The sequence below is a fragment of the Halorubrum sp. FL23 genome (assembly GCF_052439115.2).
Classification (GTDB): Archaea; Halobacteriota; Halobacteria; order Halobacteriales; family Haloferacaceae; genus Halorubrum; species Halorubrum persicum.
The window spans coordinates 57197-112309 of record NZ_JBQVRO020000011.1 but is presented as its reverse complement, the minus strand read 5'-3'; the positions used below and the strand labels follow the sequence as shown (position 1 = coordinate 112309).

Below are 55113 nucleotides of genomic sequence, written 5' to 3'. Positions count from 1 at the left end.
TAACCCATTTTGATCCACAATCGTGACTATTACGTGAATTCGGATGACAACGACGTACACGTCTGTGCTGACTCGCAACGCTTTTTATCGGGGACTGACGACGGTTTATATGGCGACAGACTCCGGCCGATTCTCGGCGAAACTCGACGTCCCGGAAGCGTTGACGTTCGACGACGTACTGTTGAAACCAAAAGAGAGCCGTGTCGAACCCGACGACGCCGACCTCTCGGCGCGCGTCTCGAAGAACGTCGAACTCACCGTCCCGGTCCTCTCGGCGGCGATGGACACCGTCACCGAAAGCGACCTCGCGATCGCGATGGCTCGCGAGGGCGGGCTCGGCGTCCTCCACCGCAACATGACCGTCGAGGAGACGGCCGCTGAGGTCGAGCGCGTCAAGCGCGCGCACGAGCTCGTTATCCGCCGGGAGAACGTCGTCACCGTCTCGCCGGACGACGCGGTCCGCGAGGCCGACGCCGTGATGGAGCAACAGGGGGTCTCCGGCGCCCCGGTCGTCGACGAGGACGACACGGTTCTGGGGATCATCTCGGGCACCGACATCCGACCCTACCTCGAGGTCGGGGAGGACGACGCCGTCCGCGAGGCGATGACGGACGAGGTCATCACGGCACCCGAGGAGGTCGACGCCCGGGAGGCGCTGGAGCTGATGTACGACCACAAGATCGAGCGCGTCCCGATCGTGGACGAGGACGACCGGCTCGTCGGGCTCGTCACGATGCAGGGGATCCTCCAGCGCCGAGAGCACGAGGAGGCCGCTCGCGACGAGGACGGTCGCCTGCTCGCTGGCGTCGCCGTCGGCCCCTTCGAGGAGGAGCGCGCCGTCGCCGCCGACGAGGCCGGCGTCGACGTGATCTTCATCGACTGCGCGCACGCCCACAACCTCAACGTGCTCGACTCGGCGCGGGCGATCAAAGGCACCGTCGACGCCGACGTGGTCGTCGGCAACGTCGGGACGCGCGAGGCCGCCGAGGCCGCCGTCGACTTCGCGGACGGGCTGAAGGTCGGCATCGGTCCGGGCTCGATCTGCACCACCCGCGTGGTGAGCGGCGCGGGGATGCCACAGATGACCGCCGTCTCGCAGGTGGCCGACGTGGCCGCCGAACACGGCGTGCCGGTGATCGCCGACGGCGGGATCCGCTACTCCGGCGACGCCATCAAGGCGCTCGCGGCGGGCGCGAACGCGGTCATGCTCGGCTCGTACTTCGCCGGGACCGACGAGGCGCCGGGGCGCGTCATCACGATGCAGGGGAAGAAGTACAAGCAGTACCGCGGAATGGGGTCGGTCGGGGCGATGAAATCCGGCGGCGGCGACCGCTACCTCAAGGAGGAGGACGAAGACGAGGAGTTCGTCCCGGAGGGCGTCGAGGCCGCGACCCCGTACAAGGGGAGCCTCGCCTCCGAGCTCCACCAGCTCACGGGCGGAATCTGCTCCGGCATGGGGTACGTCGGCGCGGAGACGGTTCCGGAGCTCCACGAGCGCGCCGAATTCATTCGCGTCTCCAGCGCCGGCCAGACGGAAGGCCACCCGCACGACGTGATGATCACGGACGAGGCGCCCAACTACAGCCCGAACGAGTGACGCGGCGGTAACGGCGCTGGGGTCCGGGTCGGTCCCCGATCGCATCTCCGCGCCTCTCGGAACCGGTGAGGCGGACCCGAAGAGGTATTTTAATATAGTCCGCGAAGAGACGAAATGTGTGAGCGAACACGTCGTCGCTCCGGTCATCCATGAGTGAGCAACCGCCGCTGGTCCTCGTGGTGGAGGACGAACCAGATTTGGCCGACCTGTACGCCGCGTGGCTCGGCGACGAGTATCGAGTCCGGACCGCGTACGGCGGTCAGGAGGCGTTAGACGAGATCGACGAGGCGGACGACGAGGTCAACGCGATACTGTTGGACCGGCGGATGCCGGGGCTCTCGGGTGATGAAGTCCTCACTGCGGTCCGCGAGCGCGGCATCGACTGCCGCGTCGCGATGGTGACCGCGGTCGAACCCGACTTCGACATCCTGAACATGGGGTTCGACGACTATCTCGTGAAGCCGGTCACGAGCGACACCCTCCACGAAACGGTCGAGGGGCTGTTGCGCCGCGGAGAGTACGACACCGAGGTGCAGGAGCTGTTCTCGCTGACCTCCAAGAAGGCGATGCTGGAGACGGAAAAGAGCGCCACCGAACTCACGGACAACGAGGAGTACCAGCGGCTCACCGACCGGATCGAGGAGCTCCGGTCGCGGGCCGACGAGTCGCTGGAGGCCGTCACCGAGACCGACGACGACTTCGAGAAGCTGTTTCAGGAGTTCGACACCGACGACGCCGGCGCCGAAGACTGACGCCGCCCCGCGCGACTTTTTAAGTACAGTCCGGGCGAAGCTACTGTCGAATGCGCGTTCGCGATCTCCCGCTCCCGGAGCAGTTCGTCGCCCACTTCGCGGACCGGGGGATCCGGGAGCTGTACCCGCCGCAGGCGGCCGCGGTCGACGCCGGCGTCTGTGCGGGCGAGAACGTGGTCGCCGCGGTGCCGACCGCGTCGGGAAAGACGCTCATCGCCGAGCTGGCGCTGGTGACCGCGGACGGGCCGGGACTGTACGTCTGTCCGCTCCGCGCGCTCGCCCGCGAGAAGTACGAGGCGTTCGCGGCGCTGCCGGGGGTCGACGCGGCGATCGCGACGGGAGACTTCGACGCGACGGGCGAGGCGCTCGCGGGGACCGACGTGGTCGTCGCCACGAGCGAGAAGGTCGACTCCGCGATCCGGAACGGCGCGTCGTGGGTCGACGACCTCGCTTGCGTCGCCGTCGACGAAGTCCACCTCCTCGGGGCGGAGCGCCGCGGCCCGACCCTCGAAGTCACTCTCGCGACCCTTCGTCGGCGGAACCCCGAGCTACAGGTCGTCGCGCTGTCGGCGACCGTCGACAACCCGGAGGCGATCGCGGAGTGGCTGGACGCGGCCCTGGTGGAGTCCGAGTGGCGCCCCGTCGACCTCCGCACCGGCGTCGCGGTCGGCGGGAACGTGACGTTCGACGACGGGACGACGACCGCGATGGCTGTCCCGAACGCCGCCGTCGGCGAAGCGGAGGCCGGAGGCGCTGACGACGGTCCGCCCGGCGACACCGAAGTCACGGCCGCCCTCGTCGCCGACGGCGTCGATCAGGGCGGCCAGTGTCTCGCGTTCGTCCGATCGCGGACCGAGGCGGTCGCGCTGGCCGAGCGGCTCGCGGACGACCGACTTGCCGAGCGGCTGGGAACCGAGTCGGCCGCGACAGCCGCCGCCGACGAGGTCGCGGACGTGGACGGCACCGCGACCGGCCAGCGGCTTGCCGACTGCCTGCGGGCCGGCGTGGCGTTTCACCACGCCGGGCTGCGGGCCGGTCACCGGGCGGTCGTCGAGGAGGCGTTCCGCGCCCGGGAGATCGCCTGCATCTGTGCGACGCCGACGCTGGCCGCCGGCGTCAACGTCCCCGCACGGCGGGTGGTGGTGCGCGACCAGAAGCGGTACGCGGGCTCGGCGATGGAGTGGCTCCCCACGCTCGAGGTGCACCAGATGTGCGGCCGCGCCGGGCGACCGGGGTTAGATCCGTACGGCGAGGCCGTTCTCGTCGGCGACGAGGACACCCGCGCCGAACTCGTCGCGCGGTACGTCGAGGGGGAGCCGGAGGCGGTCGAATCGAAGCTCACCGATCCGGCGTCGCTGCGGACGCACGTCCTCTCGGCGATCGCGACCGGCTTCGCGGAGAGCGAGGCCGAGATCCTCGACGTGTTCGAGGGGACGTTTTACGCCCGGGAGGCGGGCGCCGGCGGACTGGCCGACGCCGTCGCCGTCGCGGTCGACGACCTCGTGGCGGCCGGGCTGGTTCGGCGGGAGACCGGGGGCGTCGAGACGTACCGGCTGGCGGCCACCCCGGTCGGATCGACGGCCTCGAAGCAGTACGTCAGACCGGAGACCGCGGAGCGGATCGTCTCGGGGCTGCGCACCGCGGCGGGGATGCGGAACCCGACGACGCTCACCGTCTTCGAGGTGGTCTGCGACACGCCGGATATGCAGGACACGTACCTCGGCAACGCGGAGCGCGCCGAGATCTACCGGTTCGCGCGGGCGAACGCGGGAGCGCTGACGACGGCGATGGACGAACCGGACGATTTCGAGGAGTGGTTGGAGTCGGTGAAGACGGCGCGGATCCTCGACGAGTGGATCGGCGGGGCGACCGTCGAGGAGCTGGTGGCGTCGTACCGGATCGGGCCGGGCGACCTCGACTCCCGCGTCGAGCGCGCCGAGTGGCTGTTGAGCGCGGCCGAGGCGCTCGCCGAGACGATCAGCGTGCGCGTACCGGCGGTCGCGAGGGCGCGCTCGCGGCTGTGAGCGCGGAGCGGAACGCGGCGGAACGAGAAGCGCGGTCAGTCGGCGGGCTCGACGGCTCGGTGGAAGGGGGTTCGCGCGATCGTCTGCCGGAGGTCCGCGAGGGAGTCACGACCGGCGTCGCCGGCGACGGACATCACCGCGAACACCTCCTGACGGGAGATCTTCACGCCGGTCTCGGTGAGCGCGTCTTCCGGGCGGGAGCTGAGCTCGCGGAGGGTGCCGACCGCGAGCAGATACGGGACGGTCCACGCTTCCATCGTGTTCCCGTTCGAGAGCGGCATCGTCTCCAGGTACGCCTGCGCGTCGTCGAGGAACGAGCGGGCGTACTCGGCGGTCCGGTCGACGACGCGGGCGGACGACTCGCGGTTGTCGGGGTGGACGACGCGCTCTTGGTCGACCCCCTCGTCGGCGAGCCACTCCGCCGGGAGGTAGACGTTGTTCTCTTCGGTGTAGTCGTCGTACACGTCCTTCGAGACGTTCACGAGCTGGAGGAGGAGCCCGAACTCCTCGGCGGTGTCCCGCAGCTGTCGCGCGCGGTCTTCCGTGACGTCGCCGCGGGTGAGCAGGTTCGTGATGAGGTTCCCGACCGTGCCGGCGGCGTAGTAGCAGTACTGTTCCAGCTCGTCGCGGTCGTCGATGCGGAGCCCGCCCTCGGTCGCGTGGCGGTCGACGAACATCGCCATCCCGTCGACCATCTCCAGCACGGGCGGGACGATCGCCTCGCGGGCCTCGGAGTCGAACTCGGCGAACGTCGCCACGATCGTCGGCGCCTCGGCGACGACCTCCCAGTCGTCGTTGCGCTCGGCGGGCGCCGGAAGCCACTCGTCGACCGCCTCGCGGAACGCCGCGATGTCGGTGTCCTCGTCGGGGTCGATCGCTCGTCGGTACGTACGTAGCACGTCGCTCTGGGCTTCCGGCGGGATGTGTCCGGCGTCCTCGACGGTATCGGCGACTCGACAGAGGAGATACCCCACGCAGATGTGCGAGGCCATCGGCTCCTCCAACACGTCGACCGTTAGCGCGAAGGTCCGTGAAACGCCCTGAACCGCCTCGTGGCACCACGGAAGGTCGGGCTCGCCGGGACCGTGTTCTCGTCCGCTCATTCGGTTACGGACACTTACGGCACAACGCATAAAAAGCCTCGTGGAACGTCGGAGACGCTCGGCGAGCCGATCGCGGCTCCGCGGTGCCCGCCTTTCGCCCGCGTCCGCCGCGGTGGCGTCCCGCCCAACACCGGACCCGTGCACAACCGTGTAGAAACCGATAAGTTACCGTGACGACACCCTCGGTCATGGACTTCACGCTCTCCGGAGAGCAGCGTCAGATCCGGGATACGGTCGCGTCGTTCGTCGACGAGGAGGTCGTCCCGCGCGCCGCCGAGATCGACGAGACCGACGAGTTCCCGGCCGACCTGATCGACGAGATGGCCGACCTCGGGCTGATGGGGATGCCGTTCCCGGTCGAGTACGAGGGCGCCGGGCTCGACTACCACAGCTACGCGATCGGGCTCTCGGAGATCGCTCGCGGCTCCGGGGGGCTCGGGACCGTCGTCGCCGCGCACACGTCGCTCGCGGGCAACATGCTGTACGAGTTCGGCGACGAGCGACAGAAGGAGACGTACCTCACCGCGCTCAACACCGGCGAGGACATCGGCGCCTTCGCGCTCTCGGAGGCCGAGGCGGGCTCGGACGTGCCGGCGATGTCGACCACCGCGGAGCGCGAGGCGGGGGACGCCTCGGACCGGAGCGGCGTCGCCGCGGAGCGCGACGGCGACGGCTACCGCGTCAACGGCGGCAAACTGTGGATATCGAACGGCTCGGTCGCCGACACGGTCACGCTGTTCGCGAAGACCGACCCCGATGCGGGGCGGAAAGGCATCTCTTCGTTCGTCGTCCGGCCCGAGGAGGACGACGGGTTCATCGTGGAGGGCACGGAGGACAAGCTCGGCGACAAGGGGTGCCCGACCGCAGAGCTCCGGTTCGACGACATGTGGGTCCCGGCGGAGCGCCGGCTCGGCGAAGAGGGTGACGGGTTCGTCCAGGCGCTGAAAACCCTGAACGGCGGCCGGATCACGATCGCGGCGCGCTCGGTCGGGATCGCGCGCGCCGCGCTCGACGAGGCGGCCGACTACGCGCAGGAGCGCGAGCAGTTCAACGGCCCCATCGCCGACTTCCAGGCGATCCAGCACAAGCTCGCCGACATGGACACGAAGATTCGGGCCGCCGAACTCCTGATGCACGAGGCGGCAGACCTGAAGATGCGGGACGAGGACTACATCAAGGAGGCCGCGCAGGCGAAGCTGTACGCCTCAGAGATTTCTCGCGAGGTCGCCAACGAGGGCATCCAGATCCACGGCGGCTACGGCTACACGAAGGACTTCCCCGCGGAGCGGTTCTACCGGGACGCGAAGCTGAACGAGATCTACGAGGGGACGAGCGAGGTCCTGCGGAACACGATCGCCCAACAGCTGCTCGACGAGTGAGGACCGGTCCCGCCATCCGTGACGCGGCGCGGACGACGTGAGCGGGGCAGGCGGCCCGAGCGGTGCGGACGGCACGAGCGGAAGTGAGACGCGCTACTTCTCGTCGTCGGTCGCACCGTCACCGTCGTCAGCCGCTTGGCCGCCGTCGTCGGTCGTCTCGTTGCCGTCGCCGACCGCGTCTCCGTCGGCGCTGTCTCTTTGTTCCTTCTCGTCGCCGCCGCTCCCCGCCTCCCGGTCCTCGGTCGGTCGGTCGATGTCCGAAGGGTTCCGGTCCACCGCGTACTCGCCGGTGTCGATGCGCTCCGCCGGCCGGGAGTAGTCGCGACCGCTGCCCGAGAAGTCCGGTCGGATCACGCCGTCGTCCGGCACGTCCGATCGGTCCTCGTCGCTCCCCGCGGCGGGAGCGTCGTCGGCGTCCGGAATCGAGGCGTCGGGTGTGGGTGTCGCTCCGTCCGTCTCGGACGCCGTCTCGTGTCCCTCAGGAGTCGCCTCGCCCGAACCTGGCGTCGGATCGCCGGTCTCCCCGTCGGCTTCGTCGGTCTCCCCGTCAACTTCGCCAACGTCCTCCGCGTCGGCGTCGAACCACTCGAACTGGTCACGCCGATCGCGGCGCTCCGCGACGGCGACGCGGAGCCGCTCCCGGAGCGTCTCGCGGAGGTCGACCGCCTCGTCGGTCGCGAAGTCGACGGCCGCGGCGTCGTTGCCGGCGATGGAGCTGCTGCCGGCGGTGTCGGCGACGATCGTCGCCACGTCCCAGCGACGCTGGAAGAGGGTTCGCCTGTCGATGACGTTCTGGATCCGGTAGTACGGTACGACCGTCACCGTGCGGCTCCAGAACCCGTTCCGGGTGAGGAGGTGGTCCTCGCCGAGCCAGTAGCCGCGGTGCTTCCACTTCAGATGCGCGGCGACCGGGGCGGCCAGCAGAAGCGCGGCCGGGGCGTACCACGGGGCGCCGGCGCCGAGGTACCAGTCGACGCCGAACGCGACGGCGACGAGGACGCCGACGCCGATCGCGTACCGGAACGCGTACCGCCACCGGATCCGCTTCGGCGGGCGGCGAAAGCGCGGCTCGCCGAACGACTCCACTTCGCGCGCCAGCCGGTACACCCGGTCGGTCGTCGCGATCGGGACGGCCGCCTGACTCCCCTGATCGCCGCCCTGTCCGGGGGCGTAGCCGGCGGTCTCGATCGAGAGGCTCGCGTAGCCGAGCAGGCGCTTCGCCGGGTTGTCGGCGATCCGAAGCGCCTGCACCTTCTCCGTGGGGATCGACCCGCTGTAGCGGCGGAACAGCCCGCGCTCGTATCGAAGCTCGTCGCCGGCGCGGGAGAGTCGGAACCCGTAGTAGTTCGTGAAGGCGATCCCCGCGCCGAGCACCCACGACACGAGGAACAGCCCGCCGACGCCGACGATCGCGGTCGCGGTGAGCGCGACCGCCGACGCGTCCGGGATGAAGCTGGACAGCACCGGGACCGATCCGGAGCTCAGGAAGGCCAACAGCCCGATGAGCCGCCCGTCGAACGACAGGGCGCCCACCAGGGCGAGCTCGCCCGGCGAGATCGCGAACAGCTCCGCTTCGTCCGGGCCGACAGTGCCCTGAGCGGCGCCCGTCCCGGCTCCGGCCCCCTCCGCTCCGTCGCCCTGGGCCTCCGCGCCGGACCCGGTCGACTTGCGCCGCTGGACCTCGCGCTGGAGCCGGGTCGCCTCGTCGGGGGTGACAAAGCGGATCGAGCCCTCGGTGCTCGACCCTCCCGCGGTCTCCAGATCCACCGCAGCGACGCCGATCGCGCGCTGGATCACGCTCCGACTCACGTCGACGTTCTGGATCCGGCGGTAGGGGATCTCCCGTTCGCGCCGCGAGATCACGCCGGAGGAGATGTCGAGGGTGTCGGCGGTCAGCTCGTAGTCGAACCGCCGGTAGTACGCGACCTCGTACGCGGTCGCCGCGAGGACGACCGCGCCGGCGACGACGGCCGCGGCCGTGAACCCCCAGTCGGGGTTGTTGTTCACGACGAAAAAGAGGACCACGACGATCCCGGACACCTTCTGGAGCGCGCGGTACGGGACCGACTGGGGCGCGAGCTTCACACCGCGTCCTCCCCGTCCGCGCGGATGGCCAGTCGCTTCAGCTCCTCGCGGAGGTCGCTCGCCCCGTCGGGCGTGAGCCCCGGGATCCGAACGTCCGCACCGCGTGAACCGGCCGTGTACACCACACAGGACGCCAGTCCGACGCCGCGCTCGACGGGAGCGCGCCGGGAGTCGACGTGCTGGATCCGGACCAGCGGCACGGTCGTCCGGACCTGCGTGATCACGCCGCGGTCGAGATACAGCGCGTCCTCGCGGATCTCGTAGCTCCAGCGACGGTAGCGGAGGAGGGCGTGCGCCACGCCGAGGACGAGGAAGACCGCGCCGCCGGCGATCGGCACCCACTCGGGGAGCCGGTCGAAGTAGACCGCGCCGGCGAGCGGCGCCGTCAGCACCGCGGCGATGAGGACAGCACGGAGGACCCACACGACCTGAACGCGGGGATGAAGCGTCTGCGTCGTCATCGACGCGCCCCCGGCGTACGTTCGAGTGTCATGGACCGTCGTTGTCGACGCCGACGTATAAGTCCGGGCGAAATCACGGATCCCCCGCTTGGCCGTCTCGTCCGGCAGGCGCCCCCGCCGCCGGTCGCGTCGGCCGGTCCGGTGGCCGGTCCGAGACGCGCGCTCACGCCGAGAGGAGCCGACCGAACAGTAACGGGGAGAGTCGCCGGGAGGAGCGGCGACGACGACACCCGCCCGCCGTCGGGTGGATGGCGGCCATCCCTCTCGTGTTTGTCATTCACATTCGATGGCCATAATTGCCGAAACCGATATGACCCGGGGGCGAGTCGGGCCGACCATGGCGGACGACCCCTTCGAGAACATGCTCGCACAGATGGACCGCGCGGAGGAGTACGCCGACGTGGACCGCGATATCTTCGAGCGGCTCAAACACCCCGAGCGCACGCTGAAGGTCACTCTCCCGGTGGAGCTCGACTCTGGCGAGGTCGAAGTGTTCGAAGGGTACCGCTGTCAGTTCGACAGCGCTCGCGGGCCGTTCAAGGGCGGCGTCCGGTTCCACCCGTCGGTCACGCAGCGCGAGGTCGAGGCGCTCGCGGGGTGGATGTCGTGGAAAACCGCGCTCGTCGACCTCCCGTACGGCGGCGCGAAGGGGGGCGTCATCTGCGAGCCGAAGGACCTCACGCAGAACGACCTGGAGAGCCTCACCCGGCGGTACACCGAGGGGATCCGGCGGATGATCGGGCCGGAGACCGACGTTCCCGCGCCGGACATGAACACCAACCCGCAGACGATGGCGTGGATGATGGACACCTACTCGATGTACGAGGGGCACTCGGTCCCGCAGGTCGTCACCGGGAAACCGCTGGAGATCGGCGGAACGCCGGGGCGGGTCGCCGCGACCGGTCGCGGCGTCTCCATCGTCACCGAGCGGCTCTTCGAGTACCTCGACCGCGACCTCTCGGACGCCTCCGTCGCGATACAGGGCTTCGGTAACGTCGGCTCCCACGCGGCCCGGCTCCTCGACGAGTCCGGTGCGCGGATCGTCGCCACGTCCGACGTGACCGGGGCCGCCTACGACCCCGACGGGCTCGACATGGCGGCGCTCGGCGCCCACGTCGACGCCGGCGGCCTGATCGAGGAGTACGTGTCTGGCGACCCCCGAGCGCTCCCCGAGGACCGGCGCACGAGCGGGGGGAACCAGTGGGACGACCCCAGCCAGATCACGAACGAGGAGCTGTTGGCGCTCGACGTCGACGTGTTGATTCCCGCCGCGGTCGAGGGCGTGATCACCGCGGAGAACGTCGACGACCTGCGAGCGTCGGCGATCGTCGAGGCGGCGAACGGCCCGACGACGGTCGCCGCCGACGAGGTGCTCACGGAGCGTGACATTCAGGTCGTCCCCGACATCCTCGCGAACGCCGGCGGCGTCATCGTCTCGTACCTCGAGTGGGTCCAGAACGCGCAGGAGTTCTCGTGGCCGCTGGAGACGGTCAACGCGGAACTGGAGCGCCGTATCGGCAAGGCGTTCGACCAGACGATCAACCAGTACGACCAGAAGGAGCTGCCCGACCTCCGGACCGCCGCGTACACGCTCGCGCTCGAACGCACCGCCAGCGCCCACAAGTACCGCGGCCTGTTCCCGTAAACCGGGTGGCGGCCCGGTGAGCGGCGAGCCGCCTCAGACGAACCGAATCCGGTCCGCACCCACCGCGATCGGCTCCGCGTAGCGAACGATCGGGTCGCCGTCGGGCCGGTCGAACCCGTTCGCCCGGAAGAGCGTGTTCGCACGGATGTCGGCGGTCGCCGCCCGCAGCGACCACGGCTCGTGGGCGATCGCGCCGCGGTACAGCCGGTTCCCCTCGGCGTAGAACTGGTAGTTCTCGACGAGGAACGCGTCGAGCGACCCCGACTCGGCGGCGAACGGCTCGCCCGTCGGCTCGTAAGTCGCGTCGAATCGCGCGTGCGGGACGCCGGGATGCGTCCGACGGCTGGTGAAGCGGACCGGACCGTCCTCGCCCGCCGCGGGATCGGCGGTCTCGGGTCGCCTCACGTCCATCTCCGCGCGGTAGTACGGGAGCGCGAACAGCCGCCGTGCGAGCGCGACGCCGATCGGATCCTCCGCATCGAGGTTGTAGAAGTACACGCCCCGACCGTCGGGACCCTCGACGTAGGTCCTGAGGTTGAGCTCCGGGAACGAGAGCCCGACGGGCGCCCCGCGCGGGCGGATGTCGTCCATCACGAAGGCGACGACGCTCAGGTACGCGTCGCCCCCGTGAGTGGCGACTGACAGTCGGTCGGGGATCGTCCCGGAGACGACGGCGGGATCGACCGGCCAGTGGCAGAACAGCGCGTCGCGCCACGTCATCTCCAGCCAGCGCCGCGTGAGCATACGAACGGTACGGGCCCCGGCGGGTTAATCTGCACGCCGGGGCGAACCCGCGGGGTCGTCCCCGTCTTCGGATCTCGCGCCGCCCGTGTCCCCGTCTCCCGGTCTCGCGCCGCCGCCCCCGCCTCTGCCGTCGTCGGCTTCCTTCCACTCGCCGACGCCCGATGGGTCGAGGTGGACGTGGACGTCGCCCACGTCATCCAGGTTCCGGAGGCCCGTGACCAGCTCCGTCTCGATGTCGTGGGCCTCTCGGAGCGTCATCTGCCCGTCGACCTCGACGTGGACCTCGACCTCGAGGTCGGTGCCGTCGTAGTACACCGTCAGGTCGTGAACGCCCTCCACCGCGGGGTTCTCGCGGAGCGCGGCGATGACCCGTTCGCGGTCGGCGGCGGGCGGCGCCGCGCCGACGAGGTACGTGACGTTCTCGCGGGCGATCTCGATCCCCTGATACACGACGAGGACGCTGACGAGGGCCCCCGCAACCGGGTCGAGGACGGGGACGCCGGCCAGCACGCCGAAGACGCCGATCAGCGCCGCGACGGTGGTGTAGATGTCGTTGAGACAGTCGGCGGCGAGCGCGGTGAGCGCGGTCGAACCGAGGTCCGCGTTCACGCGCTCCGTATATCGGTAGAGGACGTACATATCGACCAGCGCGAACAGCAGCGCCGCGACGAGGATCGGGTCGGCTTCGACGCCCGGCGATCCGAGGAGTTCGGAGGCGGACTCCTGTAACAGCAGGACGCCGAGCAGGACGATGACCGCGCCGACGAACAGCGCCGTCAACGGCTCGATCCGCTGGTGGCCGTGGGGGTGGGTCTCGTCGGCGGCGTCGTACCGAGAGCCGCCCCAGACGAAGACGACCGCGCTGGCGACGAGGTCCGCGACCGAGTGCGCGGCGTCGGCGAGCAGGGCGACGCTCCCGAAGGCCAACCCGGTGGCCCCCACGACCGCGATCTTCAGCGCGTTGCCGAGGATGTTTACCCCCGCGGCCCGCTGAAACCGCGCCTTCTCGCCGCTTCCCCAGGGGCGCCACATACGTGTCGATGGTCGCCGCCCGCCCTTAAGAACCTCGCCGTCGCGACCGATCTGCGCCGGCGTGCGCCCGCCGATACACCCGTCGTAACGACTAAGAACGAAACGCTCCTCGGTTACGGTAATGAACGACGAGTTTTTCGCCCGAGGTGGTTCCCGTGGGCGTCGAAATTAAGGAAACGGAGGTGAGCGACGAGGACTTCGAGGAGATGAAAGGGTTTGTGAGAGATTACCTCGCAGCCAGCGTCGAGAGCGAGGATGACGGCGGTCGGATGCGCTGGTACCCCTGGCACTCCGCGGACTACCGGTTCAACCACATCCTCAACGTCGTCGACCTCGCGACCGACATCGCCGAGAGCGAGGGCGCCGACGTCGACGTGGTCCGGGTGGCCGCAGTGTTTCACGACGTGGCGAAACTGGAGGCAGAGCAGGACGTTCACGCCGAAGCCGGCGCGCGCGTCGCCCGCGAGTACCTACAGAGCCGCGGCAACTATCCGGAGTCGTTCATCGAGGAGGTGTGCGGCGCGGTCGTCGACCACTCGTACACGGGCGACCTGACGGACGTGCCTCTGGAGAGCCGGTGTCTGATGGAAGCGGACGTGCTCGACAAGGTGGGCGCGAACGGCGCCGTCCTCATGCTGCTTCGGATGGGGTACGAGTCACGGACCCACATGGACTCCGCGAAGATGGTCGATCGGGTGCTTCAGCGCGCCCACGACCACACCGAGCGGGTCGTCTCCGACAGCGCCGAGAGCATCGCCCATCAGCGCATCAAGCGCGTGAAATGGATCCGAGAGTGGCTCGAAGAGGAGGTGTCGCGGATGGACGCCGAGGGCGTCACCGACCGCTGATCCGACTGCGCCGACGCTCCGGGAGTCCACGCGCCCTCGGTCCCAACGCCGATCAGGCGTCGGGATCGACCGCCGGAAGCACCGACTCGAGGTACCGACGGATCCCCCTTCGCGTGTCGTCGGCCCACTCGCGGTCCGTCGTCGTCGCCCAGCGTAGCATGCCGCCGGTCGCGAGCGTCTGGAGCGTCGACGCGACCTCGGCGGGGGAGACGGCGTCGTCCGGCGCGTCGGCCTGCGCGTCGGAGCCTTCCGCGGATGGATCGTCGCCCGCCGCCTCCCGGACCGTTCGCTCGAGGAACGAGCTGAACACCCGGTCGCTCCGGTCGAAGTGGTCGCGGTAGGCGTCGTCGGTGGCGGCCTGCGCGCGGAGCTCGACGATGGCGGTCATGAACTGCCCGTCGGGGCCGTGCCCCTCGGGGATCGATCCGGGGTGCGTCGTCGCCGCGACGTAGGTGTCGAGGCGCTCTCTGGGCGCCAGATCGAACGCGTCCTCTGAGACGGACTCCTCGAAGCCGTCGAGGAGGAAGCCGAGCAGATCGATCAGGAGCTCGTCTTTCCCGTCGTAGTGGTGGTAGACGAGCGACGGGCTCTTGTCGAACTCCTCGCCGATCCGCTTTATCGTCAGGTCGGCGTACCCGTGCTCGCAGAGCGCGCGGAACGCCGCGCCGAGGATGGCCTCTCGGGTGTCGGTCGGCTCCGCGAACGGGCGTTTCATACGCGACGTACCGCGGCCGACTATATATCGCTCTTGATTGAACGTTCATTCAATACGCTTATGTTAATCGCATCCGACACGATCGTATGACTCGATTCGACGCGGTCGGGGGGCGGGCCGCTGGGCGCTGCGGCGTCGACGCCGGCGGAGACGGCGTCCGGAGGCGGCGATGAGCCGGGCCGGAGGGATCGCCGGGGTGGCACTGGCGGTCGCCGCAGTCGGGGCGCTCATCGCCGGCGTGGCGCTCTCCGGGGCCGCCGCGCCCGCGGCCGGCGACACGCTCGACGACGGACGGGCGGCGCTGGTCGGCGGCGACGCGGTCGACGGCGGGGTGGCCGCGCAGACGACCGATCGCCAGATCCGCGGCTCGCCCGTGCTCGACCTGTACCTCTCGCAGGGGACGGTCCCGAGCGGCGCCGAGTCGACGGTGACGGTCGATATCCTCAACACGGGCGAGATGGAGATGGGGAACGACCTCGACCCCCGCGTGACGACCGCCCGCGGACTCACGCTGCAGGTCGACGACGGCGACGTGCCCATCGAGGTCGGCGACGGCACGACGGTGGTCGGCGACGTGCGGACCGACGCGAGCCCCGTCTCCGTCCCCCTCGACGTGACGGTCCCCGACGACGTGCCCGACGGGCGGTACGAGGTGGAGGTGACCGCCCGCTACCGGTACACCTTCGAGGTGGTCCCCCAGTTCAACAACCACAAGGACACCCGCGGGGTCGACGATTTCGACCTGACGGTCGTCGTCGACGACGGCGCGCGGTTCGCGATCCTCGACACGGCGACGGACGCGCAGGTGGGCGGGAGCGGCGACGTGACCGCGACCCTCCGGAACGTCGGCGACGAGGTCGCCCGCGACGCCGTCGTCACCGGGACAACCATCGGGAGCGGCGCCGTGATCGGCGGCGACGGCAGCGGCGAGACGTTCGTCGGCGACTGGGAGCCCGGCGAGAACCGGACCGTGACGTTCGACTCCGCGGTCTCGCCCGACTTCGGCGGGGGGGCGTACGCGTTCGTCTCGACGGTCGACTACCGCGACCGCGACGGGATCGAGGAGCGCGCGCCCTCCTCGCGGGCGGGCGTCGTCCCCGCCCCCGAGCAGTCGTTCTCGGTCGAGAACGTCGAGGGCACCCTCGAAGTGGGCTACTCGGGGACCGTCTCCGGGACCCTCACGAACGAGGGCCCGCTCGACGTCGACGACGCGGTGCTGGTCGCGGACCCGCAGAGTCAGCGCGTGAGCCTCGGCGAGAGCCGCTACGCGCTCCCGGAGATCCCGGCCGGCGAGTCGGTCGAGTTCGCCTTCGACGCGGACGTGAACGGGAACGCCGACCCCGGCCCCCGGCAGTTCCGGTTCACGACCGAGTACGAGAGCGGCGACTCGACGATCGCGGTCGACGAGACCCGGCGGATCGACGTCGCGCCGCGCCAGCCCGAGTTCGCCCTCGCCGCCGACAACACGACCGTGCCGGCGGGCGAGACGCGGCGGATCTCCTTCGAGATCACGAACCAGCGGCCCGAGACGCTCTCGTCGATCAACGCCGGGCTGTACGCCGACAGCCCCCTGTCGGCCCCCAACGACGAGGCGTTCGTCGACGAGCTCGAGCCCGGCGACTCGACGGAGATCTGGTTCGAGGTGTCGGCCGCGCCCGGCGCCAGCGTCGAGACGCACCCGATCGAACTCGACTTCAGGTACGACGACGAGCGCGGCAACGACCGGATCTCGGACGTGACCCAGTACCCGATCGAGGTGACCGAGTCGACCGACGACGGCGGGCTCCCGATCGGCGGCATTGTCGCCGGCCTCCTCCTCGTGGTCGCCGGGGCGGGCACCGCGGTCTGGTACCGGCGGCGGTAAGCGGATGAGGGAGTTCACAGCCGACCGACCGCGCAAGCGGGGCGCTCGGGGGAGCGACGGGCCGCGCCCCCGGCTTCGGAGGCGACCGTGAGCGCCGCTGACCGGCTCGTCGAGCGCGTCGACGAGTTCGTCACCGAGCGTCCCGTCGCGGTGATCGCCGTCTTCCTCCTCGTGAGCCTCGTCGCCGTCGGCGGGATCGGCGGGATCGAGACGAGCGCGGGCGCCGACCAGTTCACGCAGGACATCCCGGCCCAGCGGGCGCTAGACGACATCGACGAGGAGTTCGAGACGTCGATCGGCGGGTCGGCCACGGCCGCGCAGCTGATCGTCACCGACGACAACGTGCTCTCCCGGTCGACGCTGATACGGGTCTTGGAGACCCAGGACCGACTGGAGTCGCGGTCGACGCTCCGGGTGGGGTCGACGTCGAGCCACGCGGACGCGGTCGCCCGCCGGCTCGACCCGACCGCGGGGACCGCCGCCCAACGGCGGGACGCGGTGGCGGACGCGACCCCCCGAGAGCTGCGGGCGGCCATCGCCGACGCCGACGCGGCCGGCGCGGTCGGGGCGCAGGTGTCGGTCGACTACAACCCGACCGCCCAGACCGCCGACGCCGCCATCGTCGGCATCACCTACGACGTGCCCGACGCGGCGACGACCGCCCGAGTGACGGAGCTCCAGACGCGCAGCGTGGAGGTTGTCGACTCCGTGCCGGGCAACGAGGCCGGCGGGAACGCGATCCTCTTCGGCGACGGCGTGCTCCAGTCGGAGATCACCGCGCTGCTCGGCGACACCGCGATCATCGTGTTCCCCGCGGCGCTGCTGCTCATCCTGGGCTTCCTGGTGTTCGCCTACCGCGACCCGATCGACATGGGGATCGGACTCGCGGCGCTGCTGCTGTCGCTCCTGTGGACCTTCGGGTTCATGGGGTACGCGGGGATCCCCTTCTCCGACTCCCTCATCACCGTCTTCCCGCTGCTGCTCGCGGTCGGGATCGACTTCGGGATCCACATCGTCAACCGGTACCGCGAGGAGCGGGGCGAGGGGCTCGGGATCGAGGACGCGATGCGGACGACGACCGACCAGCTGCTCATCGCGTTCCTGCTCGTGACGATCACCACCGTGTTCGGCCTCGTCTCGAACGTGGCCAGCCCCTTCGAGCCCAACCGCGACTTCGGGCTCGTCGCCGCCGCCGGGATCGTGTTCACGCTCGTCATCTTCGGGGGGTTCCTCCCCGCCGCGAAGGTGCTCGCCGACCGCTGGCGCGAGCGGCTCCCGATCCCCACGTTCGGCACGACCGCGCTCGGGGCCGGCGGCTCGCGGCTCGGGCGCGTCCTCCGCGTCGGCGTCGACCTCTCGAAGGTCGCGCCGGTCGCCGTCGTCGCCGTGCTCCTCGTCGGCGGTGCGGTCGGGGGCGCGTACGGCACCGGCGTGAACACGGAGTTCTCCGAGGAGGCGTTCTTCCCGGACGAGGACCGGCTGGAGACGTATTCGGCCCTTCCGGAGCCGTTCGCCCCCACCGACTACACGTTCCTGCGGGTGCTCACGCTGTTCGAGGAGGAGTTCGAACAGGACTTCGTCGGGAGCGTGACGCTGTACGTCGACCAGTCGGTGCGGGACGACGACGCCCTGGAGCTGATCGATCGGACCACGCGCAACCCGCCCGACACCTTCGAGACGACCGACGAGCGCCGGGCGGCCTCGACCAGCGTCGTCACGGTCATCGAGGACCAGGCCGCGCGGGATCCCGCGTTCGCCGCGGTCGTCGACCGCAACGACCGGCTCGGGACGGGCGTCCCCGACCGCAACGTCGACGAGGTGTACGACGCCCTGCTCGACTCCCAAGCCGAGGGGCAGGCCCGCGGCTACCTCGCCGCCGACCGCGGGAGCGCGCGGATCGACTACACGATCCGGCCGGGCGTCGACGACTCCGAGGCGGTCGCGGACGTGCGCGAACTCGCCGAACGCACCCCCTTAGAGGCGGTCCCCACGGGGAGTCTCGTCGTCAACGAGGCCGTGATCGATCGGCTCACCGACTCGGCGATCCGGAGCCTGATCGCCGCGTTCGCGCTCACGGCGATCTTCCTCGCGGTGTCGTACGCCTACCTGGAGGGGAAGGCCGTGTACGGCCTGCTCAACCTCGTGCCCGTGCTCGTCACGGTGGGGCTGCTGGTCGGGTCGATGCGGGTGTTCGGCATCCCGCTGACGCCGATCAACGCCCCGATCCTCTCGGTGTCGATCGGGCTCGGGGTGGATTACACCGTCCACTTCGTCCACCGCTTCGTCGACGAGTACAAGGCGGGCCACGGGATCGACGAGGCGCTGGACATCACCATCGCCGGCACCGGCGGCGCGCTCACCGGGAGCATGCTGACGACCGTCTGCGGGCTCGGCGTCCTGTGGCTCGCGGTGATCCCGCTGATCCAGGACTTCGGCCTGCTGCTCGCGCTCGGCGTGCTGTACGCGTACCTCTGCTCGATCCTCCTGGTCCCGTCGCTGGTCGTCGTCTGGGACCGGTACGGCGACCGGGTGGGGCTCGGGCTCGACGGAGGGCTCCGCGGGTCGACCGACGAGCGGGCCGACTAGCGCTCCGGGGCCGGGGCGGGGTCGTCCCCGCTTCCCCCGGCCCGCCGCGACTGCGCCTTCCCGGCGAGGACCGCCGCGATGTAGACGCCGACGGCGACGAGGACGATGGTGCCGCCGGCGGTCGTGTTGTAGTTGAACGACAGCGTGATGCCCGCGACCACGGCGATCTGCGCGAGCACGACGGAGGCGAGGAGCGCCTCGCGGAAGCCGCGGGCGAGTTGGGCGGCGGCGGCGACGGGGACGACGAGCATCGCCGCGACGAGGATGACGCCCATGATCTGCATGGCTCCGACGACGACGAGGGCGGTCAGCGTCGTCATCAGGCGGTTGTACCACGGGACGTTGACGCCGGCGACCCGGGCCGCGGTCTCGTCGAACGTGACGTACAGCAGCTGTTTGTACGTCACCGTGACGACCAGCGCGACGATCGCGAAGAGGACGACCAAGAGGACGGCGTTCTCGCGCGAGACCGTCGAGAGGTTCCCGAAGAGGTACTGGTTGATCCCGACGGCGAGCCCGCCGGTGTTCAGGCTGATGAGGACCGCGCCGAGCGCGAACCCGGTCGAGAGCACGATCGCCATCGACACGTCGTTGTACGCGTCGGTCGTCTCGGAGATCAGTTCGATCGCGAGCGCGGCGATCACGGCGACGACGATCGCCGTCACGTACGGAGAGATCCCGGTGCCGAGCAGCGAGTTGACGAACAGCCCGACGGCGACGCCCGCGAACGCGGTGTGCGCGAGCGCGTCGCCGATCAGCGCGAGCTGGCGGTGAACGAGGAAGGTGCCGATGAGCGGCGCCATCACCGCGATGAGCGCGCCCACGAGGAGCGCGTGGTGCATGAACACGTAGTCGAGCATCGCGATCCCCAGCCGCTCGCCGACCCAGCCGAGCCCGTCGCTCCACAGTCCGACGAGGCGGGCGAGGAGGTCGTAGGGGGCGGAGAGGGCCGGGACGGCCGCGACCGCCGGAGCGCTCGGCGTCACGTGACGATCCCCCCCTCCTCGCGGCGGATGTTCGTCCCGTACGCGCGGTCGAGCGCGTCGCTCTCGGCGAACGCCGCGGGGTCACCGTCGAAGTACACCTCGCGGTTGAGACAGACCACCCGGGAGGCGTGTTCGATGACGGCGCCGATGTCGTGTTCGACCAGCAGGACGGTCATCCCGTCCGCCACGAGCCCGTCGAGGAGCTCGAAGAACGCCTCGACGGACTCGGCGTCGACCCCGACCGTCGGCTCGTCTAAGACGAGCAGCTCCGCCTCGCCGGCGAGCGCGCGGGCGATGTACGTCCGCTGGCGCTGGCCGCCCGAGAGCGCGGTGATCTTGCGGTCGGCGAGATGCTCGATCCCGACCGTCCGGAGCGCCTCGCGGACGCGCTCGCGGTCTTCGACGGTCACCCGACCGAACCCGGCGTGCGGGAACCGGCCCATCAGGACGACCTCGCTCACCGTGATCGGCATCCGCTTCTCGTCCTCCGTCACGTCCTGGGCGACGTAGCCGACGCGCTCGCGCTCGGCGAACGCCCGGGCGGGGTGGCCGAGCAGCTCCGCGGACCCCGAATCGGGCTCGTGCAGGCCCAAGAGGAGCCGGAGGAGCGTGCTCTTCCCCGAGCCGTTCGGCCCCACGATCCCGACGTACTCGCCGCGGTCGACCCGGAGGGTCACGTCCTCGACGACCGGGACGGCGGCGTATCCGAACGTCAGATCGCGGGCGTCGACGAGGGGGGGTCGGTCGGCGTCGACCGGCGATGGCGCCCCGTTCATGGCTCGAAGTTGCGGCCGTAGTCGGCGAACGTCACGTCGTCTGGGTCGTCGACGCCGAGCAGGATGCGGAACGTCGGGAGGTTCACCTTCCGGGCGATCTCGAAGTACCCCCACCCGCGCTCGACCCACGACTCGGCGGTTCCCGCGTACGGCGTCACGGGGAAGTAGGCCGTCACGTCGGTCTGTTCGAGCAGCTGGCGGGCGGGCCGGATCGGCTCGAAGACGGCGGCGCCGATGTGCTCGATGCCGTGTTCGGCGATCGTGTCCTGCGCCCGCCGCATGTCCGCGGGTCGCACGTCGTCGTTCGCCGCGAGGTTCACCACGAGCGGCTCGATGGTCGCGCCGTACCGCTCCGAAAGGTACGCGAAGGCGTTGTGGGCGGCGAGGAACGCCACGTCGCGCTCGGCTGCGTCGAAGACCGCTTGCCACTCCGCGTCGAGCGCGTCGAGCTCCGCGTCGAGGGCGGTCGCGTTCTCCCGGATCGCCTCCTCGCTGTCCGGGGCCAGTTCGGACAGCCCGTCGGCGAGGTTCGCGACCGCGCGCTTCGCCCGCCGCGGGTCGAGCCAGAAGTGCGGGTCCTTCGCCCCCTCGACCGCCTCCTCTTCGGTCAGCGAGTCGGCGAGGTCGATGAGACCGACGCCCGCCCGGACGTTGATGAGTTTGGTCTCGGTCGACTCGGCCGCGAGCGCGTCGATCGCCCGATCCACCCACGGCTGGAAGTCGGGACCGACGTGAACGAGGGCGTCGGCGTCGGTGATCCGGCGCTGGATCGACGGGTCCGGCTCCCAGCCGTGGCCGTGGAGCCCGGTCGGAACCAGGTTCTCGACCGCGATGTCGGTTCCCTCCGCGAGCGAGTCGGCGAAGTCGTAGAACGTGAAAAACGAGGCGACGACGGTGTAGTCGGCGTCGCCGCCGTCGCCGGCAGCGCTCGCGTCGGTCGCGTTCCCGGTGCACCCGGCGATCCCTCCCGCGAGCGCGCCGGCGCCGATCGAGGCGAACCGGCGGCGAGAGACGCCCGAAGAGCCGTTCGCGTCCGTGTACATACCGAGTATTAGAGAGGACCCACATAATACACTTCTGGTCAAAGAAAAAGATTAGATTAGACTAATTCTAACGACGGCCGCAGTCGTCCCGGTGACTGACCGCACGCCACGATCGCCCGCCGACACGACTTTGTGCCCCGGCGCGGATGGTGTCAGCGATGGCGGACACCTCCACACGCGAGCGGTTCGAGCGGAACGCGAGCGGTATCGCGGCGACGGTCGTGACGGGGACGTGGCTCGCTGCGCTCCTGCTCGATTTCGGCTGGTGGCTCCCGTTCATGCTGTTCGGCTACATCGTGATCGTGCCGGTGGTCTCGATGCTGTTCGACGACGACGACGAGGAACTGGAGTTGTTCGGGGGGAGCGATCCCGTGCCGGCCGGCCAGACCGACGACGCGGAGCGCTCCGAGCACGCCCCGGACGCGCTCGATCGGCTCCGCGCCCGGTACGCCGAGGGGGAGCTCACAGACGAGCAGTTCGAGCGCAAGCTCGACCGGCTGTTGGAGACGGAGACGCCGGAGGACGCGGCCGAGTACGTCGAACGGGGCCGGCCGGGCGGCTCAAACGCGGAGCGTGATTTCGAGCGTGAGGTCGAGCGCGAGCGCTGATCCGGCGGGAGCCCCCGCGAGGGCGACGCGATCCCCCTCGCCGACCGCCAAACCTCAAGTTTCAATGCGCGCGGCCGACTCATCGGTGTATGAGCGACCAACAGCTTCGCAAAGAGGCGCACGACCTCGACGTCACCGTCTGGGTCGGGAAACACGGCATCGACGCGGTCGTCGACGAGCTCGACGACCAGCTCGACGACCGCAAGCTCGTGAAGGTGAAGTTCCTCCGAGCCGCGCGGGGCGGAACCACGACCGACGATCTCGCCGCGGAGCTGGCCGAAGCCGTCGACGCCGACCTGATCGAGACGCGCGGGAACACAGCGGTGCTGCACTGATGGGCGTCCCCGCAGGGGCGCCTGGAACCGTCGCCGTCGCGGGCACGCTGGAGCCGTTCCTCGGCCCGTTGACCGGAATCGTCATCGACGCGGCGATCTTCGTCGCCGTCGTCGCCGCGACGTACGTGCTGTACAAGGCAGCCGTCACCCCGCTCGTCCAGCGCGTGTTCGACAGGCAGGGGCTCGACGAGCACGCGCGGCGGCCGTTACAGAAGATCGTCGCGTTCCTCGTGTTGTTCGCGGGCGTCACGGTCGCGTTCGGCGCGGCGGGGTATCAGGGGTTCCTGCGGTCGCTGGCGACGATCGCCGCCGCGGCGACGCTCGCGGTCGGTTTCGCGCTCCAGGACGTGATCAAGAACTTCGTCGCCGGCGTCTTCATCTACACGGACAAGCCGTTCCGCATCGGCGACTGGATCGAGTGGCAGGGGAACTCGGGGATCGTCGAGGACATCTCCTTCCGGGTCACCCGCGTGCGCACGTTCGATAACGAACTGCTCACGGTGCCGAACCACGCCCTGACAAGCGACGTGGTGAAGAACCCGGTCGCGAAGAAGACGCTGCGCCTGAAGTTCGTCTTCGGGATCGATTACGAGGACGACGTGGAGAAAGCGACCGACATCATCGTCGAAGAGGCCGAGAAGAGCGACGCCATCCTCGACGACCCGGCGCCGTCGGTCCGGCTGACCGAGCTCGCGGACTCGTACGTCGGGCTCCAGTCGCGGATCTGGATCGATGACCCGTCGCGGGCGGACTTCGTGAAGGCCCGCGCCGACTACGTGAAGGCGGTCAAGGCGCGCTTCGACGAGGAGGGGATCTCGATCCCCTTCCCGCAGCGCACCGTCTCGGGGCGAAACGAGTGGACGGACCCCTCGTCGTTCGGCGGCGAGTCGTAGGAGCCGGGCCGCGGCGGCCGAAACCGTCGGTGACCCGTCGGGCGCCGCCGCCGTGCTCCCCGGCTCCCGATAGTAACGAACTTCAGGGTCGGGTCTCTGGTTGCGCCTATGCATGTGGTCGTCATCGGGGCCGGCGAGGTCGGAACGAGCATCGCTGCGAGCCTCGCCTCGGACCACGAAGTCGTCGTCGTCGACGTCGACCCGGACAGAGCGGAGCAGCTCAAATACGAGCTCGACGTGCTCACGATCGCCGGCGACGGCACGACCTCCGAGATACAGACCGCGGCCGAGGTGGGACGGGCTGACATGGTCATCGCGTGTACCGACAACGACCAGACGAACCTCGTCGCCTGCGGCACCGCGAAGACGCTCGGCGGCGGGTTCACCATCGCCCGGGTGAAGAGCACGGAGTTCCTCCGCACGTGGCAGGGCAGCGAGGGCGCGTTCGGCGTCGACTTCATGGTGTGTACCGACCTGCTGACGGCCGAGAACATCGTCCGCGTCATCGGGCTCCCGGCCGCCATCGACGTCGACCCCTTCGCCAGCGGGCTCGTCCAGATGGCCGAGTTCGAGATCGCGGAGGGGAGCCCCGTGGCGGGACAGACCGTCTCGGAGGCCGACCGCTTCGAGTCGCTCACGTTCGTCGGGCTGTTCCGCGACGGCGAGATGACGATCCCGCGCGGCGACACCGGCATCGCGGTCGAAGACCGCGCCGTCGTGATCGGGAGCCCGGAGAGCGTCCAGTCGTTCGCGACCGACGTGGCGCCCGAGACGACCCCCGGAAGTGCCGACGAGATCGTCGTCGTGGGAGGCACCGAGATCGGCTACCAGACCGCCCGGCTGCTTGAGGAGCGCGACTTCAAGCCGCGGCTGATCGAACGCGACGCCGACCGCGCGCGGTGGCTCGCGGAGAACCTCCCGAGCACGGTCGTGATGGAGCACGACCCCACCGACACCGAGTTCCTCTCGCGCGAGCACGTCGACGACGCGGACATCCTCGTCACCGCGCTCGGTTCGGACGAGAAGAACCTGCTCGTCGCCGTGCTCGCCAAGCGGCTGGGCGTCAACCGCGTGATCGCGGTGGTCGACAGCCCCGACTACGTCACCGTCTTCGAGGAGATCGGCATCGACATCGCGATCAACCCCCGCACGGTGACCGCCGAGGAGATCACGCGGTTCACCTACGAGAGCGTCGCCGAGAACATCGCCGTCCTCGAAAACGATCGGGCGGAGGTCCTCGAACTCGAACTCACCGAGGGGTGCGGGCTCACCGGCCGGCCGATCTCCGAAATCGTCGCGGAGAGCGACGCGCGGTTCGTCATCGGCGCGATCACCCGCAACCACGAGCTCGTCACCCCCCGCGGGGACACCGTGCTTCAGGCCGGGGACCACGTGATCCTCCTCGCGGAGTCGGACTCCATCAGCGCGATCACGTCGATGGCCTGAGTCTCCTGTGACGGCCCCGCTCCGGGCCGGCGGGCGAGCGTCGGGCCGGCCGGAGACGTCCTCGCTGCGCTCTCCGTACCGCTCGCGTTCCCGCTGCCGGTCCCTTCTATCACCGCGAGCCGCCGATGCCGTTCCTCGCGGTGGCGATCATCCGGCCTCCCGTCGCCGCGACGACGTTCCTCAACATCGGTCCGGCGTTCGGCCAAGCGGGCCCGTACGGAACGTTCGCGACCTTCCCGATGAGCACCCGAGCCGTCATGATCGTCCTGATGTGGATCGGTCGGATCGAGATCATTCCCGTGCTCGTGCTGTTCACGAAGACGTTTTGGACCTCGTGAATCCGTTTCAGAGTCCCGTCGTCGCCCCTTCGACAGTTTAATACAGCGAACGGGCCACTCCCATATCGATCGAACACACATGGCTTGGGGCGTCAACTGGAAAGCGAGCGTTGGACTTCTCGGGGTCGGGATCAAGTACCTCGCCGTCACGATGCTGGTGCCGCTGGTCGTGGCGCTCGTGTACGGCGAGGACATCTGGGTGTTCCTGGTCTCGATGGCGCTCGTCGCGGCCATCGGATTCGCCGTCGAGCGGGTCGATCCCGACCCCGACCTCGGTCCCCGCGAGGCGCTACTCTTTGTCTCGCTCGCGTGGATCGCGGCGGCGGTGATCGGGACGATCCCGTACCTGCTCGCCGGGTACGGCACGGCGTCGACGGTGGGGCTTCAGACGGGATCGCTCGGCGCCCTCACGGAGTCGATCGTCAACGCCCTGTTCGAGTCGATGAGCGGGTTCACCACCACCGGCGCGACCGTGCTCGGCGAGATCAGCACCGACCGCCACTCCCACGCCGTGATGATGTGGCGCCAGCTCACGCAGTGGCTCGGCGGGATGGGGATAATCGTGCTGATGATCGCCATCCTGCCCGAGGTCGCGGTCAACGGGGCCCAGCTCATGGAGTCGGAGGCCCCCGGGCCGGAGCTCCAGAAGCTCACCCCGAAGATCGCGGAGACGGCGCGCGCGCTCTGGCTGATCTACTTCGCCTTCACCGTGGTGTACATCGTGCTCCTGTACGGGCTCCACCGCGCCGGAATGGCGCCGAACATGGATCTGTTCAACGCGATCGCGCACGGGTTCACCACCCTCCCGACCGGCGGGTTCTCGCCGGAGGCCGACAGCGTCGCGGCGTTCTCCGCCGCCGTGCAGTGGGTCGTCATCCCGTTCATGGCCGTCGCCGGCGTCAACTTCGCGCTGTTCTGGCACGTGTTGCGCGGCGAGGCGGAGGTCATGCTGAAGAACGCGGAGTTCCGCGGATACGCCGGCGCGATCGCGGTCGTGACCGCCGTTCTCGCGGTGATGCTGTTCCGCGGCGCGGCGCCCGCCATCGAACTGGGCGGAATGACGCAGGGCGTGACCGAGAACTCGCTTCGGCAGGCGACGTTCCAGGTCGTGTCGCTGTTGAACTCCACGGGATACGCGACCGCCGATTTCGTGGAGTGGGACACCGACGCGCAGATTCTCCTCATGTTCGCGATGTTCATCGGCGGCTCCGCCGGCTCGACCGGCGGCGGCGTCAAGATCGTTCGATGGCTCATCGTCGGGAAGGCGATCCGTCGCGAGCTGTTCACCTCCGCGCACCCGGACGTCGTCCAGCCGGTCCGCCTCAGCGGGAGCGTCATTGACGAGGACGCGATCCGTGGCATCATGGCGTTCACCATCCTCTACCTCGTGCTGTTCGGCGTCTCGGCAGTGTTGCTGTCTCTCGACACCGCTCGGATCGGGATTCAGCTGACGATGCTGGAGTCGACGAGCGCGTCGCTCGCGACGATCGGGAACATCGGGCCGGGGTTCGGCCGGCTCGGACCGTTCGGGAGCTACCTGTTCTTCCCCGACACGTCGAAGCTGCTGATGGTGTTCCTGATGTGGATCGGTCGGCTGGAGATCGTGCCCGTGCTCGCGGTGTTCATCTCGGCGATCGACACTCGGTGAACCGGAATACAGAGACCGATTTCGCGGTCCGTATTCGCAGTATATCCGGTTTCGGCGGCGCTGATCGCGCGCTTCCGCAGAGCGTATCTTCTTAACTGACGGGCGAGTTAACGATCCGTATGACGAGTACCGACGAGACCGACGGTCAGGATCTGCTCGGCCACGTCCTCCTGCCCGTCGCTCACGAGGAGGACAACGACTGAGATGCCCGACCGGAACGGCGGTCGACTCCCGACCGATCTCGGCGTCATCGCCCGGGACGTTGGCTCGCTCCTCCTGATGGAGGCCGGGCTGATGAGCCTCACGGTGGTCGTCGCCCTCGGATTCGGGGAGTTCCACGCGGCGCTCGGCTTCCTGCTCGCGGGCGGGATGACGGCTCTCGTCGGTGGCGCTGCCAACCGGGCGTTCGCCGACGCTCCGGAGCCGGAGATGAAACACGGGATGGTGATCGCGGCCGGCGGCTGGCTCATGGTCGCGTGCTTCGGTGCCCTACCGCTGTTTCTCACGGCGTGGGCGACGCCGCCGGCCGTGATGGACGCGTTCGTTCCCGCCGCCGCGGACACCGCCTCGTGGGAGCCGATCGAGGTCGGTGGGAGTGTAACCCTCTCCAGTCTCGCGTACTTCCGCGATCCGCTCCACGCCGTCTTCGAAAGCATGAGCGGGTGGACCGGGAGCGGCCTGACGATGGCGGTCCACGAGCCGTCGCTGCCGCGGGCGGTGCAGTGGTGGCGCTCGTTCATCCAGTGGGTCGGCGGCGTCGGCGTCATCGTCCTCACGGTCTCGATCCTCTCACGTCCCGGCAGCGGGAGCTACGCGCTCTACCGGAGCGAGGCGAGAGAACGGAAGATCCATCCGAGCGTCGTCTCGACGGTCCGCACGGTCTGGAAGCTCGTCGTGGCGTACACGCTGTTGGCCTTCGCGATGCTGTTCGCCGCGATCCGGGCGAGCGAGAGCGCGTACGCCGAGTCGCTGTCGGTCGGCGAGACCGCTTGGCAGGCGCTCAATCACGCCATGACGGGACTCACGACGGGTGGGTTCTCGGTGACGGACAACTCGATCGCGACGTACGGCTCCCCGTTGGTCGAGGCCACGCTGCTACCGATCATGGTGCTCGGTGCGATCGCGTTTCCGGTCCACTACGTCGTGCTCAACGATCGGAACGTGCGCGAACTGGTCGCGGATCTTCAGACGAGATGGCTGTTCGTGCTGCTCGGCGCCGGCGTGGTGGTGCTCTCGATACAGAACGTCGCATCCGTCCAGATAACAACGGGCGCGTTCGCGACGGAGTCGTTCGTTCCGCGCTCCGCCCCGCTGCTTGACGGGGCACAGCTCGACGCCGTTCGAGACTCGACGTTCCAGTGGATCAGTGCCCTCACCTGTACCGGCTTCCAATCGGCCCCGATCGGTCGGTGGGTCGCCGGCGCGAAGGTGTTGGTCGTCGGCGCGATGGTCCTCGGCGGCGCGGCGGGCTCCACCGTCGGCGGTATCAAGATCGTCCGCGGGTACACGGTCGCCCGCGGTATCGTCTGGCAGTTCTCTCGCGTGTTCCTCCCGAAGAACGCGGTCGTCACCGCGCGTCTGGGCGACCGGACGTTGGACCGGGAAACGATGGAGCGGGAGTTCGGTGAAGCCGCCATCGTCACGCTGCTGTGGATCGTCGCTCTCGTCGTGGGGAGCCTCGTCCTCGTCAACATCGCCGGCCCCGAGTTTGGCTACGCCGACGCGCTGTTCGAAGTCGCCAGCGCGCAGGGGAACGTCGGGCTCTCCTCGGGGATCACGGGTCCCTCGATGTCGCCCGTGGCCGAGGGGATGTTCGTCCTGAACATGTGGATCGGGAGGCTTGAGATCATTCCGGTGCTGGTGTTCGTTCGGGCCGGGATCTGGGGGCTGAACCCCTGAGATCTACGCGTACTACCGGGCCGCCACCCCGCGTGGTCACTCCTCTTGGGAGTGGACCGTCCCCATGAACGACCAGTGAACCTTGCGGCCCCCGTCCGGATGGGGTTCCTCCGTAACGTGGTAGAGGTAGGGGCCGTGCGGGCAGTCGTCGCAGCCGTCCGCGCAGTAGAACTCTTTGACCACTTCGGTGTACCCCTCGTGTTCGGTGACGCGGAGGATGTCGTCGTTGACTTCCGCACTGACCGGAAGCTCCGCCTCTCCGTGATGGTGGAGCAGCTCCTGTGCGTGGACGATCGCCTTGCGGAGCTCCTCCGGCGTGCATTCGGTCAGTGCCGAAACGACCTTCGGCGGCAGTCCTTCGGGTGGTGTCGGACGCTCAGAGGAGTCGGTCATACCCGACGATTCGATCCGAGCCCACATAATGGATCCGCGGAGACGGGGGGTCGCGGGAGCGTCGCCTGAGATCTCCTTACTGTAATCAATATTTATACAGTATCGACGGGTAGTCGAAGCCATGTACGACGATGAGGAGCTCTCCGAGATCCGCGAGGCCCACGCCGAATGGGCGGCGGAGACGCTCGATCCGGCTCTCGACGGACACGGCGAGCGGAACGACCGGTTCGCCACGGTGTCGAACCACGAGGTCGATCGGGTGTACACCCCCGCCGACGTGGCGGACCTCGACTACGGCGACGACATCGGTTTCCCCGGCGAGGAGCCGTACACCCGCGGCGTCTACCCGACGATGTACCGCGGACGGACGTGGACGATGCGCCAGTTCGCCGGGTTCGGCACCGCCGAGGAGACGAACGAGCGGTTCCACTACCTGATCGACGAGGGCCAGACCGGCCTCTCGACCGCCTTCGACATGCCCTCGCTGATGGGGCTCGACTCCGACGACCCGATGTCGCTCGGCGAGGTCGGCAAGGAGGGCGTCGCCGTCGACACGCTCCGCGATATGGAGGTGCTGTTCGACGGCATCGACGTGGGCGAGGTGTCGACCTCGTTCACGATCAACCCGAGCGCCCCCGTGATCTACGCGATGTACGTCGCCATCGCCGACCAGCAGGGCGTGCCGCGCGAGGAGCTCCGAGGGACCCTCCAGAACGACATGCTCAAGGAGTTCATCGCGCAGAAGGAGTGGGTGATCCCGCCGGAGCCGTCGCTCGATCTCGTGACCGACACGATCGAGTTCGCGGTGGCAGAGACTCCCAACTTCAAGCCGATCTCGGTGTCGGGGTACCACATCCGCGAGGCGGGGTCGACGGCGGTGCAAGAGCTCGCCTTCACCCTCGCCGACGGGTTCGCCTACGTCGAGGACTGCCTCGATCGGGGGCTCGACATCGACGAGTTCGCGCCGCAGCTCTCTTTCTTCTTCAACTCGCACAACTCCATCTTCGAGGAGGTGGCCAAGTTCCGCGCCGCCCGCCGGATATACGCCCGGATCATGGACGAGTGGTACGGCGCCGAGGCCGACGCCTCCAAGCAGCTCAAGTTCCACACGCAGACGGCGGGCCAGTCGCTGACGGCCCAGCAACCCCTCAACAACGTCGTTCGCGTCACCATCCAAGCGCTGGCGGGCGTGCTCGGCGGCACGCAGAGCCTCCACACCAACTCCTTCGACGAGGCGCTCGCGCTCCCCTCCGAGCGCGCCGTCCGGGTGGCGCTCCGCACGCAACAGATCATCGCCGAGGAGTCGGGCGCGGCCGACATCGTCGACCCTCTCGGCGGCTCGTTCGCGGTGGAGGCGCTCACCGACGAGGTCGAGGCGGAGGTGACCGCGTACATCGAAGAGGTCAGGGAGATGGGCGACGGCTCCGTGCGCGACGGCGTGCTCCGGGGGATCGAAGAGGGGTACTTCCACCGCGAGATCCAGGAGGCGTCCTACGAGTACCAGGAGCGCGTCGACAGCGGCGAGGAGACGGTGGTTGGCGTCAACGCCTATCAGGTCGAGGCGGACACCGAGCCCGACCTGCTTCGCGTCGACGAGACGACCCGGGAGCGACAGCTCGACCGACTCGAATCGGTGAAAGCGGAGCGCGACGACGACGCGGTCGAGGCCGCACTCGACGACGTTCGCGCCGCGGTCGACGCCGGCGAGAACGTGCTGCCCGCGATCGTCGCGGCGGTGAAGGAGTACGCGACGATGGGCGAGATCATGGCGGTGTTCGAAGCGGAGTACGGCACCTACCGCGAGCGGATCGGCGTCGCGTGAACGGACCGCGGGGTGCGGGGTCAGACCGGGTCGACCGGACGGGCGGACTCCGCGCACCACGCGTTACCGCGGCGACCCGCGCGTCGGAGGTCCAGCTCGACGACTGACCCGGCCTCGAGCGCGGACAGTTCGTCTTCCACGTCGGGATCGTCGTACTCGACGACGTACAGGGTCCCGTTGCGTGGGTATTCACGGAGGGTCATCGCTCCGTGGTCGTTGCACGATTTCACGACCGTATACTTGCCAGTCCGATTCATCACGCGTGGACCTACGCATTGACGCATGTTAACATTTGTGTGTGTCCGGAGGTCACGACACACAACGGCGAGAACGGGCCATTTTAATCGACGCGCCGCCTCGCTCGGGTATGACGGAGACGGAGATCCCCGAGGATCACCCGCGCTACGCGTCGCTCGTGACGCGCCACCGGATCGAGGCGGGCGTCGAAAAGGGGATCACTTCGAAACAGGGGCTCATCGCACAGGGGCGCGGCGAGGCGTTCGACTACCTCCTCGGCGAACGGACGCTTCCGAGCGCGGACGCCGCCGAGCGCGCGGCCGCCGCCACCCTCCTGTGCGCCGACCACCCGGTGCTCTCGGTGAACGGCAACGTCGCGGCGCTCGCGCCCGCGGAGATCGTCGACCTCGCCGCGGCCGTCGACGCCGACATCGAGGTGAACCTCTTCAACCACACCGACGAGCGCGTTCGCCGGATCGCCGACCACCTCCGCGAGCACGGCGCCGACGAGGTGAAGGGGCTCGCGGGCGACGGCGAGATCCCCGGACTCGATCACGCCCGCGGCACCGTCGACGCAGACGGCATCGAGGCCGCCGACGTCGTCGTCGTCCCGCTGGAAGACGGCGACCGGGCCGAGGCGCTCGACGCCATGGGGAAAACCGAGATCGTGGTCGATCTGAACCCCGGCAGTCGGTCGCCCCGCACCGCCGACATCCCGATCATCGACAACCTGATCCGAGCGGTGCCGAACGTCACGGCTCACGCGCGAGACCTCGCCGATGCCCCCCCTGCGGCGCGTCGCGACGCGATCGACTCGTTCGACGCCGACGAGGCGCTCGCCGAGGCGGAGGCCGCCATCCGCGAGGGGTCCTTCGGGATGCCCGACGATGCGGCCGCTGATGGCGACGCCTCGAACGCCGATATCGCCGATTAAACGTCCGCTAGTTGACGATTTTGCCTTGTCAGCGCCGGAAGTGCAAAGTCCGCTGGCAACGTATAGCACGCATGGAACTCGACGAGACGGACCGCGCGATCCTCCGGATTCTACAGGAGGACGCTCGAACACCCTTCTCGGAGGTCGCACGCCGCATCGACATGTCCAGCGCGACCGTCCACGACCGGGTGAATCGCATGGAGGAGGCGGGCGTCATCGAGGGATACCACGCGTCCATCGATCCGAAGGCGGTCGGCTACGGCGTCAGCGCCTTCGTCGGCCTGCGGGTCGAGCAGGGTCGCGAAGAGGACGCGCTGGAGCGGCTCCGCGAGATCGACGGCGTCGGCGAGATCCACCTGACGACCGGCGAGTGGGACGTGATGCTCAAGGTCGTCGCCGCGGACACGGAGAGTCTCCGCAAACTCATGTTCGATAGCGTCGCGGAGATGGAGGGGTTCTCCCGATCGCAGACGATGATCATTCTCGGCACCGACTACGAGGCGGACGGCCCGCCGGTGTGACCTCCGGCGTCGGCGGGTTTCCGGCGCCGCGGGACCGGAACCCTCAATTCGGGGGCTCCACCAACGGAGAGCATGAGCACACGGGTCGAAGAGCGGTTCGGGCTGTCGCCGGAGCAGGCGTGGGCGGCGGTCGTCGGCGCCATCACGGCGCTTCTCGCGGTCGGGTCCGCCGTCTTCCCGCGGATCGTGTACGATCGGTTCCTCTGGCAGTACTTCTGGGGCCCGGTCGCGGCCGACGGACAGGGCGCGCAGTGTGCCGTCCGCGACGCCGGCGGGACCGAGCTACTCGGGAGCTCGTCCGCGTGTTCGGCGGCCGTCGAGGCGGGCAAGGCGGTCGCGTTCCCCGGGTACACTACGGTCTCGACCGTGAGCTACGTCGTCATCCTGCTGGCGATGCTGATCGGCGTGGTCTTCCTCCTCCGCCGGCTGCAGATCGGCACCGAGCTCCGCTTCTTCTACGCGCTGTTCCCGTTCATGCTGCTCGGCGGCGCCCTCCGCACCGTCGAGGACTCCGGCGTCGCCGCGATGCGGGCCGGCGTGGAGCCGCTGATCCCGTTCCCGGCGAGCGCGCTGCTTATCAGCCCGTTCATCTACTTCACCGTCTTCGGCGTGACGCTCGCGTGCGTCCTCACGGCGTACTCCCTCGACAACCGGGGCGTGGTCGACGACTACGGCCGTCCCCTGTTCGCGATGGGAACCGTCGCGCTCGCGCTCGCCTTCGGTTACCTCTCGTACCTCTCGGTCGCGACCGATTACGTCCAGTTCTACCCGATCATCCTCGTGTTGACGCTGGGGATCGCGACCGCGGCGACCGCGGTCACGTGGAAGCTCGCGACCAGCTACGTGCCCGAAGTTCGGAAGGGAACCGGCGTCGCGGGAATCGTCATCATCTGGGGCCACGCGATCGACGGCGTCGCCAACGTGATCGGGCTCAACTGGATGCCGGCGCTGACGGGGACGGCGAACCTCGTTCCGAAACACGTCGTCAACGCGCTGATCGTCGACTGGACGGCGCGGCTGCTCCCGCAGTCGATCCTCTCGGTCACCGGCGACGCGTGGCCGTTCCTGCTGGTGAAGCTCGCCGCGGCGACGTTCGTCGTCTGGGTGTTCAACGGTGAGATGTTCGACGAGTCGCCGCGCTACACGCTGCTGTTGCTTATTACGGTGCTCGCGGTCGGTCTCGGTCCCGGAAGTCGGGACATGCTGCGCGCGACCTTCGGGATCTGACGGGCGGGGTCACATCCCCATGTCGGCCGCGTCCTCGGGAACCGGGAGGTCGGCGACGGCGACGCCGAGCAGTTCGGCGGCGTGGTCGAGCGCCATGTCGAACCCGTAGTACCGCTCTAACTCGTCGCCGGTCGGCCCCGGTCGGACCTTCAGCATCGCGTAGCCGTCGACGTTCTGGGCGACGGTCGCCTCCCGGCCGCCGGCGGAAAACGTGACGCGTCGCTCACCGTCTGTCTCCGCGTAGCGCGCCGAAATTCCGTCCGCCTCGCCTCCGGTCGTGTCGCTCATGCGCACGCTACGCACCGATCCGTGTCGTATCTGTCGGTCGGACCGCCGTCGGTCGGCGGGCTCCCGGCTCTACCGCGGGTCCCACCCGTGGAACTCCGCCCCCGACTCCAGGTCGAGGTCGAACGCGTCGATGATCCCGCCGAGGGCGTCGTACCCGCTCGCGGCGGCGGCGATCCCGACGATCGCGTCGTCGCCGTAGCGGGCGGCGACCTCGTCGTGGACGACCGCGTCGACCTCGCCGCGGACGACCGCGAGCGCGTACTCGACGACCGCCGTCTCGTCGCCGTCGAGCGGTCCGCGGTCGTCCGCCCCGAGCGCGGCGATGACTTCGTCGTCGATCCCGACCCCCCGCGCGATGTTGACGTGCTGATGCCACTCGTACCGGTTCGTCGTCTCGCGGGCGATCGCGAGGATCACCAGCTCCCGCTCGCGGTCCGAGAGCCCGCTGTCGGTCCACAGCGAGCCGAGGAACGAACGCAATCCGGCGAGCACCTCCGGGTTGTTGCCGATCGACTGGTAGACGTGCAGGGGCTTCCCCTGCAGCGACGACTCCAGTAACTCCTCGTACTCGTTCGGTACGTCAGACGCGTCAACGTAGGGCACGCGGGCCATGGCTACGTCTCATCGCCCGCAGTGATAGGCTTGTGTGCCTCGGTGGCGCTCGCCGCGATCGGGGGCCGACACGGTCGGGCCGGACGCTTCGACCGCGCCGCCCGGACCGCCTCGTTCGTCCCGACCGGCCACCCGCTCGACCGGATGGTAAGGTTAAGGGACGGCACGACCCTACCGGTGACAATGAGTACCGAACTGTCGCGGCGCCGGGCGTGGCTCATCGCCGCGCGGCCGCAGACGCTCCCCGCGGCGGCGGCACCGGTGATCGTCGGCGTCGGGCTCGCGGTCCGAGACGGGGCGTTCGCCCCGCTGCCCGCGCTCGCCGCGCTCGTCGGCGCGGCGCTGATTCAGGTCGGCACCAACTTCGCGAACGACTACTACGACGCGATCCAGGGCGCGGACACCGACGACCGCGAGGGGTTCACCCGCGTCGTCGCCAGCGGCCTCATCAAGCCCGGCGAGGTGAAGCGAGCGATGTGGCTCACCTTCGCCGCCGCGATCCTCGTCGGGACCTACCTCGTATACGTGGGCGGCGTCCCGATCATCGTGATCGGGCTCGCCTCGGTCGCCGCCGGGATCGCGTACACGGGCGGTCCGTATCCGCTCGGCTACCACGGGCTCGGGGACCTGTTCGTCTTCGTCTTCTTCGGCGTGATCGCCGTCACGGGAACCTACTACGTGCAGGCCGCCGCGCTCGTCTCCGGGGCGTTTCCCCTATGGATACCGCCGGAGACCGTCACCCTCGCCGGCGTCGTCGCGAGCCTCCCGATCGCCGCGCTCTCGACGAACATCCTCGTCGTCAACAACGTGCGCGACTTGGAGGAGGACGCGCAGACGGGCAAGCGCACCCTCGCGGTCCGGTTCGGCTACCGGTTCTCGCGGGGGCAGTTCCTCGCGCTCCTCGCGCTGGCGTACCTCACGCCCCTCTGGTTCCTCGCCGAAGGGTACGGGATCGCCGTGCTCCTCCCGCTGGCGACGCTCCCGCTCGCGGCGGGGGTCGCCCGCACCGTGCTGACCGAGACCGCCGGCGACGCGCTCAATCCGGCGCTCGAATCGACCGGGAAGCTCCTCGCGGCGTACGCGGTCGCGTTCGCCGTCGGACTCGCGGTGTGACCCGATGCGGCTCCGCCCCTTCTCGCTCGGACTGACGAGCCCCCTCGAAACGGCGCGCGCCTCGATCGAACAGCGCGAGGGATTCGTCGTCGCCGTCGACCCCGAATCCGACGGCGACTCGGTTTCCGAGGCGGGGGTCGGCGAGGCGACGCCGCTCCCCGGCTGGACCGAGTCGCTCTCGGCCTGCGAAGCGGCGCTCCGCGGGCTCCAAGCTGACCGGGACGACGCGGGACTCGCGGACGCGCTCACCCGGATCGACCCCGGCGAGACGCCGGCCGCGCGCCACGGCCTCGCGCTCGCGCTCGCGGACGCGACCGCCCGAGACGCCGGGCGGTCCCTCGCCGAGCAGCTCGCGAGGGACGAGCGCCTTCCGGCGCCCGCCGACGCGGTCCCGGTCAACGCGACCATCGGAGACGGGGACCCCGAGACGACGGTCGCCGCGGCCGAGACAGCCGTCGCCGAGGGGTTCGGCTGCCTGAAGCTGAAGGTCGGCTCGCGCGCGCTCGACGCCGACGTCGAACGCCTCCGAGCCGTTCGCCGGGCGGTCGGTGACGGTGTCGCGATCCGCGCCGACGCCAACGGCGCGTGGGACCGGGAGACCGCCAGAGAGGCGGTCGAGCGGCTCGCATCGCTCGGTCTCGCGTACCTCGAGCAGCCGCTCCCGGCGGACGACGTTGAGGGAGCCGCCGCCCTCCGAGACCGACGGCAAGGGGGAGAGGTCGGCGCCGACACCGACGCCGATACCGATCCCCCGGTCCCGATCGCCCTCGACGAGTCGGTCGCGAGCCGCGGCGTCGACGCGGTCCTCGACGCCGGCGCCGCCGACGCCGTCGTCCTGAAGCCGATGGCGCTCGGAGGGCCGGACCGCGCGTTGGCGGCGGCGATCCGTGCGCGAGAGGCCGGCGTCGAACCGGTCGTCACCACCACGGTCGACGCGGTGATCGCCCGCACCGCCGCGGTCCACGTCGCCGCCGCGATCCCGGACGTGGCGCCCTGCGGGCTCGCCACCGGGTCGTTGCTCGACGCGGACCTCGCTCCGGATCCCTGTCCGGTCTCGGAGGGCGCGATCGCGGTGCCGAGCGGTTCGGGGCTGGCCGGCGACGCCTTCGACGGTCTCCTGTAGCGCGCCGGAAATCGCCGCGGGAGTCGCAGTGGGGGTGGTCCGCCATCGAGAGCTCACCCGGCGGGAGCGATCACTCCACGACCTCGACGACTCCCGCCATCCCCCGCGTCTGATGCGGCGTGCAGACGTACTCGAAGACGCCCGCTTCCGCGAACGCGTGCTCGAAGGTGTGACCCTGCTCGCTGATGAGCTCGGAGCCGAAGGCACCGTCTCTGTCGACCACGTTGTGCGCGCCGCCCGCGCCGGTCCACTCCCAGACGACCGTCGTACCGGACTCGACGACGACGTGCGCGGGTGCGAAGGCGAACCCGGCGTCGGCGCCGACGGTGACCGTCACTCGGTCCGATCCCGTCCGGTCGACCGGCTCCGGATCGGTCTCCTCCTCGCCGCCGGAGATGACGGCGTCGGCACAGCCCGCGAGCGACGCGGTAGCGACGGCGGTCGCCGCCGCGAGCGCCCCCCGACGCGTTCGGTCGGTCATATCGGATCGAGACGGTGGGCGGTATAAATGCCCTCGTGAACGCCGCCGAGACGGGACCCGACCCGCGACCGCGCGGGCGAGACGGCCGAGGCGGTGCCGAGCGGACCGGCAGACGAGGGAAGGGGCTTTTACCGTCACCGTCGAAGGGAGACCCATGAGCGAATGGACCGACGCGATCGTCGGCGAGCGCATGACCGTCGACAACCAGTTCACCGACCGGGTGTCGGCCTCCCGGTTCTCCAGCCAGGAGTGGGGACTGATCATGACCGCGACCGAGTTCGAGATCGAAGACGCCGGCGACCCGGAGGACGCGCGGATCGTCGCCGACACGTCCAGCCTCCCGGCGATCATGCCGGAGCTGGAGAACGTCCGGTCGCAGGTCGCGGCGATGGGCGGCGCTCCGGGCGGGGGTGACGGCCGGGGGGGCGGCTCCGGCGGGGGGCTCGTCGACTCGATCAAGGGCGCGCTCGGACTCGGTGGCGGCGGGAGCGACGGCCCCTCCGACGAGGAGGTGGACGCGGCCGAGCGGCTCGTCCAAGAGTACGCGGACGAGCTGCAGGCCCACCTCGAAGATGTCGGGAAGTGGGAGCAGGTCCGGGTCGCGTATCAGGAGTAGCGGCACGGACGGGTGGTATCGATTCGAGGGCTCAGTGCCCTCGCCTTATTCGACGTCGCTCCCGCGGAACAGCGTCAGCTCCTCGGCTTCGTAGATGTTGATGAGCTCGGTGACGATCTCGTCGTACTCCTCGTCGTCGAGTCGGAGCGCGTCCAGCCGCTCGATCGTCTCCTCGTCGAGGTGGATCTGAGGCATGTCCGTGAGTTCGTCCGCAAGCGAAGTAAAAACCACCGGCGTCGGCGAAGCGAGACGCGATCGCGATGTCGTCACTCCGAGCAGTGCTCCGACACACCCTCGGCCGGGTCGTTCTCCCGAGAGAGATGCCGGCGGGCCAACCGCTCGATGTCGGCCTCCTCGTCGATGTCGTCCGGTAACAGCAGTCTCCCGTTGAGCCGGAGGACCACGTCGTCTTGGTTGAGAAGCGTCCAAAGTTCCGAGGAATCGACGGTCGGACCGTCGATATTCGTCCGCCCTGTCAGCTCTACCTTGGACTGGAAAAGTTCATTGAGCTGCTGCTCGCCACCGATCTGTCCTGTAAGAGATAAAATAGATCCACGTTCGATGCGGTGGGCCGTGGGTGACTCCGATCGGGCCGAGTTCACCTGAAAGGCCAAAATGTTGTGCGAGGATATCTCGATTCCGGGAGCGCCGACGATCCGCGTTCGAGTTTCGTCTCCGACTCCGGACAGCCCGACGCTCGCGGCAGTCGAGACTCCGAACGACAGCAGCCCGACGAGCGCACGTGCCGATCCGGGGTCCAGCGCGTCCTCGGTGAGGATCGCGGAGAGCCCGCCGTTCTCGATGACCGAAGTTCCCAACGAGGGGTCCGGATCGTTCTCGAATACGACGAGCGCCGGAGCCGCGCCGAGATCATCGAGCGAAACCGTCCCGTCCGCGGCGACGAGCCCGTCCTGTTTAGTGGGTAGGCTACAGTACGCGATGTCGACCGTCGAGTCGGAGAGCGTCGTTCTGACGGTGTCGGAGTTCGGGCGGTCCAGCACCTCCCACGCACCGATCTCGCTCGGCACCGCCGGATCGGAGAGGGTGCGACGGAGCTCCGCCGCGCGCTCCGCTGAGTCGGTCAGGACGACGGCCCGAACCTCGCCGCGCGCTTTCTTCGCTCTAACGAGCCAGTTCTCGTAGCCCTCCGTGGTCAACATCGTCGTTCCCGCTGGGAACGAGGAACCGTCCGGGACTGGAGCCTCGCTGCCGCCGGCGTCACCGTCTCTGTAGTCCGTCCACGGCGGGGCCGCGAGTGCGATCGGCCCGTTCGCCGTCGGGTCAGACGACCCTCGAACGCGGACGGGGGCGAGAACGTGAGCGAGATGTGGAAGGAGTTCGGCACACTCGGGAAGAGGCCGTAGCACCGCCTCTGTCGGCCACTCGGGCGTATAGGGCGCGACCGTCGTCGGGTCGACCTCCAAGTACTCCATCAGCCGTTCGCTCATCGACAGGTCGGCGAGCTTCGGGGGGTAAAACGGAAGCTCCGGCCCCACCAGTTCGTACTCGAACCGGTCCGACTTGATGTACCCCTCCGTCCGCGCGAGCGTGTCGAGGAAGAACCACGTCCGGAGCAGCTCCTCGGCGCGCTCTTCGAGCGCGACACCCTCGGTCGGCAGCGACTCTGCGTAGCCGGTGTCGAGCCGGATCGCCGGCGCGTCGCCGACGACGACGCGAGCGCCGAGGTAGTACGCGAGGGTAGAAAGCCGGTACAGGTCCTCGTACGTCGGTCGCACGACGACCTCGACGCCGGTGTCGGGGGAGACGAGCGGGCTCGGGATGTCGAGCTCGTCGCCGACGCGGATCCGGGGCGGATACCCCCGGAGCGTCGGCCACGATCGCTCCGGGGTGAACTCCTTGATCGATGAGCCGAGAACCGACACCGCCTCGGCGAGCGCCGACGGGTCGTCCGGAACGGTGATCGTCGCCTCCGGCCGCGTGTGGAGCGACCGCGCGCCGACCGTGACGGTGGTCGGGCGGTCGAAGGTCAGTTCCACGGTCTCCGTACCGAGCGTTCCCGCCGCCGAGACTTCCGCGTTTGGGATTCGAATGAGCGCCTTCGTCACGCCGTTGACATCCACGTAGTAAGTCTCTCTGGGGAGATCCGTCCCGTCGCCGAGTTTTTCGACGAACTCCCCGTCGGCGTCGCGAACGACAACCATAGGCTCTCCGAGAATCGACACCGATTCCGCCTCGAAGCTGACGGCTCGATCGACGGGGACGGGAAACAGGTCGGTCAACGCCGGTTGGGGCTGCAGCTCCCGGTCGAAGCGGAGGGAGAGGCTCTCTCCCTCCAACGCGTCGCGGATGCACAGCGTCCGCCCGTCGACCTCGAACCCGATCCGCCCGTCGACTGCGTCGTCGCTCACAGTTTTCTGATAATTCGACGATATGTATGAGGTTGTCGGTTAATCCGCTCTTCTCCCGATATCCCCGCAGTATTACCGTCAGTTTATTTCAAATATTCGAATTAGTGGCAGAATTCTTAATATCAGCCGTGCGTGACTGAAACTCATGGACGAGAGGGTCGCGACCGCGCTCGGGAGGGCGTTCCCGGGGCGGTCCATCGACCGGACGTTCGGGGTCGGTCCGTCGTGGAACGGCGCCAACGAGACGGTGGGCGTCGCCTTCGCCGACGGGGAGCGCGTGTTCTGCAAGGTCGCGGTCGACGACGACGGCACCCGGATCGCCCGCGAGCTGGCCGTGCTCCGGTACCTCGACGCGGAGCGGTCGGTGGCGGGTCCCGCAGTGGTGGCCGGCGACCCGAACGCGTCCGTGCCGTATCTCGTCACGGCGCCGGCGCCGGGCCGCGAGCTGCTCGGGGTCTGGGAGGACGCCGGAGAGGAGCGTCGGGAGGCGCTCCTCCGGCGCGTCGGCGCGACGCTCGCGGCGCTCCACGCAACGCGGTTCGCGGCTCACGGGGAGATCGTCGGAAGCGACGCGGACGGCGGCCTCGATCTCGATCGGGCCCCGTGGCCGGACGTGCTCCGCGCGACGGTCGAGCGCACCCGCGAGATCGGCACCTCGGAGCGGCTGGCGGACCACTACGACGCCGTGTTCGACTGCGTCGAAGCGAACCGGGAGCGACTAGCGGGGGCCCCGGCCGCGCTGCTCCACGGCGACGTGGCGATGCCGAACCTGTTCGCGGTCGACGACGGGGGTTCGGGGACGGACGGCGGCCCGCACGGGATCGTCCCGATCGACTGGGAGCTCGCGCACGTCGGCGACCCGGCTCGCGATTTGGTCCGGGCGGAGGACCAGCTTCTCAACGGGTTCGACAGCAGGGGACCGGAGCGGTACGCGGACGCATTTTACAACGGATACCGCGACCGCGCCGGCGGGCTCCCACCGGGGTTCGCCGAGCGGCGGCCGGTGTACGAGGTCATCAGGATGCTCGGGCGTTCGGGGTTCGTCGACCAGTGGGTCCCGTATCTCGACGAGCCGCTGGAGTCGCTCGTCGAGCGGGCGGACGCCGAACTGCGGGCGCGGCTGGACGCGGTCTGAAAACGAGTTCTACGGGCGCGTCACCGGTTCCACGCCGCGTCGTCGGGGTCGAGCCGGCGCTCGCCGCGCTCCAGTGCGTCGACCGCGTCGAGGGCGGCCTCGGAGATCTCGACGTTGACCGCGCGCAGGTTCTCGGCCACGTGGTCGCCGGTCGCCTTCGGGATCGGAGTCACGTCGCGAGCGAGCGCCCACCCGAGCGCGAGGACCGCCGGCGGGAGGTCGTGGCGCTCGGCGATCTCGACGAACGCGTCGTCGTCGAACAGGTCCCCGCGGGCCAGCGGGGAGTAGCCGACGAGCCGGTGGTCGAACTCGGCCGCGAGCTCGCGGAGCGTCGGCTGCTGGAACCGCGGGTGACACTCCACCTGGTGGGCGGCGATCGGCGCGTCGAGGATCCGATCGGCCTCCCGGAGCAGCGCCGGCGTGAAGTTCGAGACGCCGACGTGATCGGTGACGCCCTCGTCCCTGAGCGCGTCGAACGCCGGCAGCGTCGCGTCCGGGTCGTAGGCCCCGGTGGGCCAGTGGACGTACAGCAGGTCGACGCGGTCGAGCCCCAGTCGGTCGAGGCTCTCGCGGGCGGTCTCGCGGACGGCTTCCGGCGCGAGGTTGTCTGGGTGGACCTTCGTGGCCACGGTCACGTCGTCGCGGTCCACGTCGGCCGCGGCGATCCCCTCGCCGACGGCGACTTCGTTGTCGTACATCTGCGCGGTGTCGACGTGGCGGTACCCCGCTTCGAGCGCGGCGGTGACCGTGTCGCGACACTCCGCGGGGTCGTCGAGCCCGGACGTACCGAGGCCGAGCGGGAGTTCGAGCGGCGGCATGGCCCCCGATTCTATCCGTGACGACAAAAGGGCGCGCCCACCGGAACGGACCGCGGGAGAATCGACCGCAGGCGGCGTCTGCTCCGCAGACACGCGTTTTCATCGGGTTGGAAACCGCTCGGCGTTATATACGGTGTTGCGCCCCAATCTGCAGGTATGACCAACGGGATCCACGTCGAACTCGCCGTATCCGCCTGCGAGGGCTGTCCCGTGGCCGCGCTCTCGTCTGACACGCCGGTCGAATCGTTCCGGGTCGACCCCGACGACGCCCGCGTCGAGTTCGTCGCTCCCGATCCGCCGACGGACCCGCCGAGCGGGCTCGATCTGGTCGAGTTCGGCGGCGAGGCGCACGGGCGCTACCAGATCACCTGTGCGCGCCCCGCGACCGACGGCGGCGTAGCGATCGGCGCGCCGGAGACCGATCCGGGAGCCGACGCCGCCCGTCCGTCGGCGCCCTCGTCCGCATCTCCCCCACCCGGTGACGTCGCCTGCGACGGGTGCTCGTGCGGCGGGCTCCCGTCGGCGTTCGCGAACTTCCCGGTCTCCCCGCGCCGGACCGAGATGGAGGAGGGCGAGCTGCGCCTCTCGTTCGTGCTGACGGGCCACGAGGAGCTCCAGGCCATCGTCGACGAGTGCGAGGACGCCGGGCTCGGCGTCGAACTGCGCCGGCTGTGCGTCGACCGCGGCGATCGGAGCGCGGCGGACGGGGACTGTCGCGACGTCGTCCCGATCGATCTCGCCGGCGTGACGGACCGGCAGGCGGAGATCGCGTCGGTCGCGGCCGAGAAAGGGTACTTCAACGGCGACGGCGCCTCCGCGGAGGAGATCGCGGCGGATCTCGACCTCGCAAAGTCCACGGTCTCGGAACACCTCCGAGCCGTGACGGACACGCTCTTCTCGCAGGCGTTCGGGGACGGCCGTTAACGCCCCGAACAGTTCGCTGCCAGCTATCCGGGGTTCGACCGTCGTGATCAGGAGCGGGGTCGAACCCACCGATTCGGCTCCGCTCGCCAACGGTCCAGTGGGCACGGCCCCGACTGCGGGAGCGCGAGCGAGCGCTCGTCCCGAACAGGGGTGAGCGGGACCGAGGTCGTCGCCGTCGCGATGCGTGCGAAACGGATTTGAAAAGGGGTTAGGCCGAGGGAACCGCGGCTTTCGGTGTTCGGAAGGCCGTCAGCTCAGCGTTCGTCGAGCGTCGGGAAACGAGCCTTCTCGGCCGGGACCGGAGCGTGCATGTCCGGGCCGGAGAGCTGGCTGAGCCCGACGACAAGCGACGCCGTCATGAGCGCCAGCAGCGCCGCCACGGCGAGGAAGAAACTCGCGACCCCGACCGTGACGAGGAGTGACATCCCCAGGAGGTCGCCCCCGAACGCTGCGATGAGGGAGGCAACCGCGATTCCGAGCAGCCGATCCTGCGATTGTGTGGTCATACGAACATCTTGGGGCTCAACGGGGTTAAGCCGCACCCGACACCTGCCGTTACGTCTCACACTGTCACACGGCACGCTCTGACGCCGCGCGTCACTGTCCGCCGCGCGACACACCACCGCCCGCCGCCGAACACCGCTCTCTGAGACTACCGCTCCGACGCGTCCGATGCCTCCGGCGTCTCCGTCGCCGACCCCTCCCCGGCGCGACGGAGCAGCTCCGGGCCGCCGTGCCGGCGCACGGTGTCGGCCATGTTGCCGGCGAACAGCAGCGCGCCGGCGACGATGAGGGCCCCGCCGGCCACGTGAACGGTCCCGCCGACGCCGTCGGCGAGCGGCCAGTCTCCCCCGAACGACGCGACCGCGGGCGAGACCGCGGCGGCGAGCACCAGCACGGCGCCCCCGAGAGTCGCGGCGAGGTCGACCGTCGCGGTCCGGGCGCCGTAGAGGTCGTCGATCGCGGGCACGCGCTCCAGCCCGACCCGGTCGGCGTACCGATCGAGCCAGACGATGAAGGGGACGACGTGGTAGAGGCTCCCGACGACGACGAACCCGACGAGCGCGCCGAGCAGGACGGGGCCGACAGCCGGGTGACCGAACCGGACGCCCGCGCCGAGGGGCGACCGGACCCACGTCGCGGCCGCGGTCGCGCTCCACGCGAGGGACGCGAGGGCCACGACCGCGTACCGCGAGAGCATCGGAGTCGCCGCGCCGGTCGCGTTCCGGATCCGCCGGAGGAGGATCGCGCCCGCGACCGCCACGCCCCCGGCGACGAGCAGTCCGCCGACCGCGGCGACGGCCGCCTGTTCGACCAGCCGTCCCGCCGCGAGCGCGCCGACGCCGACCGGATACGCCGCGGTCTCGACCCGCGCAGCGCGCGTTTCGACCGAGAGCGCGTCCGTCTGCGTGAACATCGGCCCGAGCTGGTACAGCGCCCCGATCACGGTCGTCACCACGGCGCCGAGGACGGCCAGCGTGACGTGCGCGTCGACGACCGCGGGCCGCGAGAGCCCGGTCCCGGCGAGCACCCCCCACCGATAGTCCGCGGCGAGCGTCACGCCGAGGACGGCCGCGAGCGCGAGGAACAAGACCGCGAGCGCGAAGTGCGCCTCGGTGGTGTCGAAGGGGCGCGCGCGCCACAGCGTCCGGGCGACGTTGTACGCGAAGACCGCGATCCCGAGGGCCATGACGCCCGCCATGAGCGCGGCGTCGCCCGGACGACCGAGCCAGAGGCCGGCGGCGAACCCGCCGACGCCGACCGCGACGGCGACCAACTGGAGCGTCGCCAGCCGCTCGGAGTGGATCTCGACGCCCGACCAGACGGGGACGAACTGCGTCATCGCGCCGATGATCGTGAGACACACCCAGCCGACGAGGAGCAGGTGCGCGACCGCGATCCCGCCGAGGCCGGCGCCCGCTCCCGCCAGACCCGCGACGCGGCAGAGCGCGAGCCCGCCGCCGCCGACGAGGAACGCCAACGCGACGAGGAAGTGCCGGAGCGGGATCGTGGTCGGCGGGCGCGTCGAAGTCGTGAGATCGCCGGGAACGCCTCGCATGTGTGCGCGTACGTCCCGACCGGCCCTGTGGGTACGCACGAACGTGTTCGGGGGTAGTGGTGGTCAGAGAGGTCGAGAGGAACGGCGGTCGGCAGCGCCGACCGGTCGGGACAACAACCCCCGAACACGTTCGGAACAAACTACGCGGAAGTGGGGGCCCGACTGTCGCGCATGGAACTGGAGACCACCGCGCTCGAACGGACGGACGCGCCCGCGGAGCGACCCGTCGAGACGCTCGACGTTCGGGCGCTCGGCCCACCGGAACCGCTGCGGCGGACGCTCGAACTCCTCGCCGACCTCCCGAACGAGGCCGTGCTGGTCCAGCGCAACGATCGGGCGCCGCAGTTCCTCTACCCGAAACTCGACGACCGCGGCTACGTCTACGAGACGGTCGAGACCGACGACGCGGTGATCACGGCGATCTGGGCGGGAGAGGGCGGCGAGACGGGAAATGCCGTCGGAAATCCAGCGGAGGGCGACCGATGAGCTTCCTCGGGGGTGCCGAGCCCCAGTTCGATCCGGCCGACGCGTTCGTCCCCGAGCACATCCCGACGCCCGGCGCTTTCCTCGCGGACCACGACGTGCTCGACGGGCGCGAACACGTCGCGCTCCATCGGACGGTCGCGGACGCCTTCGAGGAGTACGGCGTGTACGACGCCACGTTCGGTTACAACCTCGCGCGGCTCAACCGCGACCCGCGACACACCGACGCGGGGTTCCGGTACGCGGCGGAAGCCGACGACCCCGCGACGCTCCGGGCCGAGTTCACCCCGACCACCGCCTTCTGCCCGCAGGCCGAGCCGCTCGCGGTGGGGGCGTTCCGCGCGCTCGACGCGGTCGACACCCACGGCTACGACCTGGTCCGCGTCCGCGTCGACGCCTCGCTCGACGGGAGCGACGCCGTCAACGAGCGGCTCGCGAAGATGGAATCCGGCGAGGGCGAGCCGGAGCCGTCGGAGGGGAGCGGCCTCGCGGGCGCGGGTGGCGCTCCGAGCGATCGCGGCGACTCGCCCGCCGATCCGGGGGCGCCGTTCTGACCGCGCCGGTCTCGGTCGAACATGTTCCCGCAAACGACCATGCAGAGACCGGTCGTACCGGCGGACCGATGACAGAGCACGAATCCGTCCTCGACGTTCGCGACCGAGACGCCCCGCCGTTCCCGGTCATCAGCGACGCGCTCGACGAGCTCGGTCCGGACGACTCGCTGCTCCTGATTAACGGGTTCGAGCCGGAACCCCTCTACGACGTGCTGGCCGACCGCGGGTTCGCCCACGAGACCGAGCGCGTCGACGACGACGAGTGGCGCGTCAGGATCGAACGAGAGTGAGCGCGGCGACCTGCTCGACCGCTCGCGCTCCCTTTTATACTCCCGGCCGAACTGTTCGGTGTGAACCCCTACGCGGCGGGAATTCCCGCCGAAGGTATTCCCCCTACTCCCCTATGTCGTGTTGCATGACCCGACGCACACTCGACCGGCGTACGTTCGTTCAGACGACTGCTGCGGTCGGCGCGACCATCGCACTGGCGGGCTGTGGCGGCAGCAGTGGGAACGAGGGCTCGGACGGTTCCGGCGGGTCGGACGGCTCCGACGGGTCGGATGATTCCGACGGCTCCGACGGCGGCAGCGGCGGCGGAGAGTACCTCTCCGAGGAGCCGAACTACGACGGCTTCTTCGAGGACGTGAGCAACTACGAGGGCACGGTCGACATGCGGGACGCCGACGAGGTAACCGTCGGCGTGGGCGCCAACGACGGGCTCACCTTCGGGCCAGCCGCGGTGGCCGTCTCGTCCGGCACGACCGTCGTCTGGGAGTGGACCGGGCAGGGCGGGAGCCACAACGTCGCCGCCACGGAGGGCGCGTTCGAGAGCGACACCGTCGGCGACGAGGGCCACACCTTCGAGCAGACCTTCGAGGACTCCGGAACGTACACCTACGTCTGCACGCCCCACGAGGCGGTCGGCATGAAGGGCGCAATCTACGTGGAGTAGCGTCCCACGGCAGCGCCGACCGGTTCGGAGCCGTACCGATCGCACACCGATGACCACCCCAGACCCCACCCACTGATCACCCATGCCACAGGCACGCCTCCTAGTCGATTTACCCGACGGACCGTGGATAGCTGACGTGTCGCGCGGCTTCCCGGACGCCGGGTTCCGCGTGCTCACCGCGGTGCCGGACGAGAGCGCCGGCTTCGCGCTCATCAGACTGACCGCCCGCGACGTCGACGCGGTGCTCGCGGAGATGCGCGATCACGCCGCGCTGTCGAAGGTGTCGGTGATGGCGCGGGGCGACGGGGTCGCAACCGTCCGGATCGAGACGAACGCCCCGGTGCTTCTGGTCGCCGCGAAGCGCTCGGGGCTCCCGATCGAGATGCCGCTCGACATCGAGAACGGCGTGGCCGAAGTCGACGTCACCGGCGAACACGCGCGCGTCGCGGCGCTCGGGAAGCGCTTCGACGAGCTCGGGCTGGAGTACGAGGTCGAGCGCGTCCGGCAGCGCGTCGACCCGGTCCGGCTGCTGACCGACCGCCAGCAGGAGCTCCTGCTCGCGGCCGTCGAGCTGGGGTACTACGACGTGCCGCGGCAGTCCACGCTGACCGAGGTGGCCGACCACGTCGGAATCGCGAAGTCGACGTGCAGCGAGACGCTTCAGCGGGTCGAACGGACCGTGGTTCGGGAGTTCGTCGACGACCTCCCGAACCGCCCGCTCGACGACGGGACCAACGAGGGCGACGAGGGCGACACGACCGGCGACGGAGGGAGCGGAGAGGACGCCGGCGGCGACGCGGACGACCAGCGGGCGGCGGACAGCGACGACGACGAGGGGGACCTCGACGCCGAGACCGACGCGGAACCGGCGCCGAACCCGCAGACATACCACTCATGAGCGAACCAGACACCCACGACCACGACGAGACGGCCGAACCGATCACCGACGAAGTCCACGACAACTCCTGGTCGGCGAACCTCGAGGCGCCGCGCTACGCCGACGACGCCGACCTGGCGGTCCGCGACGCGCTGGCGGCGATCGACCACACGACGGCGGGCAACCACGTCAACTTGGTCACACACGGGGAGCTCGGTCACCCCGAGGAGTTCCTCTACGACGCGATCGAAGGGGAGTACGGCCTCGACCCCGAGTACGTCGAACAGTGCGGCTGCGGCGGGCACGTCACTCGGGTGCAGGTGGCCTGACGGGCGCTCCGCGACCCGACCGTCGGCCGCGGAGGGTCGCCTCTGGAGGGGCATCGTCCGTCACCACGCTTATTTCGACCGCGACACACCGACTGTGCAGTGGCGACTGTCTCACGCCCGGTCCTCCCGCTGGCTGACGGGGCGGTGTCGATCGGGTCGTTCGCGGACCCCGTCGTCGTCGACCCCGACCCGCAGCTTCTCGCGGCCCTCGTCGCGGCCTACCGAGACGCTTCGCCCGCGGCGGTCGAACCGGACCTCGACGCGCTGCGCGCCGGCGCGCGCGGCACCGAGGACCCGCTCTCGTCGGCCACCGACCTCCCGGCGCTCACGGTGTTAGCGAGGGAGTCGGTCGTCGGCGCGCTCGCCGATCGGATCCGCCCGGCGAGCCGGCTCGCGGCGCTCGCGGAGGCCGAGGTCTGGGACCTGCTGACGCTCGCCGATCCCCAGCCGAACGCCGTCCTCGCGGGGCGAGCCGACGGGTGCGTGCTCGTTCCGGCGGTGCGCGCGCGAGACGGTGACGGCGAGGAGGAGGAGGCGGCGTGGTGCCGGATCGGCACCGACGCGACGCTCCGCGACCGCTACGAACCCCTCGTCGCGGACGCCGAGTCGGTGCGGCTCCGCACGCCGAGCCGCCACCGGCTGTACGGAGCGATTCGAGCCCGATGCGGAGCGGCGGTCGCGGCCGAGGCCGTCCGCCTGCTCGACGCCGGCGATGAGCCGCTCGGTCGCGGCGGGGCGCGGGTTCGGACGTACGCCGCGGGGGCGCGGCGCGGCGCCATCGACCGCGAGCTGCGGCGCGCCTGCGAGGACGCGGGGATCGGGAGCGCGGCGACGTTCAGTCGGATAAAAAGCGATCTCGTCGAGGCCGGACTGCTCGGAACGGAGTCGGTGTCACAGCCGGTGGGGCGCCCCCGAACGCGGCTCGTCGCGCGGGGCGCGCTGGCGGCCGCGTCGTCGCCGGCCGCCGTCCTCGCGGCGCTCCGGAACGCGGGGGTCGCCGTCGGCGGAGACGCCTAGTCGTCTTTCGTCTTGATGTCTGCGGAGAGCCCCTGCGCCATCTCGATCTCCTTCGAGTTGTTCAGGGTCCACGCGGTGCGGTCGGTGACCGCCTCGATCGCTTCGCGGGCCGAGGGGTAGCCGTTGCCGGACTTGTTGACGCCGCCGAACGGGAGCTGGACCTCCGCGCCGATACAGGGGAGGTTCCCGTACGCCAACCCGAGCTCGGCGTGGTCGCGGTAGTAGTTGATCTGCCGGTAGTCCTCCGAGACGATGGCGCCGGCGAGCCCGTACTCGGTGTCGTTCTGGATCTCGACCGCGCGCTCGATGTCGCCGTCGTACTCCAAGAGCGCGACGTGCGGCCCGAACACCTCCTCGTGGGTACAGCGGAGGTCGGCGTCGGGGTCGGCCTCGTAGACGAACGGCCCGATCCAGTGGCCGTCCTCGTGGCCGTCGGGGATCTCGTCGTCGTCGAGATCGGTCCGGTCGACGAGCACGTTCACGTCCTCGGTGCGCGCGAGCTCGTTGTACTCGGACACCTTCTCGAAGTGTTCGCTCTCGATGAGCGGCCCCATGAACGTGTCCTCCTGGAGGGGGTCGCCGACGGAGACGTCCTCGGCGACCTCGACGAACCGCTCTTTGAACTCGTCGTACACGTCCGTGTGGACGATCAGGCGCTCGGAGGAGACGCAGCGCTGACCGGTGGTCTTGAACGAGGACATCACCGCGGAGTGGACCGCGATGTCGAGGTCCGCCTCCTCGGTGACGACGATCGCGTTCTTGCCGCCCATCTCGCAGGCGACGCGCTTGCCGGGGACGCCGCCGAGCTTGTCCTGGATGTGGTGGCCGACCTCGGCGGAGCCGGTGAACACGACCGTCTCCACGTCCTCGTGCTCGACGATCGCGTTCCCGGCGTCGCCGAACCCTTGGACCATGTTGAACACGCCGTCGGGGATCCCGGCGTCGTCGAACATCTCCGCGATGATCTGCGCGCACCACGGGGTCTGCTCGGCGGGCTTGAACACGACGGTGTTCCCCTCGACCAGCGCGATGGCCATGTGCCAGTAGGGGATCGCGACCGGGAAGTTCCACGGCGTGATACAGCCGGTGACGCCGCGCGGCTTCCGGCGCATGTACGCGTCCTTCGCGGGGATCTCCGAGGGGACGATATCGCCCTTCGGGTGGCGCGCGTCGCCGGCGGCCCACTCGACCATGTGCGCGGCCTCGACCACGTCGGCTTTCCCCTCCGAGATCTCCTTGCCGCACTCCTTGGTGACGACCTGCCCGAGCTCGTCGGTCCGCTCGCGCAGCTCGTGGTACACGTCCCAGAGGTACTCCGCGCGCTGGATCCGGGAGAGCTCGCGCCACTCCTCGAAGGCCTCGTCGGCGGCGTCGACCGCCGTCTCGACGTCCTCCGGGGTCCCGCGCTCGAACGTTCCGAGCGTCTCGCCGGTCGCCGGATTCTCGCTCTCGAAGGTCTCCGAGCCCGTGCCCGACACCCACTCGCCGTCGATGTAGTGTTGGTATGCGTCCGACATGGACGGTGCTTCCCGCTGGCACGTCCAAATATCCCACCCGACCATGGTCGGCAGAGTCTTTGTGATGCGGTGCCATTGATACGGTGTCAATGGCTATCACCGACCCGAGCGGCGCCGAGAACTGGTCCGGAACCCGCCTCACGCTCGACCTGTGGCACCCGAACTGCTGGGCGATCGAGGCGACGCGTCAGACCGACGGCGGCGTCCTCGCTCACGCGATCTACAACTCGCCGAAGGCGGATGGTGACGCGCCGAACTCGGTGAACGGGCTGTTCACCGCCTTCGCGGACACGAACGAAGAGGTGGAGGCGCTGCTGGACGCGATTCGTGCGTCGGACCGGTCGGGGGAGCTCCTCGAACTGCAAGAGCGGTTCGGGCGCGCTCGGGACGCGCCCGGGAACGTCGTGCGCGAGTTCTTCCTGGAGTACGACCCCTCCGACATGATGTGTCCGAAGCTTCTGGAACAGGGGTTCGTCCACAGCGCCCCGGTCAGGATCGAGAACGGCCGGGAGGAGTGGCAGGTGTGTTTCGTCGGCGAGCGCACGGAGATCCGGGAGTCGCTCGACGCGGTGCAAGAGAGCGCGGGCGCGGAGGTGTCCGTGCAGTCGATGTCGTCGTCGGGACAGCCGGGCCAGTCGCCGCGCGAGCAGCGGCTCGACACGCTCACGACGACCCAGCGGGAGGTGTACGAGCACGCCCGCGAAGCCGGGTACTACGAATGGCCCCGCGAGGCGTCCACGCGCGAGCTGGCCGACGATCTCGACGTGTCGAAGACGACGCTGCTCGAACACCTGCGGAAGGCGGAGTCGAAGCTGTTGGACCCGTGACCGTCGACCCCTGACCGGGGGCGCTCAGCGACCGACGACCGCCCGCAGCGCGAACAGCGCGTTCGACTTCCGCTCCCGGATCCGGCGGTAGAAGTAGGAGAACCACTTGGTGCCGTACGGGATGTACTGGTACACCTCGGCGTCGACGTTCGGGTCGGCCGCGAGGTCGAACTGCGCCGACTCCCGGACGCCGGTCAACATCTGGACCTCGTAGGGCGTACCGTGTTCCGCGTGGAGCTCCCCCGCGTAGTCGATCATCGCGGGGTCGTGGCTCCCGACCGCGACCCCGTCGTCGAACGCCTCGAACATGTACGCGAGGCACTCGCGGTACGATTCGTCGACGCGGGCCTTCTTGGTGTACGCGATCGACGCCGGCTCGTCGTACGCTCCCTTCACCAGCCGGACTTTCCCGGGGAGGTCGGCGAGCCGTTCGAGGTCGTCGCGCGTGCGTTTCAGGTTCGCCTGCACGCACACTCCGACGTTGCCGTCGGTCGCGGTCGCGTGGCGCTCGAACGCGTCGAGCGTCACGTCCGTGGTCTCGTGGTCCTCCATGTCGATCCAGACGAACGTGCCGGTTCCGTCGGGACCGGTCGCCTCGGGGGCGTTGGCCGCCTCGACGATGCGAGCGAGGTTCTCTTGAAAGGCGTCGTCGCCGATGTCGAGCCCGATCTGGCTGGACTTCACGGAGACGCAGGCGTTCACGTCTCGCTCGGCGATCGACTCGACGAGATCGACGTACGCGTCCGCGTCGCCGTCGGCGGGTGGCCGCTCCTCGTAGTGTTCGCCGAGAAGATTCAGGATGCCGGCCACGCCCCGCTCGTTGAGAGATTCGACGTGCGCGAGCGCTTCCTCCGGCGTCTCGCCGGCGACGAAGTTGCTCGCGATGGGCGGAATCATAGCGATACCAGGGTCCCCGACGGGGATATAAGGGCACCCGACCAATTATTTCACGATACCTCTTCGAATAAAACTCCGATCGCAAATATTACACCACGTGAGAGGTAATATCTGCCTCGACCGACCATGGACGGGTAGGGTTTCAGATGCCCATACGACTACGGGAACTACAGGAAACATATGCCACGGAATAACATGGACCTAGCCGACCGGAGAACGCTGCTGAAACTGACGGGCGGAGCGGGTGTCGCCGCCCTCGCGGGCTGTCTCAGCACGACCGACGACGGCGGAGACGGGTCCGACGGATCGGACGGGAGCGACGGTGAGGACGGCGGGGACGGGTCGGACGGGTCGGACGGGAGCGACGGCGGCGATTCGACCGCGGCCTACGAGATCGGGATGGTCGACTCGCAGACCGGGTCGCTGTCGGCGTTCGGCGAGCGGAATCAGCGCGGCGTCAACCTCGCCCTGTCACGCGTCAACGAGGTCGGCATCGACGGGCGTGACCTCAACATCGTCGTCGAGGACTCGGAGAGCGAGAACCAGGGCGGGATCGCCGCCGCCCAGAAGCTCGTCAACCAGGACGGCGTACCGTTCCTCATCGGCGCGGTCGGCTCCGGCGTCTCGCTGGCCATCTACGAGAGCGTCGTCGAGGGGACGGACGTCGTCCAGCTGAGCCAGAACTCGACGGGGCTCAACCTCACGGACTTCCCGGGGCTGCTCCGGATGTCGCCGTCGGGCCGCAGCCAGTCGCTCGCGCTCTCGAACCTCATCGCCGACGACGGCTACGACGAGGTGGCGATCACCTACGTCAACAACGACTACGGGCAGAGCCTCACCGACGCGTTCGTCAACGCGTGGGACGGGGAGATCGCGTACAACAACCCGCACGACCAGGAGCAGCAGTCCTACTCGGGGGTCATCTCCGAGATGGACAGCTCCGGCGCGGACGCCTGGCTGTTCATCACCTACCAGGCGGAGTTCGCGACGATGGTCAACGAGGTGTACTCGTCGGGGTACGAGGCGCAGTTCTACGGCGCCGACTCCGTCTCCGGCGACAACGTGATCGAGAACACGCCGGAGGGGAGTATCGAGGGCATGAAGATCGTGGTCCCCTCCGCGCCGATCGAGGAAGAGAACTACCAGTCGTTCGCGTCGGACTTCGAGGAGGAGTACGGCCGGCAGCCGACCTCGTGGGCCGCGTACGCCTACGACTGCGTTATCAACGCCGCGCTCGCGATCCAGGCCGCCGACGAGTTCACCGGCTCGGCGCTCAACGACACCGTTCGGCGCGTCTCCGGCCCCGACGGGGAGGAAGTGACCTCCTTCCAGGCCGCCAGCGAGATCCTCGCCGACGGCGGCGGACCGGACGACGTCAACTACCAGGGGGTCAGCGGTCCCATCGACTTCGACGAGAACGGTGACCCGGTCGGGTTCCTTCAGGTCTTGGAGGTCCAAGACCACGCGTACGAAGGCATCGACTTCATCGAAGGCTGATCCCGACCGATGACCGTCCTCGGATACCTGGCTAACGGGCTGGTCTTCAGCAGCATCATCGTCCTCGGCAGCATCGGGCTGTCGCTGGTGTACAGCATCGCCGACTTCGCCAACTTCGCGCACGGCGATACGATGACGATCGGCGCGTACACGGCGCTCGTGACGTTCGGCGCCGTCGGGGGGCTCGGCGGCGCGGTGTTGGGGCTGCCGTACGGCTTCTTCCTCGCGTTGGTCGTCGGGATCGTCGTCGCGGCGGTCGTCGCGGTGGGGACCGAGAAGCTCATCTACGAGCCGCTCGACGTCGACTCGATCGGCCTGTTGATCACCTCGATCGGGATCGCGTTCATCTACCGCGCGGTGATCCAGATCCGGTTCGGCTCCGGGTTCACCCGGTTCGACATCCAGACGCTGCGCCCGATCGAGGCGCTCCTCCCGTACGGTATCCGGGTGACGCTCCACGACGTGGCGATCGTCGCCTCGGCGGCGGTGCTCGTCGTCGGGCTTCACGTCCTGTTGCAGTACACCGACCTCGGTCGGAAGATGCGAGCGATGGCGGACAACCCCGACCTCGCGCGGGTCAGCGGGATCCGCACGAAGCGGGTCAAGCTCTGGACCTGGGTCATCGGCGCCGGCCTCGCCGGCGCGGGCGGCGTGTTCCTCGGGCTGTTCAACCAGCTCTCGCCG

General features: G+C 69.5%; 54 protein-coding genes and 1 pseudogene (1 of these 55 running past the window's edge). 34 read left to right on the top strand and 21 right to left on the bottom strand.

Annotation, left to right across the window (positions count from 1 at the left end; translation table 11 throughout):
• Positions 1 to 109 precede the first annotated feature (109 nt).
• From guaB to ACT4MF_RS13925, 3 genes are all read left to right on the top strand, one after another.
• Entirely contained in the window at positions 110 to 1597 is a 1488-nt protein-coding gene (guaB, locus tag ACT4MF_RS13935; RefSeq protein ID WP_444683054.1) for an IMP dehydrogenase, read from the top strand.
• Between the two features lie 149 nt (positions 1598 to 1746).
• Entirely contained in the window at positions 1747 to 2349 is a 603-nt protein-coding gene (locus ACT4MF_RS13930) for a response regulator transcription factor (RefSeq protein WP_444683053.1), read from the top strand.
• Positions 2350 to 2399: 50 nt separating this feature from the next.
• Positions 2400 to 4373, top strand: coding sequence for a DEAD/DEAH box helicase (locus tag ACT4MF_RS13925; RefSeq protein WP_444683052.1), 1974 nt, complete (start codon positions 2400 to 2402; stop codon positions 4371 to 4373).
• Between the two features lie 35 nt (positions 4374 to 4408).
• Here the strand turns inward: ACT4MF_RS13925 and ACT4MF_RS13920 are convergent, their stop codons facing one another.
• The gene (locus tag ACT4MF_RS13920; RefSeq protein ID WP_099254027.1) at positions 4409 to 5476 is read right to left on the bottom strand and encodes a phytoene/squalene synthase family protein; all 1068 of its coding nucleotides are present in this window, start codon (positions 5474 to 5476) and stop codon (positions 4409 to 4411) included.
• A 188-nt stretch (positions 5477 to 5664) separates the two neighbouring features.
• Here ACT4MF_RS13920 and ACT4MF_RS13915 point away from each other — a divergent pair, with 188 nt between their 5' ends.
• Positions 5665 to 6855: an acyl-CoA dehydrogenase family protein gene (locus tag ACT4MF_RS13915; protein WP_099254028.1), complete on the top strand. Its 1191-nt coding sequence runs from the start codon at positions 5665 to 5667 to the stop codon at positions 6853 to 6855.
• Between the two features lie 93 nt (positions 6856 to 6948).
• Here ACT4MF_RS13915 and ACT4MF_RS13910 read toward each other — a convergent pair whose 3' ends face one another.
• Together ACT4MF_RS13910 and ACT4MF_RS13905 are read right to left on the bottom strand one after the other, a co-directional pair.
• The gene (locus tag ACT4MF_RS13910; protein WP_444683051.1) at positions 6949 to 8940 is read right to left on the bottom strand and encodes a PH domain-containing protein; all 1992 of its coding nucleotides are present in this window, start codon (positions 8938 to 8940) and stop codon (positions 6949 to 6951) included.
• Positions 8937 to 9401, bottom strand: a complete 465-nt coding sequence (locus tag ACT4MF_RS13905; RefSeq protein ID WP_444683050.1) for a PH domain-containing protein — start codon at positions 9399 to 9401, stop codon at positions 8937 to 8939. The genes ACT4MF_RS13910 and ACT4MF_RS13905 overlap by 4 nt, the downstream gene beginning before the upstream one ends.
• A 337-nt stretch (positions 9402 to 9738) precedes the next feature.
• Here ACT4MF_RS13905 and ACT4MF_RS13900 point away from each other — a divergent pair, with 337 nt between their 5' ends.
• A complete protein-coding gene (locus tag ACT4MF_RS13900; RefSeq protein WP_444683049.1) occupies positions 9739 to 11046 on the top strand; it encodes a Glu/Leu/Phe/Val family dehydrogenase in 1308 nt (435 codons plus the stop codon).
• A gap of 33 nt (positions 11047 to 11079) precedes the next feature.
• Here ACT4MF_RS13900 and ACT4MF_RS13895 read toward each other — a convergent pair whose 3' ends face one another.
• Positions 11080 to 11790: a YqjF family protein gene (locus tag ACT4MF_RS13895; protein ID WP_444683048.1), complete on the bottom strand. Its 711-nt coding sequence runs from the start codon at positions 11788 to 11790 to the stop codon at positions 11080 to 11082.
• A 24-nt stretch (positions 11791 to 11814) separates the two neighbouring features.
• Positions 11815 to 12822, bottom strand: a complete 1008-nt coding sequence (locus tag ACT4MF_RS13890) for a cation diffusion facilitator family transporter (protein WP_444683047.1) — start codon at positions 12820 to 12822, stop codon at positions 11815 to 11817.
• Positions 12823 to 12968: 146 nt separating this feature from the next.
• Here ACT4MF_RS13890 and ACT4MF_RS13885 point away from each other — a divergent pair, with 146 nt between their 5' ends.
• Positions 12969 to 13670, top strand: coding sequence for an HD domain-containing protein (locus tag ACT4MF_RS13885; protein ID WP_099256543.1), 702 nt, complete (start codon positions 12969 to 12971; stop codon positions 13668 to 13670).
• Between the two features lie 52 nt (positions 13671 to 13722).
• Here the strand turns inward: ACT4MF_RS13885 and ACT4MF_RS13880 are convergent, their stop codons facing one another.
• A complete protein-coding gene (locus ACT4MF_RS13880; protein ID WP_444683046.1) occupies positions 13723 to 14385 on the bottom strand; it encodes a TetR/AcrR family transcriptional regulator in 663 nt (220 codons plus the stop codon).
• 169 nt (positions 14386 to 14554) lie between these two features.
• On the opposite strand from ACT4MF_RS13880, the gene ACT4MF_RS13875 reads away from it, so the two are divergent.
• Positions 14555 to 16249, top strand: coding sequence for a COG1361 S-layer family protein (locus ACT4MF_RS13875; protein ID WP_444683045.1), 1695 nt, complete (start codon positions 14555 to 14557; stop codon positions 16247 to 16249).
• A gap of 87 nt (positions 16250 to 16336) precedes the next feature.
• A complete protein-coding gene (locus ACT4MF_RS13870) occupies positions 16337 to 18835 on the top strand; it encodes an efflux RND transporter permease subunit (protein WP_444683044.1) in 2499 nt (832 codons plus the stop codon).
• Here the strand turns inward: ACT4MF_RS13870 and ACT4MF_RS13865 are convergent.
• From ACT4MF_RS13865 to ACT4MF_RS13855, 3 genes are read right to left on the bottom strand one after another with little or no spacing between them, the layout of a single operon-like run.
• A complete protein-coding gene (locus ACT4MF_RS13865) occupies positions 18832 to 19821 on the bottom strand; it encodes a metal ABC transporter permease (RefSeq protein ID WP_444683043.1) in 990 nt (329 codons plus the stop codon). The genes ACT4MF_RS13870 and ACT4MF_RS13865 overlap by 4 nt on opposite strands.
• Complete coding sequence (locus ACT4MF_RS13860; RefSeq protein WP_099256546.1) at positions 19818 to 20597, bottom strand: metal ABC transporter ATP-binding protein; 780 nt, start codon at positions 20595 to 20597, stop codon at positions 19818 to 19820. Before ACT4MF_RS13860 ends, ACT4MF_RS13865 begins: the two co-directional genes overlap by 4 nt.
• The gene (locus ACT4MF_RS13855) at positions 20594 to 21640 is read right to left on the bottom strand and encodes a metal ABC transporter substrate-binding protein (protein WP_444683042.1); all 1047 of its coding nucleotides are present in this window, start codon (positions 21638 to 21640) and stop codon (positions 20594 to 20596) included. The genes ACT4MF_RS13860 and ACT4MF_RS13855 overlap by 4 nt, the downstream gene beginning before the upstream one ends.
• A 158-nt stretch (positions 21641 to 21798) precedes the next feature.
• On the opposite strand from ACT4MF_RS13855, the gene ACT4MF_RS13850 reads away from it, so the two are divergent.
• The 7 genes and pseudogenes from ACT4MF_RS13850 to ACT4MF_RS13820 all read left to right on the top strand — a co-directional run bounded on the left by ACT4MF_RS13850 (position 21799) and on the right by ACT4MF_RS13820 (position 28807).
• A complete protein-coding gene (locus ACT4MF_RS13850; protein ID WP_444683041.1) occupies positions 21799 to 22248 on the top strand; it encodes an SHOCT domain-containing protein in 450 nt (149 codons plus the stop codon).
• Between the two features lie 89 nt (positions 22249 to 22337).
• Positions 22338 to 22583 (top strand): YhbY family RNA-binding protein, encoded by a 246-nt coding sequence (locus ACT4MF_RS13845; protein ID WP_099256549.1) that lies wholly within the window; start codon positions 22338 to 22340, stop codon positions 22581 to 22583.
• Positions 22583 to 23476, top strand: a complete 894-nt coding sequence (locus ACT4MF_RS13840) for a mechanosensitive ion channel family protein (protein ID WP_444683040.1) — start codon at positions 22583 to 22585, stop codon at positions 23474 to 23476. The genes ACT4MF_RS13845 and ACT4MF_RS13840 overlap by 1 nt, the downstream gene beginning before the upstream one ends.
• Positions 23477 to 23584: 108 nt before the next feature.
• Positions 23585 to 24922: a Trk system potassium transporter TrkA gene (gene trkA / locus ACT4MF_RS13835; RefSeq protein ID WP_444683039.1), complete on the top strand. Its 1338-nt coding sequence runs from the start codon at positions 23585 to 23587 to the stop codon at positions 24920 to 24922.
• A gap of 164 nt (positions 24923 to 25086) precedes the next feature.
• Positions 25087 to 25260 (top strand): annotated as a pseudogene (locus ACT4MF_RS13830) (potassium transporter TrkG); the annotation flags it as partial.
• Positions 25261 to 25339: 79 nt separating this feature from the next.
• A complete protein-coding gene (locus ACT4MF_RS13825; RefSeq protein ID WP_099256552.1) occupies positions 25340 to 26908 on the top strand; it encodes a TrkH family potassium uptake protein in 1569 nt (522 codons plus the stop codon).
• A 204-nt stretch (positions 26909 to 27112) separates the two neighbouring features.
• Entirely contained in the window at positions 27113 to 28807 is a 1695-nt protein-coding gene (locus tag ACT4MF_RS13820) for a potassium transporter TrkG (protein ID WP_444683038.1), read from the top strand.
• Positions 28808 to 28843: 36 nt separating this feature from the next.
• Here ACT4MF_RS13820 and ACT4MF_RS13815 read toward each other — a convergent pair whose 3' ends face one another.
• Positions 28844 to 29200, bottom strand: a complete 357-nt coding sequence (locus tag ACT4MF_RS13815) for a hypothetical protein (RefSeq protein ID WP_444683037.1) — start codon at positions 29198 to 29200, stop codon at positions 28844 to 28846.
• Positions 29201 to 29321: 121 nt separating this feature from the next.
• On the opposite strand from ACT4MF_RS13815, the gene ACT4MF_RS13810 reads away from it, so the two are divergent.
• Entirely contained in the window at positions 29322 to 31022 is a 1701-nt protein-coding gene (locus ACT4MF_RS13810) for an acyl-CoA mutase large subunit family protein (RefSeq protein ID WP_444683036.1), read from the top strand.
• Between the two features lie 20 nt (positions 31023 to 31042).
• Here ACT4MF_RS13810 and ACT4MF_RS13805 read toward each other — a convergent pair whose 3' ends face one another.
• On the bottom strand, positions 31043 to 31279 hold the full coding sequence (locus tag ACT4MF_RS13805) for a DUF7999 family protein (protein WP_099256556.1): 237 nt from the start codon (positions 31277 to 31279) through the stop codon (positions 31043 to 31045).
• A gap of 110 nt (positions 31280 to 31389) precedes the next feature.
• Here ACT4MF_RS13805 and ACT4MF_RS13800 point away from each other — a divergent pair, with 110 nt between their 5' ends.
• The 3 genes from ACT4MF_RS13800 to ACT4MF_RS13790 all read left to right on the top strand — a co-directional run bounded on the left by ACT4MF_RS13800 (position 31390) and on the right by ACT4MF_RS13790 (position 33941).
• Complete coding sequence (locus ACT4MF_RS13800) at positions 31390 to 32193, top strand: 4-phosphopantoate--beta-alanine ligase (protein WP_444683035.1); 804 nt, start codon at positions 31390 to 31392, stop codon at positions 32191 to 32193.
• Positions 32194 to 32264: 71 nt separating this feature from the next.
• Complete coding sequence (locus ACT4MF_RS13795) at positions 32265 to 32714, top strand: Lrp/AsnC family transcriptional regulator (protein ID WP_099256558.1); 450 nt, start codon at positions 32265 to 32267, stop codon at positions 32712 to 32714.
• Positions 32715 to 32786: 72 nt separating this feature from the next.
• Positions 32787 to 33941, top strand: a complete 1155-nt coding sequence (locus ACT4MF_RS13790) for a DUF63 family protein (RefSeq protein ID WP_099256559.1) — start codon at positions 32787 to 32789, stop codon at positions 33939 to 33941.
• Between the two features lie 9 nt (positions 33942 to 33950).
• Here the strand turns inward: ACT4MF_RS13790 and ACT4MF_RS13785 are convergent, their stop codons facing one another.
• Positions 33951 to 34229, bottom strand: coding sequence for a DUF7111 family protein (locus tag ACT4MF_RS13785; RefSeq protein WP_099256560.1), 279 nt, complete (start codon positions 34227 to 34229; stop codon positions 33951 to 33953).
• Positions 34230 to 34298: 69 nt separating this feature from the next.
• Positions 34299 to 34841: a carboxymuconolactone decarboxylase family protein gene (locus ACT4MF_RS13780; RefSeq protein ID WP_099256561.1), complete on the bottom strand. Its 543-nt coding sequence runs from the start codon at positions 34839 to 34841 to the stop codon at positions 34299 to 34301.
• Between the two features lie 183 nt (positions 34842 to 35024).
• On the opposite strand from ACT4MF_RS13780, the gene ACT4MF_RS13775 reads away from it, so the two are divergent.
• Together ACT4MF_RS13775 and ACT4MF_RS13770 are read left to right on the top strand one after the other, a co-directional pair.
• Positions 35025 to 35954, top strand: a complete 930-nt coding sequence (locus tag ACT4MF_RS13775) for a 1,4-dihydroxy-2-naphthoate polyprenyltransferase (RefSeq protein ID WP_444683034.1) — start codon at positions 35025 to 35027, stop codon at positions 35952 to 35954.
• A 4-nt stretch (positions 35955 to 35958) separates the two neighbouring features.
• The gene (locus ACT4MF_RS13770) at positions 35959 to 37077 is read left to right on the top strand and encodes a mandelate racemase/muconate lactonizing enzyme family protein (protein WP_444683033.1); all 1119 of its coding nucleotides are present in this window, start codon (positions 35959 to 35961) and stop codon (positions 37075 to 37077) included.
• Between the two features lie 70 nt (positions 37078 to 37147).
• Here the strand turns inward: ACT4MF_RS13770 and ACT4MF_RS13765 are convergent, their stop codons facing one another.
• Complete coding sequence (locus ACT4MF_RS13765; protein WP_444683032.1) at positions 37148 to 37558, bottom strand: halocyanin domain-containing protein; 411 nt, start codon at positions 37556 to 37558, stop codon at positions 37148 to 37150.
• 154 nt (positions 37559 to 37712) lie between these two features.
• Here ACT4MF_RS13765 and ACT4MF_RS13760 point away from each other — a divergent pair, with 154 nt between their 5' ends.
• On the top strand, positions 37713 to 38174 hold the full coding sequence (locus ACT4MF_RS13760) for a DUF5799 family protein (RefSeq protein WP_444683031.1): 462 nt from the start codon (positions 37713 to 37715) through the stop codon (positions 38172 to 38174).
• Between the two features lie 45 nt (positions 38175 to 38219).
• Here ACT4MF_RS13760 and ACT4MF_RS13755 read toward each other — a convergent pair whose 3' ends face one another.
• Both ACT4MF_RS13755 and ACT4MF_RS13750 read right to left on the bottom strand, forming a co-directional pair.
• Positions 38220 to 38369 (bottom strand): DUF7557 family protein, encoded by a 150-nt coding sequence (locus ACT4MF_RS13755; RefSeq protein WP_180271862.1) that lies wholly within the window; start codon positions 38367 to 38369, stop codon positions 38220 to 38222.
• Positions 38370 to 38440: 71 nt separating this feature from the next.
• Entirely contained in the window at positions 38441 to 40543 is a 2103-nt protein-coding gene (locus ACT4MF_RS13750; RefSeq protein ID WP_444683030.1) for a hypothetical protein, read from the bottom strand.
• A 145-nt stretch (positions 40544 to 40688) separates the two neighbouring features.
• On the opposite strand from ACT4MF_RS13750, the gene ACT4MF_RS13745 reads away from it, so the two are divergent.
• Positions 40689 to 41678 carry a phosphotransferase family protein gene (locus ACT4MF_RS13745; protein ID WP_444683029.1) on the top strand — a complete coding sequence of 330 codons (990 nt, stop codon included), beginning with the start codon at positions 40689 to 40691 and terminating at the stop codon, positions 41676 to 41678.
• Positions 41679 to 41698: 20 nt separating this feature from the next.
• Here the strand turns inward: ACT4MF_RS13745 and ACT4MF_RS13740 are convergent, their stop codons facing one another.
• The gene (locus tag ACT4MF_RS13740) at positions 41699 to 42496 is read right to left on the bottom strand and encodes an aldo/keto reductase (RefSeq protein ID WP_444683028.1); all 798 of its coding nucleotides are present in this window, start codon (positions 42494 to 42496) and stop codon (positions 41699 to 41701) included.
• A 156-nt stretch (positions 42497 to 42652) separates the two neighbouring features.
• Between ACT4MF_RS13740 and ACT4MF_RS13735 the strand changes: the two genes are divergently transcribed.
• Positions 42653 to 43420, top strand: a complete 768-nt coding sequence (locus tag ACT4MF_RS13735) for a helix-turn-helix domain-containing protein (protein WP_444683027.1) — start codon at positions 42653 to 42655, stop codon at positions 43418 to 43420.
• Between the two features lie 254 nt (positions 43421 to 43674).
• On the opposite strand, the gene ACT4MF_RS13730 is transcribed toward ACT4MF_RS13735, so the two are convergent.
• Both ACT4MF_RS13730 and ACT4MF_RS13725 read right to left on the bottom strand, forming a co-directional pair.
• A complete protein-coding gene (locus tag ACT4MF_RS13730; RefSeq protein ID WP_444683026.1) occupies positions 43675 to 43926 on the bottom strand; it encodes a hypothetical protein in 252 nt (83 codons plus the stop codon).
• 146 nt (positions 43927 to 44072) lie between these two features.
• Positions 44073 to 45479 (bottom strand): hypothetical protein, encoded by a 1407-nt coding sequence (locus ACT4MF_RS13725; RefSeq protein ID WP_444683025.1) that lies wholly within the window; start codon positions 45477 to 45479, stop codon positions 44073 to 44075.
• Positions 45480 to 45650: 171 nt separating this feature from the next.
• Between ACT4MF_RS13725 and ACT4MF_RS13720 the strand changes: the two genes are divergently transcribed.
• The 7 genes from ACT4MF_RS13720 to ACT4MF_RS13690 all read left to right on the top strand — a co-directional run bounded on the left by ACT4MF_RS13720 (position 45651) and on the right by ACT4MF_RS13690 (position 49691).
• The gene (locus tag ACT4MF_RS13720; protein WP_444683024.1) at positions 45651 to 45965 is read left to right on the top strand and encodes a DUF2249 domain-containing protein; all 315 of its coding nucleotides are present in this window, start codon (positions 45651 to 45653) and stop codon (positions 45963 to 45965) included.
• The gene (locus ACT4MF_RS13715; protein WP_444683023.1) at positions 45962 to 46516 is read left to right on the top strand and encodes a DUF7998 family protein; all 555 of its coding nucleotides are present in this window, start codon (positions 45962 to 45964) and stop codon (positions 46514 to 46516) included. Before ACT4MF_RS13720 ends, ACT4MF_RS13715 begins: the two co-directional genes overlap by 4 nt.
• 68 nt (positions 46517 to 46584) lie before the next feature.
• A complete protein-coding gene (locus ACT4MF_RS13710; RefSeq protein ID WP_099256717.1) occupies positions 46585 to 46806 on the top strand; it encodes a DUF2249 domain-containing protein in 222 nt (73 codons plus the stop codon).
• 125 nt (positions 46807 to 46931) lie between these two features.
• The gene (locus ACT4MF_RS13705; RefSeq protein ID WP_444683022.1) at positions 46932 to 47468 is read left to right on the top strand and encodes a halocyanin domain-containing protein; all 537 of its coding nucleotides are present in this window, start codon (positions 46932 to 46934) and stop codon (positions 47466 to 47468) included.
• A 136-nt stretch (positions 47469 to 47604) separates the two neighbouring features.
• Positions 47605 to 48366 (top strand): helix-turn-helix domain-containing protein, encoded by a 762-nt coding sequence (locus tag ACT4MF_RS13700; RefSeq protein WP_444683021.1) that lies wholly within the window; start codon positions 47605 to 47607, stop codon positions 48364 to 48366.
• Positions 48363 to 48674 (top strand): CGCGG family putative rSAM-modified RiPP protein, encoded by a 312-nt coding sequence (locus ACT4MF_RS13695; RefSeq protein WP_099256726.1) that lies wholly within the window; start codon positions 48363 to 48365, stop codon positions 48672 to 48674. The genes ACT4MF_RS13700 and ACT4MF_RS13695 overlap by 4 nt, the downstream gene beginning before the upstream one ends.
• 99 nt (positions 48675 to 48773) lie before the next feature.
• Positions 48774 to 49691, top strand: coding sequence for a transcriptional regulator TbsP domain-containing protein (locus tag ACT4MF_RS13690; RefSeq protein ID WP_444683020.1), 918 nt, complete (start codon positions 48774 to 48776; stop codon positions 49689 to 49691).
• On the opposite strand, the gene ACT4MF_RS13685 is transcribed toward ACT4MF_RS13690, so the two are convergent.
• A complete protein-coding gene (locus ACT4MF_RS13685) occupies positions 49688 to 51208 on the bottom strand; it encodes an aldehyde dehydrogenase family protein (protein ID WP_444683019.1) in 1521 nt (506 codons plus the stop codon). The two genes, ACT4MF_RS13690 and ACT4MF_RS13685, sit on opposite strands and share 4 nt — an antisense overlap.
• A gap of 89 nt (positions 51209 to 51297) precedes the next feature.
• Between ACT4MF_RS13685 and ACT4MF_RS13680 the strand changes: the two genes are divergently transcribed.
• Positions 51298 to 52035, top strand: a complete 738-nt coding sequence (locus tag ACT4MF_RS13680) for a helix-turn-helix domain-containing protein (RefSeq protein ID WP_099256731.1) — start codon at positions 51298 to 51300, stop codon at positions 52033 to 52035.
• 24 nt (positions 52036 to 52059) lie between these two features.
• Here ACT4MF_RS13680 and ACT4MF_RS13675 read toward each other — a convergent pair whose 3' ends face one another.
• Positions 52060 to 52932: a proline dehydrogenase family protein gene (locus tag ACT4MF_RS13675; protein ID WP_444683018.1), complete on the bottom strand. Its 873-nt coding sequence runs from the start codon at positions 52930 to 52932 to the stop codon at positions 52060 to 52062.
• Positions 52933 to 53127: 195 nt separating this feature from the next.
• On the opposite strand from ACT4MF_RS13675, the gene ACT4MF_RS13670 reads away from it, so the two are divergent.
• Together ACT4MF_RS13670 and ACT4MF_RS13665 are read left to right on the top strand one after the other, a co-directional pair.
• Complete coding sequence (locus ACT4MF_RS13670) at positions 53128 to 54429, top strand: ABC transporter substrate-binding protein (RefSeq protein ID WP_180271863.1); 1302 nt, start codon at positions 53128 to 53130, stop codon at positions 54427 to 54429.
• A 9-nt stretch (positions 54430 to 54438) separates the two neighbouring features.
• On the top strand, positions 54439 to 55113 hold the 5' portion of the coding sequence (locus ACT4MF_RS13665; protein WP_444683017.1) for a branched-chain amino acid ABC transporter permease. It continues 285 nt past the right edge of the window; only the first 675 of its 960 coding nucleotides appear in the window; the start codon lies at positions 54439 to 54441; its stop codon lies beyond the right edge, outside the window.

Excerpts from the sequence above, each read along its gene's own strand:
- ACT4MF_RS13740 (WP_444683028.1), bottom strand. The coding sequence starts at position 42,496 with ATGCCGCCGCTCGAACTCCCGCTCGGCCTCGGTACGTCCGGGCTCGAC.
- ACT4MF_RS13860 (WP_099256546.1), bottom strand. The coding sequence starts at position 20,597 with ATGAACGGGGCGCCATCGCCGGTCGACGCCGACCGACCCCCCCTCGTC.
- ACT4MF_RS13840 (WP_444683040.1), top strand. The coding sequence starts at position 22,583 with ATGGGCGTCCCCGCAGGGGCGCCTGGAACCGTCGCCGTCGCGGGCACG.
- ACT4MF_RS13695 (WP_099256726.1), top strand. The coding sequence starts at position 48,363 with ATGAGCGAACCAGACACCCACGACCACGACGAGACGGCCGAACCGATC.
- ACT4MF_RS13785 (WP_099256560.1), bottom strand. The coding sequence starts at position 34,229 with ATGAGCGACACGACCGGAGGCGAGGCGGACGGAATTTCGGCGCGCTAC.
- ACT4MF_RS13760 (WP_444683031.1), top strand. The coding sequence starts at position 37,713 with ATGAGCGAATGGACCGACGCGATCGTCGGCGAGCGCATGACCGTCGAC.
- ACT4MF_RS13715 (WP_444683023.1), top strand. The coding sequence starts at position 45,962 with ATGAGCTTCCTCGGGGGTGCCGAGCCCCAGTTCGATCCGGCCGACGCG.
- ACT4MF_RS13805 (WP_099256556.1), bottom strand. The coding sequence starts at position 31,279 with ATGAATCGGACTGGCAAGTATACGGTCGTGAAATCGTGCAACGACCAC.
- ACT4MF_RS13770 (WP_444683033.1), top strand. The coding sequence starts at position 35,959 with ATGCGGCTCCGCCCCTTCTCGCTCGGACTGACGAGCCCCCTCGAAACG.
- ACT4MF_RS13815 (WP_444683037.1), bottom strand. The coding sequence starts at position 29,200 with ATGACCGACTCCTCTGAGCGTCCGACACCACCCGAAGGACTGCCGCCG.
- ACT4MF_RS13820 (WP_444683038.1), top strand. The coding sequence starts at position 27,113 with ATGCCCGACCGGAACGGCGGTCGACTCCCGACCGATCTCGGCGTCATC.
- ACT4MF_RS13895 (WP_444683048.1), bottom strand. The coding sequence starts at position 11,790 with ATGCTCACGCGGCGCTGGCTGGAGATGACGTGGCGCGACGCGCTGTTC.
- ACT4MF_RS13670 (WP_180271863.1), top strand. The coding sequence starts at position 53,128 with ATGGACCTAGCCGACCGGAGAACGCTGCTGAAACTGACGGGCGGAGCG.
- ACT4MF_RS13735 (WP_444683027.1), top strand. The coding sequence starts at position 42,653 with ATGACCAACGGGATCCACGTCGAACTCGCCGTATCCGCCTGCGAGGGC.
- ACT4MF_RS13850 (WP_444683041.1), top strand. The coding sequence starts at position 21,799 with ATGGCGGACACCTCCACACGCGAGCGGTTCGAGCGGAACGCGAGCGGT.
- ACT4MF_RS13845 (WP_099256549.1), top strand. The coding sequence starts at position 22,338 with ATGAGCGACCAACAGCTTCGCAAAGAGGCGCACGACCTCGACGTCACC.
- ACT4MF_RS13675 (WP_444683018.1), bottom strand. The coding sequence starts at position 52,932 with ATGATTCCGCCCATCGCGAGCAACTTCGTCGCCGGCGAGACGCCGGAG.
- ACT4MF_RS13880 (WP_444683046.1), bottom strand. The coding sequence starts at position 14,385 with ATGAAACGCCCGTTCGCGGAGCCGACCGACACCCGAGAGGCCATCCTC.
- ACT4MF_RS13790 (WP_099256559.1), top strand. The coding sequence starts at position 32,787 with ATGAGCACACGGGTCGAAGAGCGGTTCGGGCTGTCGCCGGAGCAGGCG.
- ACT4MF_RS13810 (WP_444683036.1), top strand. The coding sequence starts at position 29,322 with ATGTACGACGATGAGGAGCTCTCCGAGATCCGCGAGGCCCACGCCGAA.
- ACT4MF_RS13775 (WP_444683034.1), top strand. The coding sequence starts at position 35,025 with ATGAGTACCGAACTGTCGCGGCGCCGGGCGTGGCTCATCGCCGCGCGG.
- ACT4MF_RS13710 (WP_099256717.1), top strand. The coding sequence starts at position 46,585 with ATGACAGAGCACGAATCCGTCCTCGACGTTCGCGACCGAGACGCCCCG.
- ACT4MF_RS13855 (WP_444683042.1), bottom strand. The coding sequence starts at position 21,640 with ATGTACACGGACGCGAACGGCTCTTCGGGCGTCTCTCGCCGCCGGTTC.
- ACT4MF_RS13765 (WP_444683032.1), bottom strand. The coding sequence starts at position 37,558 with ATGACCGACCGAACGCGTCGGGGGGCGCTCGCGGCGGCGACCGCCGTC.
- ACT4MF_RS13915 (WP_099254028.1), top strand. The coding sequence starts at position 5,665 with ATGGACTTCACGCTCTCCGGAGAGCAGCGTCAGATCCGGGATACGGTC.
- ACT4MF_RS13705 (WP_444683022.1), top strand. The coding sequence starts at position 46,932 with ATGACCCGACGCACACTCGACCGGCGTACGTTCGTTCAGACGACTGCT.
- ACT4MF_RS13825 (WP_099256552.1), top strand. The coding sequence starts at position 25,340 with ATGGCTTGGGGCGTCAACTGGAAAGCGAGCGTTGGACTTCTCGGGGTC.
- ACT4MF_RS13755 (WP_180271862.1), bottom strand. The coding sequence starts at position 38,369 with ATGCCTCAGATCCACCTCGACGAGGAGACGATCGAGCGGCTGGACGCG.
- ACT4MF_RS13925 (WP_444683052.1), top strand. The coding sequence starts at position 2,400 with ATGCGCGTTCGCGATCTCCCGCTCCCGGAGCAGTTCGTCGCCCACTTC.
- ACT4MF_RS13795 (WP_099256558.1), top strand. The coding sequence starts at position 32,265 with ATGGAACTCGACGAGACGGACCGCGCGATCCTCCGGATTCTACAGGAG.
- ACT4MF_RS13905 (WP_444683050.1), bottom strand. The coding sequence starts at position 9,401 with ATGACGACGCAGACGCTTCATCCCCGCGTTCAGGTCGTGTGGGTCCTC.
- ACT4MF_RS13875 (WP_444683045.1), top strand. The coding sequence starts at position 14,555 with ATGAGCCGGGCCGGAGGGATCGCCGGGGTGGCACTGGCGGTCGCCGCA.
- ACT4MF_RS13920 (WP_099254027.1), bottom strand. The coding sequence starts at position 5,476 with ATGAGCGGACGAGAACACGGTCCCGGCGAGCCCGACCTTCCGTGGTGC.
- ACT4MF_RS13730 (WP_444683026.1), bottom strand. The coding sequence starts at position 43,926 with ATGACCACACAATCGCAGGATCGGCTGCTCGGAATCGCGGTTGCCTCC.
- ACT4MF_RS13680 (WP_099256731.1), top strand. The coding sequence starts at position 51,298 with ATGGCTATCACCGACCCGAGCGGCGCCGAGAACTGGTCCGGAACCCGC.
- ACT4MF_RS13725 (WP_444683025.1), bottom strand. The coding sequence starts at position 45,479 with ATGCGAGGCGTTCCCGGCGATCTCACGACTTCGACGCGCCCGCCGACC.
- ACT4MF_RS13745 (WP_444683029.1), top strand. The coding sequence starts at position 40,689 with ATGGACGAGAGGGTCGCGACCGCGCTCGGGAGGGCGTTCCCGGGGCGG.
- ACT4MF_RS13890 (WP_444683047.1), bottom strand. The coding sequence starts at position 12,822 with ATGTGGCGCCCCTGGGGAAGCGGCGAGAAGGCGCGGTTTCAGCGGGCC.
- ACT4MF_RS13780 (WP_099256561.1), bottom strand. The coding sequence starts at position 34,841 with ATGGCCCGCGTGCCCTACGTTGACGCGTCTGACGTACCGAACGAGTAC.
- ACT4MF_RS13900 (WP_444683049.1), top strand. The coding sequence starts at position 9,739 with ATGGCGGACGACCCCTTCGAGAACATGCTCGCACAGATGGACCGCGCG.
- ACT4MF_RS13930 (WP_444683053.1), top strand. The coding sequence starts at position 1,747 with ATGAGTGAGCAACCGCCGCTGGTCCTCGTGGTGGAGGACGAACCAGAT.
- ACT4MF_RS13800 (WP_444683035.1), top strand. The coding sequence starts at position 31,390 with ATGACGGAGACGGAGATCCCCGAGGATCACCCGCGCTACGCGTCGCTC.
- guaB (WP_444683054.1), top strand. The coding sequence starts at position 110 with ATGGCGACAGACTCCGGCCGATTCTCGGCGAAACTCGACGTCCCGGAA.
- ACT4MF_RS13685 (WP_444683019.1), bottom strand. The coding sequence starts at position 51,208 with ATGTCGGACGCATACCAACACTACATCGACGGCGAGTGGGTGTCGGGC.
- ACT4MF_RS13720 (WP_444683024.1), top strand. The coding sequence starts at position 45,651 with ATGGAACTGGAGACCACCGCGCTCGAACGGACGGACGCGCCCGCGGAG.
- trkA (WP_444683039.1), top strand. The coding sequence starts at position 23,585 with ATGCATGTGGTCGTCATCGGGGCCGGCGAGGTCGGAACGAGCATCGCT.